This window comes from Methylosinus sp. Ce-a6, from assembly GCF_009811655.1.
Taxonomy (GTDB): Bacteria; Pseudomonadota; Alphaproteobacteria; order Rhizobiales; family Beijerinckiaceae; genus Methylosinus.
Map to the genome: position 1 here is coordinate 55,064 of NZ_BGJX01000011.1, position 49,197 is coordinate 104,260.

The following is a 49,197-nucleotide window of genomic DNA, read 5'->3' on the forward strand; positions in this document are numbered from 1 at the left end:
GGCCTGCTGGAGGCGCGCCTGCTCGACGCCGACCTCGCGCTGCTCGCCGGGCTCGACGAGACGATCTGGCCGCCGCAGGCCGAATCCGGCGCCTTTCTCAACCGCGCCATGCGCCGGCAATTGGGCCTTTCGCCGCCCGAGCGACGCATCGGCCAGACGGCGCATGATTTCGCCATGGCCTTCGGCGCGCGCGAAGTGGTGGTGAGCCGCGCGAGGAAGCGCGCCGGGGCTCCGACGGTGGTCTCGCGCCTCATCGCGCGGCTGGCGGCGCTCGCAGGCGAGGCCTTCGTCGCCTGCAAGGCGCGCGGCGACGCAAAATGCGCGCTCGCCGCCGCGCTCGACGAGCCGCGCGAAATCCGCGCGATCTCGCGGCCTTTGCCACGTCCTCCGGTCGCGATGCGGCCGACGCGGCTCAGCGTCACGCGCGTCGAAAAGCTGCGGCGCGATCCTTACGCCGTCTTCGCCGAGCACATATTGCGGTTGCCGCCGCTGCCGCCGCTCGGCGCGCCCAAAGGCGCGCGCGAGATCGGCGTCGCCGTTCACGCGGCGCTGGCGAAATTCCACGAGGCGCATCCGAAAGGCCCGCTGCCCGAGGATGCGCGCGCGGCGCTGATCGAATTGGCGCGCGAGGAGCTCGGCGCGTTTCTCGACGATCCCTCCTTCCTCGCCTTCGACTGGCCGCGCATAGAGGCGGGGCTCGACCATGCGTTGGCCTTCGAGCGCGAGCGCCGCGCGGAGCCGCGCGAGATTTTCGTCGAAAAAGGCGCCGCATGGCGGCTGACGCTCGCGGACGGCGGCGTCTTCACCGTCTCCTGCGTCGCCGACCGCATAGAGGTCGACGCCGCCGGCGAAGCTTTCGTCTTCGACTATAAGACCGGCAATCCGCCGACCGCCAGCCAGGTCGGCGCGGGATTCTCGCCGCAGCTCACGCTCGAGGCGGCGATGATCGAGGCCGGCGCTTTCGAGGCGATCGGCGCGCGGCGGGTGTCCGGCGCGGCCTATGTGCGCCTCGGCGGCAAGAGCGGCGGCGAGACGCAATGGCTGAAATTCAAGGACAAGAGCTTCGCCGATGTCGTCGCCGAGCATCGCGCCAATCTCGTCGAGCTGCTGAACCAGTTTCGCGATTTGCAAACGCCCTATCCCTCGCGGCCTTTCGTCGAGTTCGCCTCGCGCTATGGCGACTACGACCATCTCGCGCGCGTGAAGGAATGGTCGCGCGACGGCGGCGGCGGGGAGGAGTGAGCGCGCGGTGAAAAGACGGACACGAAGCGTTCACCACGACGGTTGACGCTTCGGCAAGGAATCGGCCGCCGATTTTCGACGCTCCCGATTCGGACCGGGTTTGTCCTCGTCTCGTGCCGCCGTTCCCGGATCTGGATCGCCATCCGAAGCGCGGATTTACCTTCTGCTAGGGCCTTTCCGGTTTCATTGAAACACGGAAAGGCCCTAGGCTTTTGTTTTGACGTGTTTCCGGACGCCGAACCGGCGTCCACTTCGGCTGGAAACGCTCTAAGGTCGAGCCGGCGGCCAAAATGCCTCTGAACATCCGCGACGATGAAGCCGACAGGCTGGCCGCGCAGCTGGCGGCGCTCAACCGCACGCAAGCCGTGAAAGACGCGCTGCGGCGTGAATTGGCGCGCGTGCGAGAGAAGAAATCGCTCTGGGAGCGCTTGAAGCCGATCTGCGAAAAGATCGCCTCCTATCCGGACAGCGGAATCATCATCGACAAGGCGTTTTTTGACGAGCTCAACGGCGAGATCGACAAATAATGTTCATCGACGCTTCCGCAATGGTCGCGATCCTCCTGCAAGAGGCCGATGGCGAAGGGATCGCGGCCGCCATCGACGCTGCTTCGACGCCGCTCGCGACCAATGTGATCGCGGTCTGGGAGACGATCGCGGCGATCCATCGAAAGAAGGACATGCCGATCGGCCTCGCCGAGGCGCGTGTGGCGGAGTTTCTGACGATCGCCGGAATAGAGACGCTGGATGCGACGCCGAATGAATTGACACTCGCCCTTTCGGCTTTCGAACGCTGCGGACGCCATCGCTATCCGCTTCCCGCGGACCGCGACAAAGGGCTGAATCTCGCCGATTGTTTCCATTACGCCAGCGCAAAATCGCGGGGCCCGGCGATTATGACCACGGATGACGGCTTCGCGCTTACGGACCTGCCGACCGGGCCTGCCAAGCCGCTGCGATAGCGAGAAAAATACTTTTCTTATAAGCTTCCTCCGAGGGCCGCCGATCGGCGCGCCGCAGGCGGACACTCGGCGACAGGGAATTTCAAATGACTCTCCAAGGGTCGGACAAGGGCTATAGAAACCGCATCATCTTCGCGAGCCTCGTCGGGACGACGATCGAATTCTTCGATTTCTATATCTACGCCACCGCCGCCGTGTCGGTGTTTCCGCTGCTGTTCTTCCCCGCCGGCGCGGGCAGCGCGGCGCTGCTCGCCTCCATGGCGACATTCGGCGTCGCCTTCGTCGCGCGGCCGATCGGCTCCGTCGTCTTCGGCCATTTCGGCGATCGTATCGGCCGCAAGGCGACGCTCGTCGGCTCGCTGCTGCTGATGGGCCTCGCCACTTTCGCCATCGGCCTTTTGCCGACCTATCATCAGATCGGCCTGTTCGCGCCGCTCCTGCTCACCATCTTCCGTTTCTGCCAGGGCATCGGCCTCGGCGGCGAATGGTCCGGCGCCGCTCTGCTCGCCACCGAGACCGCCGACAAAGGCAAGCGCGCGCGCGCCGCCATGTGGCCGCAGCTCGGCGCGCCCTTCGGCTTCATCCTCGCCAATGGCTTTTTTCTGCTGCTCACCATTCTCTTCGCCTTCGATTCCACTCAGGCGAAGCCGGAGGAGCATTTTCTCGCCTGGGGCTGGCGGCTGCCCTTCCTGCTCTCCATTCTGCTCGTCACGCTCGGGCTCTATGTGCGGCTGAAGCTGCATGAGACGCCGGTCTTCGCCCGCGCGCTGGAGCGCGGCGAAAAGCTCGAGACGCCGCTCGTTCACGTGTTCCGCAACAATTCAAAGGAGCTCCTGCTCGGGACCTTCATCATGGTCGCGACCTATGGGCTCTTCTATCTGATGACGACATGGATTTTGTCCTATGGCATAGGCAAGGTCGCGCTCGGCGGTCTCGGCATCGGCTATCGCGATTTTCTGGTGCTGCAGCTTCTCTCGGTGCTGTTCTTCGCCGGATTCATTCCCGTCTCCGGCCATCTCGCCGACAGGATCGGACGGCGCAAGCTGCTGCTCGCCGTGACTGCGGCGATCATCGTCTTCGGCCTCTCCTTCCGTTTCTTCCTCTCCAAGGATGTCATCGGAACGGGCGCGGCCGCCGATCGCGGGCTCATCCTTATTTTCCTCAGCATCGGAATGTCGCTGATGGGGCTGACCTTCGGGCCCATGTCGGCGATTTTGCCGGAGCTTTTCCCCACCAACACGCGCTATACGGGCTCGGGCGTCTCCTATAACCTCGCCTCCATTCTCGGAGCCGCGCTGACGCCCTTCGTCGCGACATGGCTGGCGCAGAATTACGGAGCGGAATCGGTCGGCCTCTATCTCGCGATGCTCGGCGCCTCGACGATCGTCGCGCTCCTCTTCGCCAAGGAGACCAAGGCGACCGATCTCGACAGCATGATCGACGAGGTCGTGACCGAGGGCATAGAAAAGACATCGCCTTAGAGCATGTTCCCGAAAAGTGCGAAGCGGTTTTCGGAAAAGAACATGCGAATTCAAATAACTTTAGAGCGCATTCGGACATGATTTGTCCGAATGCGCTCTAGAGCGTTTCCAGCCGAAGCGGACGCCGGTTCGGCGGCGGAAACACGTCAAAACAAAAGACTCTAGTGGCCTGCGTCAATGAAAACGACGATGTTCGAGCCCCCTCCCCAACCCTCCCCCGCTGCGCGGGAGAGGGAGCAGATTCGGCGCTTCATCAAAGATTCGCGAGACGTTGCCGCCCCCCTCTTCCGCGCAGCGGGGGAGGGTGAGGGAGGGGGCTTTCGGGTCTTCGGTTCGAGTGACGTAGGCCACTAGAGCCGGCCATGAGCGACAGACGCCCCATCGCCAAGGACACGCGGGAGCGGCAGCGCGCCGCCTCCGATCCCGCGCGATCGGCCTGGGTGGCGGCTCATGCGGGCTCGGGCAAGACGCATGTTCTCTCGCAGCGCGTTGTGCGTCTGCTGCTCGCCGGCGCGCCGCCCTCGGGCATTTTGTGCCTCACCTACACAAAGGCGGCGGCCGCCAATATGGCGGCGCGCATCTTCGATATTCTCGCCGGCTGGGCGCTGCTCGACGATGCGGCGCTGACCTCGGCCATTCTCGCGACCGGCGCGCCGCAGCCGTCGCGCGCCGAGCTCACCTTCGCGCGCAGGCTCTTCGCGCGCACGGTGGAGACGCCGGGCGGTCTGAAAATCCAGACGATCCACGCTTTTTGCGAACGCATCCTGCATCTCTTTCCCTTCGAGGCCAATGTCTCGGCCTCCTTCCGCGTGCTGGACGATCTCGAGCGCGCCGAACTTTTGGAGCGCGCGCGGCGCCAGACGCTCGCCCGCGCCGTGCTGGACGAAGGCGAATTGCGCGCGGCGCTGGAGACGGTGTCGCGGCTCTGTTCCGGCGGCGGCTTCGACGAGCTCATCGCGGAGCTGCTCGGCCATCGCGCGGCGCATCGCAATCTCTCTTCCGGCGACTATGCGGAGCTGCTGCGCGAGAGGCTGGGGCTTCTCGAAGGCGAGACGCTCGCGGCGATCGAGCAGAAGATCGTCGATGGCGGGATCGGGCCGCGCGATTGGCCGAGGATCGCGCAGGCATTGCGCGGCGGCGGAGAGAATGACGGCAAGCTCGCGGCGCAATTGACGATCGCCGCTGGGCTCGCCGGAACCTCCGCCTGCGCCGACGAATATTTGGCGGTTTTCTTCAAGAAGGACGGCGAGCCGCGGGGGCTCGGCAAGCAGAAGATCATTTCCGCGACGCTCCAAAAGCAGCAGCCCGCATTGCTCGCGCGGCTCGAGGACGAGCGCGACCGGCTCGTCGTTCTGGTGGAGAAGCGCAAGGCGGCGGCGGCGTTCGATCGCTCCATGGCGCTGGCGCGGCTCGGCGACGCGATCCTCTCCGATTACGAGCGGATGAAGAGCAATCGCGCGCTCTTCGATTTCGACGATCTCATCGAGCGCACGCGCCGGCTGTTTCGAAGCTCGAGCCCGTCCTGGGTGCTCTACAAGCTCGATTCGCGCATCGACCATATTCTCGTCGACGAGGCGCAGGACACGAGCGCCGCGCAATGGGACATATTGGCGGCGCTCGCCGATGAATTCTGCGCCGGCGCCGGCGCCTCGCGGCGCATTCGCACCTTCTTCGCCGTGGGCGACGAGAAACAGTCGATCTTCTCCTTCCAGGGCGCGGCGCCGGAAAAATTCGACGCCATGCGCCGCGATTTCGCGCGCCGCTTCCGCGACGCCGAGCAGGGCTTCGAGACGGTGCGGCTGACGCGCTCCTTCCGCTCCTCGCCGCAGGTGCTGAGCGCGGTCGACATCGTCTTCTCGGTGGAGGAGACACGCCGCGGACTCTCGGCCGACCCGCAAGAGCCCGCGCCATTGCACGAAGCGTGGAAGACCGACGTGCCCGGCCTCGTCGAAATCTGGGAGCCGGAGGCGTCCGCGGGCGCGGAGCCGCCGCAGGATTGGCGCCTGCCGCTCGACTATGTGAACGAGGCCGGCCCGCCTGCCCGCCTCGCGCGCAAGATCGCGCGCAAGGTGAAGGCGCTGCTCGCGCCGGAGAATGGCGAATGCGTCGAGGACAGGGGCGCGACCCGCGCCATGCGCGCCGGCGATGTGATGATCCTCGTGCGCAAGCGCGACGCTTTCTTCGAGGCGGTCATTCGCGCGCTGAAGGCGGAAGCGATCCCGGTCGCGGGCGCCGATCGCCTCGATCTCTCCGGCCATATAGCGGTGATGGATCTCGTCGCGCTCGGCCGCGTCGCGCTGCTGCGCGAGGACGATCTCACGCTCGCGACGCTGATGAAATCGCCGCTTCTGGGATTTTCCGACGACGATCTCATCGCGCTCGCGCCCGCGCGCGAGGGCTCGCTGTTCGCCGCTCTGGCGGCGGCGTCGCAAGCCGCGCATAGGGAGGCGGCGGCGCTCGTCGAACGCTGGTCGGACGAGGCGCGCAGCCGCGCGCCCTTCGATTTCTACAGCCATATTCTTTGCGCCGGCGGCGGCCGCGAGCGGCTCGTCGCGCGGCTCGGGCATGAGGCCAATGACGCGATCGACGAATTTCTGCGCCTCGCCCTCTCCTTCGAGCGGGAGCAGGCGCAGGGCCTCGCGGGGTTTCTGGCGAGCGTCGAGACGCTCGAGCTCTCGGTCAAGCGCGACATGGAGGCGGCCGGCGACGCCGTGCGCGTGATGACCGTGCACGCCGCCAAAGGGCTCGAGGCGAAGATCGTCTTTCTGCCGGACACTTGCGGCGGCCCCTCCGGCCGCCACGATCCGAAGATCTTCCGGCTCGGCGAGGAGGATGGCGCGACGCTCGTCTGGTCGACCGCCATGGCCGCCGACCCGCCCGCGGTCGCCGAGGCGCGCGAAGCGCTGCGCGAGGCGGCGCGGGAGGAGCATCGCCGGCTGCTCTATGTGGCGCTGACCCGCGCCGAGGAGCGGCTCTATGTCGGCGGCTTCCATGGGCCGAAAGGGCGCGGCGCCGGCTGCTGGCACGACGCCATCAGCAATGCGCTCGAGCCCTTTTGCGCGCGCGCGCCGGACCCGCTCGACGAGAGCAGGACGATTTTGCGCTATGGCGAAGCCGGTCCTACCGAGGCCGTCGCCGCGGAGCCCCGCGCGGCCGCGACGGTCGTCGTCCCGGCTTATGCGCGAGAGCCCGCGCCGCGGGAGGATGCGCCGACCCCGCCTCTTCGACCCGCCACTGCGCTGGCGGCGGCCGATCCTTTCGCCTTCGGGGAGGAGGCCGTCGCGCCGACGCGCCGCGACCGCGAGAGGCTGCTCGTCGGACGGCTCACTCACGCGCTGCTGCAGCGCCTGCCGGACACGCCGCCGGAGCGGCGCGTGGAGGCGGCGCTGCGCTTTCTGGAGCTGCGCGGCGCGCCGCTCGAGGCGGAGGCGCGCGAGCGGCTCGTCGCCGCCGTGCTCGCCGTCATCGGCCATGCCTCGCTCGCGCCTTTGTTCGGGCCCGGCTCGGCGCCGGAGGTGGAGATCGTCGCGCGCCTCGAGGGGCCGCGCGGCGAGATCGCCATTTGCGGCCGCATCGACCGGCTCGCCGAGGCGGAAGAGGAGGTCATCGTCGCCGATTTCAAGACCGGCGCGCCGCGCCATCCGGCGACGCCGGCGCAATTGCGCCAGCTCGCCGTCTATCGCGCCGCGGCGCGGCGGCTCTATCCCGGCAAGAGGGTCCGCTGCGCGCTGATCTTCACGCAGAGCGCGACGATAGAGGAGCCCGAGCCCGAGGCGCTCGACGCCGCGCTCGAGGCGATTTTGCGGGAGGTCTGAAAGCGAGAAAAAGACGCGGATGCGCTCTAAGGTTATTTGAATTCGCATGTTCTTTTCCGAAAACCGCTTCGCACTTTTCGGGAACATGCTCTAGCGGCTTCAGCCGAAGCGGACGCCAGTTCCGGGCATGAAGCTATTTAAAAATAGCCGAGAGTCTTTACCGTGTTTCATTGAAACGCCTCTCGGAGGATCGCTCCATGCATTGCGGCGGATAAGGTCGAGCGACATGAGAGCCGGGCCGACCCGCCGTCCTTTCCCCGCTGACGCAATGTGATCTTTTCATGCGTCGCCTCGTTCATGATTCCGAAGCGGCGCATGTCTGTCAGCGTCGATGAGGCCGCGCGCGGCGCGGCTGATCGTTTCGCTCAGGCTTTCGTCGCCGATCTGTTCGCTGCGGGCGAACCTACCGCCGCAGCAGGCGCTCGAAATAGTCGAGCTCCTCGGCCGGCCTCTCCGGCTGGCCGAGACGGCGGCGCAGCTCTTCCTGCACGCGGCGGGCGCGCACGGCCGGCGGCAGGCCGAGCGGATCGTAGCGGCCGGCCTCGGAGCCGGAACGGCGCCCGCTGGGGCGGCCGAGCGGATCGGCGCCCTCGCCCGGCCGCATTCCGGCGCGGCGGCCCCGGCGGCCGTTCGGGCCCTCGCCTTCCTCCCCCTCGCCCGCCTGCATGCGCGAGGCGAGCTGGTCGGCCCCGCGCCGCAGCGACTGCAAGGCGCGGCCCTGCGCGTCCACCGCGCGTCCGGCGCCCTCGCCGCCGGGGCCGAGCGCCTTCTCGGCCTCCTTCATCGCCTTCGCGGCGTCGGAGAGATCGGGCGAGGCCTCGCCCGCGCGGCGCAACCTGTCCTGCTCGCGCTCCAGCCGGTCGCGCAGCGCCTTCTGCCGCGCCCGCGCGTCATCGGCCGACTGGCCCTTGCCCGGACGTCGCGGCTCGCCGCCGCCCTGCTGACCGGCGCGATTGGTCTCGTCGCGCAATTGCTGCTCCTCGCGCGTGAGCCTGTCGAGCTCGTCCAGCGCGCGCGACATCTCCCGCGCGCTCGGATCGGCGCGGCCGGCCTGCGCCGGGCGCAGATTCTCGAGCACGTCCTGCAGATCGTCGAGCAACCGCTGCGCCTCTTCGAAATCGCCGGCGCGCTCGGCCTTCTCGATCTCGCTCAGCATGGAATTGAGATCGTCTTCCGTCAGCATGCGCTGGTCGCCCGGCTCGGGCGCGGCGCGCTCGGCGTTCTTGCCGTTCTTTTGGCCGAGGCCGTTCAAAAAATTCTCCAGCGCCGCGCGCAGATCCTGCGTCAGCTTGGCGATCTCCTCCTCGCTCGCCCCGCGCGCCAGCGCGTCGCGCAGCTCCTTCTGCGCCGCGCGCAGATCGCGCTCGGCCCGAGAGACGTCGCCCTCCTCGAGCGAGAGCGCCATCGCCCAGAGGAGATCGGCGGCCTCGCGCAGATCGGCGTCGTCGCGCGCCCTTTCCAGCCGGCCTTTCGCCTCGTTCAGGCCCAGAAAAATGGCGGAGGGCGTCTCGAACAGCGCCGAGCCGAGCAATAGCGCGTCGACCGCCGTCAGCACGCGGGCGAAATGATCCGGGTCGAGCGCCAGATTGCGGCGCTGCTCGGCGAGCGCGCGCGCCAGCGGCTTGGCGAAGCGCCGCTCCGGCAGAGTGACGTCGAGCGGCGCGGAGAAGCCGTCGTTGCCGCCCTCGTCATGGGCGACGAGCGTCAAAGCGACGCGCGCGCCGGCCCAGGGGTGATCGGAAAAATCCAGCGTCGCCTTGCTCTCGCCGAGGCCGCCGCGCGTCGGCGGCACGGGCAGGGCGAGCCGCGGCGGCGGATAGAGCGAGCGGCTCGGCCGCGCGCCGGCGGGCAGGGCGGCGACGGCCTCCGCCGCGACGACGCCGTAATCATCGTCGGTGCGGAAGCCGAGCGTCATCGTGCCGCGGGCGTTGTTGCGCGGCGGCTCCGTGATCTCGATCGTCGGCGCGCGGTCCAGGATCGCCTGAATGCGGAACTCGCCGGCGCCGCGCAGCGCGAGCGAGGCGTCGCCCGCGAGCTTGAAGCGCGCCTCGGCCTCGCCGCTCGCCTGTCGCTGCTCGCCGCCCTCGATCGGCGCGAGACCGCCGCTCGCTGTCGCCGCGCCGCGAAGGCCGAAGCTGCGAACGACGAGCGTGGAGCTCACCGGAACAAAAATCCGCGCCCAGGGCCCTTCGGCGCGCTGAGGCAGCATGATGGGCGGGCGGCCCGTATAGGCGGGCGGCTCGAACCAGGCGTCGACCCGCGCGCCCGAGGCCGAGGCGGGGCCGCTCTCCCAGTCGAAAGCGGCGAGGAGCCGCGTCTCGCGATCCGGCCCGGCGACGAAGGCGGCGGCCACGGCGGCGACCAGCGCCGCGGCCCGCAGCGCGAAGGGGTCGCGCTGCGGCAGGCCGGGGTCCGGCGGCGGCGGCTCGACGCTCGCGAGCTTTCGCTCGAGCCGGCTGCGATGCAGCGCCCAGAGCGCCCGCGTCGCCGGGTCCTCGGCGCCGTCGGCGAGCGTGTCCTCGAGCGAGGAGGCCGGGCGATGCAGGGCGCCCGGCGCGGCGTCGAGCCGCGCCAGCGCCTCCCGCCGCCCGGGCGTCCCGGCGACGAGGCCGCGCCCGACGATCCACAGCGCCGCCACGGCGAAGGCGCCGACGCCGAGCGCGCGTCCCGTCGCGCCGACCTCCAGCCAGAGGCCGGAGAAGGAGACCGCGAGAAAGAAGAAGAGGAGAGTCGCGAGGCCGGCGGCGACGCGCGCCAGCCGCTCGACGGCGAGCGCCGTGAGGGAGCGTCGCACCAGGCGCTCCAGAATCGGCGAGGCGTCGTCCCGGCCGCCATCCGGCTCGTCGCTCGGTCTCTTGCGCCAAAGGATCATTTTTCGGCTCCCCGCGGGACAATTAGAGCGTTTCCAGCCGAAGCGGATGCCGGTTCGGCGTCCGGAAACGCGTTAAAACAAAAGCCTAGGGTCTTTCCGTGTTTCAATGAAACACGGAAAGACCCTAGCGCGCGAGCGCTCGGGCGCCGCAGCCTCGCCCGTCGACGAGACTACGCTGTTTCCGCTATTTGCGAAAATCTCGCGGCGAAATCGCGTCAGAAGGCCGATGCGCCGGCCGTCGCCGCGCCCGCGCCGTCCTGGCGCCGCGTCGCGAGAGCGCAAAACTCGACGTCATCGCGAAAGCGCGATCGACACGAAAGCTCAATCGATACGGATGCGGCTCTTGGAGCGGAACATCTCGCGCCCGTCGCGCGCAGCGATCAGCACGAGATCGCGCCAGCCGGATTCGATGACGATCGGCGCCTCGTAGCGGCCGGGCGCGGTCTCGACGAGATCGACGGCGACGTCCTTGCGGCCGTCGACCGGCGCGCGGACTTCGGCGGCAAGCTTCAGACCGGCGAGCGCGCCGCTCTTGTCGCGCAGCGTGATGGAGACGAGGCTCTCCCATGCGCCGCGGCGCAGAATGGTCGCCTCCACCTTCCAGTCGCGCGCGCTCTGCTCGCGCGCGCCGGCGATGTCGAGATTATAGGCGAGGCCCTTCTCGTAAGCTCTTCTCGTGTCCTCGCCGCGCAAGGTCGAGACGGCGGCGTAGATCATCACCCCATCGACGAGGCCGAAGAAGAGGACGAGCAGCGCGAGAGCTTCTGTGCCGCCGAGGCGGCGCTGCGGCGCCGCGCGCATCAGATTTGTCTGCGACATGGACTTCTCCTCATGGAGTTACGAAAACGTCTCTCGTCGAGACCGACGCTTCGGCGTCTGTCGATCCTCGCAGACTGGGGAAAACAGCGGATGCGTCGCCGATGCGAGGGGCTGCGCGTCTTTCGTCTTCGATCGCGCGAAAGAGTCTATCGCTCGCGCGAAGCGGCGGTTTGATATCGATCAAGAAAAGCGGCTCGCGCCTCGCGCTGCGCACAAATGTCACAGGCAAATGAAATTCGGACGTTATTTTCCGCGCAATTCTGGGACTTGCGCGAGTGGCGCCGCAACGCGCAGACGTTAAAAAACGAGACGCGCGCCCATTTGTCGCAACGCGAAGCGTAAGGGCGCGCAGAAATTCGACATGCGAAACGGCCATTCGCGGCGATGATTTTCTCGGCTCAGAACCAGCCGAAGCCCGGCCGCCAGATCGCATTGCGATACCAAGGGATATGTCCGCCGGGAAAACCGTAGCGCCATTGCGCGGCGGTCGTTCCCTCATACGCCCAAGGGCCCGTGTACCAGGGACCGGCGGAGACGTAAGGATCGTAGAGCGGCGGAATGTCGCGTCGCCACACATAGGCGCCGAGCGGCGGCAGGATCGGCGCCTCTACCGGCTGCGCCGCAAGGAAGGCGAGCGCCGGCTGCGCCACGAAGCCGGCGGAGCCAGCGTAGGAAACGCGGCACCAGGAGGCGCTGCACGGGCCGACCTCCACGACGGCGAGAGCGGGAATGGCGAGCAACGGGGAAAAATTCAAGCCGGGCCCGGAGCGCAGATTGACGGTTTCGCCGACCTTCGCCGGCTGCGCCTTCGCCCGCCAATTCGCGAAAAGAGCGAGAGCGCAGAGGAAAGAGATGAAAAAGAAGCGCATGGAGCCTCGATCGAATTAGAAATTCGAAAAAAGATTCGGGTGCAAATTCTACCATCGAAGCGTCGAGGCCGCACAGAGCGTTTCCAGCCGAAGTGGACGCGGTTCGGCGTTGGAAACGCGTCGAAACAAAGACCGAAAACCCTTCCAGTTTCAATGAAACATGGAAGGACTTTCGGACGACGCGCGGAAGAATGTTCCGCGCGTCTCCTTCTTTTTCGTTTCGGCGCCGTTGGCGAAGCCCCCTCCCTCACCCTCCCCCGCTCACGCGGGAGAGGGAAGCGGCGGGCGCTGCGCGAGCGCTCGATGAAGCGCCGAATCTGCTCCCTCTCCCGCGTGGCGGAAGAGGGGCCCCGCGATCACTCGAAGATGCGCAGCGGAGCCGTGATGAGACCGGTCGGCGCGGGGGCCGGAACGGGCGCAATGGCGACGGCCGGCGCGACGACGGTCGCGATCGCCGGAGCGACGACGGTGGCGGCGACCGGCGCGACGACGATGGGCCGCGCCAACAGCGAGTTGGCGATGAAGCCGACCTTGCCCGCGTAGAACACGCGCGACCAGCCGCCGATATGGCCGTGCACATCGACGATCGTCCGCGGCGGAACGGCGAGGATGGGCAGGAAGGTGACGCCCGGGCCCGAGCGGAAGGCGGCAAGATCGGTGACGACGCGCGGGAAGGCCGCGGCCGAGCCGACCGAGCCGACGAGCGCCGCGACGGCGAGCGCGGATGTGATTTTCGATTTCATTCAAGACCTCCGTAATAGGCATGCCGTTCGGCAATGATGATGCCTCACGTCGGCGCAAGTAGCGCGCGGGCCGGGCGGCGACACGGGCGCGGCGCAAATTCACTTCTTCTCGAGGTTAACGAGGGGAGGCGCCGTTTCTTAGCGAAACGTCACATTCCGATCGCATAGTGCGTTCGCGCACGGCTGCGCCTCGAAAAACGCGTTTTATTTCGCGCATCGAACGCATGCCGCGAAAGAGAGAGCCCGGCTCGACTCGGTAAGATGCGGCGGCGTAGGCTCGAGCGCGGCGCTTCTCGTTCGCGCGTCGCGGCGGAGGGTCGGATGTTGCGCATGATCGGGGCCTTGCTCGTGAAAATGTCGACGGCTTTCGCCATTTCCTGCCTCGCGCTCGGCGCTTTCGTCTCCTATGCGGCTTCCGAGCCCGCTCCGACCGTCAAGGCGCGCAGCGAGCAGCGCGCCGCGCCCGGCCGCTTCTCGGCGAGCGAGCTTCCCGCCGATCGCGACGGCTTCTCGCTTTTGACCATTCCGGCGCCCGGCCGTTACAAAGTCTCCGCCCATAGCGCCTCGGGCGTGGCCATAGGGCTCGTCGATATGATCTCCGGCCCCGGCGAAACATCCGGCGTCGCCGGCCAGCGCGACGGACGGCTCGATCTGCTGCTCGACGCGGGCGTCTACAAGCTGCGCGTCTTCGGCGCGAAGGGCGCGGCCGGCAAGGCGCGCCTCACCGCCGAGGCCTTTCAGGAGCAGGGGACGCGGGAGACGCTCGCTCCGGGGAAGAGTCTTTCGGCCGAGCTCGGCGATCTCGCCCAGAGGAGCTATCGGCTCGAGGTCGGCCCCTCGGGCCGCGTCGCCATGGAGGCGCTCGGCCGTGGCTTACGCGATCTGCGTCTGTGGAAGGCGAGCGGCGAGCTCGTCGATCTCGTCCCCGCGCGCGAGACGATCGAGACGAAGCCCGGCCGCCCGATGACGCGGCTGCGGCTCGAGGGCGCGGCCGAGCCCGGCCGCTATGTCGCGATCGCCTATGGCGGCGAGCCGATCGTCTGGCCGGAAGGCGGCGCCGCGCAGCCCTTCATGCTGCGCCTTCTCGCGCCTGCTTCGCTCGCGGCGGGCGTCGCGAACGGCGTCATCGGCCCCTTCGGCTCGGCGCGTTTCGAGGCGCCGGCGAGCTATGACACATTCCGGTTGGAGCTGCCCGAGCCTGTCGCCGCCCGCCTCGAGGCGCGGCGCGGGGAAGGCGCGCCCGCTTCCGCTTCGATCGACAAGACGAGCCGCGAGCCGGTCGTCGTCGTCTCGCTCGGCGGCGACGGCAAGACGGCGGGGCGCATTGAAGTCTTTGGTCTCGAGGGGCAGGCTTTCTCCTTGCGCGCGCTGCGCCGGGCGAGCCGCGCGCCGATCGAGACGGAGGGGCGCAATCTCGTCGCCTTGGACGTGGCCGGCGAGGGCGCCGACGAGGTCCCCGCGACCGCGCTGCTCGCGCGCGCGGAGAATGGAAAGACGCGCGTGCTCGCCGCCGATGTGCCGAAGCTGGGGGGCGGGCGCGCCTATCGCGCTCGTTTCAATCTGCGCGGGCCGACGACTCTGCTCTTCGAGGCGAGCGACAGCGGCCCTGTGGCGATCGATGTGAAAGGGCCGCGGCTGCGCGCCCTCATCGAGCCCGCCTTCGCCGCCGCCGCGCCGCGCGCCGACGGGCGCGCGCCGAGCCGCTATGATCTTCAGGCGGGCTTTTATGTTCTCTCCCTCACGCCGCTCGAGGGCGCCGTCGGCCTTGTCGATCTGACGCTCGGCCCTCCCGGCGTCGCGCCCGATCTTCCCTCGCCGCCGCCCGCCCGCGCGGTCGTTTCCTTCGGCGAGCACAAGCTCGATCGGACGGGCTCTCATTTCATTCTCGCCAATGTCGCGCCGGGCCTGTTGACGGGCCCGCGCGTCATTGCGCTGCCCGCCGATCTCGAGAAGGGCCCCGCGCCCGTGTGGCGGTCGGCCGCGACCGAATATCTCCTGCCGGTTCGCACGCCGCGCGGCGGCAAGATTTTCGTCGTCGACGACAAGGGCGCGAGCGCGCCCGCCGAGATCATCGAGGAGAAAATCGAGAACGACCATCGCTTCGCCACTGTCCGTCTGCCGGCGCGAGCGGAGCCGGGAGCGCTCGCGCTCGTCTATTCGCGCGATGTCGAGCCGTCGGCGGCCGGGGAGGCGGCGAAGGAGCGCCCGCCTGAGGCGATTTCTTCCGCCAAGCCCGCCTGGTTCGATCTCTCTCGCGACGAGACGCGGGAATTTCGCTTCGATGTTCCCGAAGGCGGTCTCTATCGCGTCGAGACGCTGGGGCGGCTGCGGACGCGCCTTGCGCTCGGCGCCGCGCTCGCGCCGCATCTCGGCGAGGGCGAGGACAATGGCCCCGGCCATAATGCGCTGGTCACGACCTATCTGCGCGCCGGCGCCTATCGCGCCGCGGTCACGGCGCGGGAGTCCGCCGGCCATCTCGGCCTCGCGGTGAAGAGCGTGGCCATGGCGGCGACGGCGCCCATCGTCGGCGAAGGGGCGGCGCGCGCGGCGCTCGACGGCGGCCGCGGCGCCGTCGTGCCGATCGACATTCCCGAGGACGGCCTCTATCGGCTCGATCTGACGGGGCTCGGCAAGCAATGGCGCGCGCGGCTGGAGGAGGCCGACGGTTGGCCGCTCGCCGCGCCCGGCCCGCTCACGCGCCTCGTCCGGCGCTTCGAGAAGGGAAGCTATCGCCTCGTCGTGCTGCCGGAGGATGTCGAAGGCCGTTTCGTCGCGCGGCTGCGCAAAATGGCGACGCCGACGCCGCTCGAGGGCCATGGTCCCCATGCGCTGCCCTTCGACGCGCCGCAGAAGCTGCAATGGCGCGAGCCCGTCGCCAAGGGCGCGCCGCGCGCTCCGGACGTGTGGCGCTTCGCGCTCGCCGGCGAGTCCGACATCGAGCTCGACATAGGCGAGGGCATGGTCGCGGAGATTTTCGACGCGGCGCGCAGAAGCGTCGGCAAATTCGCCGCGGGCCGGAAATTTTCCGATCGGCTCGGCGCCGGCGCCTATCGTGTCGAGGCGCGGAGCCTCGCCCATGACGATCGGCTCGATTATCAGCTTCGCCTCACGTCGAAGCAATTGCAGCCGGGGGCGCCGCGCTTCGTCGATCTGCCGGCGACGCTGCCCTTCGCCATTGCGCAGGACCGCATCGTCGACATTGCGAGCTTTAGCGACAAGGAGCTGATCGGCGCGCTCGAGGATGAGAATGGCGCGGTGGTCGAGCGACTGGAGGGCCGCGCGGAGGATTGGAACGTCTCGCTCTCGCGCCGCCTGCCCGCCGGCGCCTATCGCCTGCGGCTCGACGAGCTGAAGGGCGGGCCGCCGCCCGCGCGGGAGGCGGAGGAGCAGAGCGCCGAAAGCGAGGACGAGACCGCCGCGGCCGAGGGCGAGCCGGCGGCGGAAGCGACGGAGGAGCCCGCCGAGCCGGAGGGCGTCGAGATCCGCCTCTCGCTGCCGGCTTCCGCTCCGGCCGAGGAGCTGACCTTCTCGGGGACGAAGACGGTTTCCGGCGCCGGCGCGCATGAGCTCGCTCTGCCCGCCGCGCAGGAGGGTCGGCTGATGGTCGTCGCCGCGCGATCGACGCGCGAGACGGCGCTGTCGATCGAGAAGCGCGAGGCCGACGGACGCTGGCGCGTCGTCGGGCGCGAGCGCGGGCTCGCCCCGGTCGCCGCTTGGCCCTCGGAAGGCGGCGCGTGGCGCGCGACCGTCTGGACCATCGGCGGCGCCGACGCCCCGGTGACACTCGCCGCGCGCATCATCGCGCGCACGCCGCGCGGCTTCGGCGACATTGCATTGGAGCCGGCGCCGATCGATGGTCTGGCGACCAAAATCTGCCTCGGCCTCGCCGCTGCGCCATCCTCCGCCCTCGTCATGATCGGCGCGGCGCCGGCTTCGCTCGCCGCGGGCTCCGCGCCCGGACGTCTGCTCGCGCCGACCGGAGCCGGCGCGCTGGCGCCGCAATCGGAAAGCCTGTGGCTGCTCTCGCGCGACGATTGCGGCGCCAAGCCGCGCGTCGCCGCCTTCGCGCCGGAGGGCGCCGAAATTCCGCTCACCCTCGGCGAGGGCGAGCGCGCCGTGCCGCCGTCCGCGCCGCCGCCCGCCGGCAAGGCGCGGCTGTGGCTCGCGCGTTCGGCCTTCGGCCAGCCGGGCGTCGCGGCCGGTCGCGGCTTCGCCGTCGCGCCGGGCGCGGCTCTGGCGCTCGCCGGCAAGGAGCCGCCGCGTCTGTGGAACGCCATCGGCGCCGATCCGCTGCGCCTCACAGCGCGGGCGATCGACGTCGCTCTCGCCGCGCCCATGCGTGCGGGCGCGCTGTTTTCGGGCGTCGTCCCGCCCTTTACCGCGCAGCCCGTGGCCTTCGACGGCGCCGGCGCGCTGGCGCTCGATCTTGCGAGCGGCCTCGCCGCTTTCTCCGCGCCGGAGGAGGCGCGCCGCTTCGCCGCTTTCGCCGATGGCGCTCCGCTCTCGCGCCGCTTCGAGGGCGCAAGCGCGCTGTGGCTCGTCAATCTCACCGATCGGCCAGCGCCGGCGCGCGTCGCGCTTTCGTCCGAACGCTATGAGCCGATCGCGGCGGGCAGAGCGATCAAGCGCTTCTTCGGCGCCGCCGGCGAGGCCTCGCATCTCGTCGAGGCGCAGCCGGGCGATCGGCTCGTGACTGCTGGCGGCGAGGCGGTCTTCATCGGCGCCGATGGGCGCGTGCTGCGCGGCCGCTCGCTCCTGCTCGGCGGGCCCGGCGAGGTCGCGATCGCCCATGCGCCCGGCCTCGTCGCCGCCTGGATCGAGCGCGCCGGCAAATCGCCCTGGCCCGCGGCCGCGCCGCGCGACGTCGCCGCGCCCTTCGCCGCGACGCTCAGCGGCGAGGCGCAGGCTTTCGCGCTCGATGTGGGCGCGCCCGTCGTGGTCGATATTCGCACGAGCGCGCCGGCGATTCTCGCCGTCACGCAGAATGGCGCGCGCGAGATCGAGACTTTTCCGGCCGGCGTGGAGCTGCATCGCTACGCCGCGCCCGGCCGCGCGCTCATCGAAATCTTTTCGCCGCATGACGGCGCGCTCTCGGGAGGGCTCGTCATTTCGACGACGCCGGTCATTCCGGTCAAAGACGGCGTCAATGATCCGATCGCGCTCGGTCCCGCCGGCTCCGCGCTGTTCACCTTCGAGGTGACGAAGGCCGGCGAGATCGGCCTTGGTCTGCGCGCCGAGCCGGATCGCGCCGAGCTGCGCCTGCTCGACGCCGCCGGCAAGACGCTCGGCGAAGGCGCCGCGCAGATTCGTCGCCTCGAGCCCGGCCGTTATTTCGTCGAGGCGCGCGCGCCCGCCGACGCGCCGGCGACGACATTGCGTCTCGCCCTGCGCGGCCTCGCGCCGCCGCCCTCCGGCCCGCCGCTCGAAGTGGTGGCGGAATTTCTGGAGAAGGCCGGAAGAAAGAGCGGCAGATGACGATGCTCCTCTCTCTCTCTCCCTCTCTCTCGGCGGTTCCTTCGACAAACGCCCTCAGTCCCATTCGAGGCTCGGCGATGAAACGCTTCCTTCTTCTGTTCCCGAATCTCTCCGCCGTCATCGCGAGCGCAGCGAAGCGATCCAGAGTCATGGGGCGGCTCCTAGATCGCTTCGTCGCTCTCCTCGCGATGACGGGCGCGCGCGTCGTGCTTCTCCTTCTCGCCTGTCTCTCCATCTCCGCGCCGCTGCGCGCCGAGCCCGCATACTTCGATCAATTGCGCCGCGCCGATGGCGCGCGAATCGTGCCCGACAAATTCCTGCGCAGCTATGATCCCATCACCATTTTCTTCGATCGCGACGCCGGCCCCAAGGCCGGCGGGCCGGAGGACGCGCATGAGAAATTCGTGAAGCTCTCCGGCGAGCCCGCCGGCGAATGGCGCTGGATCGGCGCGCGCGCGCTGCAATTTCGCCCCGCTGAACCATGGAAGCCGCTTCAGCGCGTCGATGTAGAAGCGGGTGCGGCGGCGACGCGGCTCGTCGCGCTGCTGCCGACGCCCGCCTCCACCAATCCGACGGAAGGCGCCGATCCGATCGCCGATCTCGAGCAGATCACGCTCACTTTCCCCGAGCCCGTCGACATCGCAGCGCTCACGCGCCTGCTGACCATCGAATTGCGTCCGGCGCCTGGAATATCGCCGCTCGGCGGTCAGCTTCTGACGCCGAAGGATTACGATATTCGTCCGCTGGAGCGCGCCGATCGCAACGCCGCGCAGAGCGTCGCCATACGCCTGCGCGAGAGCTTGCGCGACGGACGCGTCGCTATATTGCGCTTGAAGCTCGCCGACGAGCCGGGCCTCGACGACGAGATTTTCGAATTGCGCGCGCGCTCCGCCGCGCCTTTCGCCGTGACCGAGGCGAGCTGCGGCCGCGGCTGGAGCGACGACAAGCAGGACGGCGTGCTGCGTTGCGCCTTCGGCTATGCCGTCGCGGCGTCGTCTGTTTCTTCTTCCGAGGGAGAGGAGGAGTCTGCGCCCGTCTCCAATTATCAGCCCGCCAATCGCCGCCGCCTGACGCTGACCTTCACCGAGCAGCCCGACGAAGTCGACATTTTGCGCGCGCGAGAGGCGCTGCGCATCTCGCCGCCGCTCGATGATCTCTCTGTCGAGATCGACCGCAAGCGGCTCGATGTCTATGGCAAGTTTCTTTCCGATCGCATCTATGAGCTCGTCCTCGCGCCGGGCGCGTTGCGCGACATTCGCAAACGCGCGCTCGCCTCGCGTTTTTCGCTGCGTTTCGCTTTCGATCGCGACAAACCTGCGCTCGCATGGGATGCGGCGCAGGGATTGGTCGAGCGCTTCGGCCCGCAATTGCTGCCGCTGCGCGGACGCGGCTATGATCGCGCCGATATTCGCATTCACGCGATCGATCCGCTGGCGCGCGACTTCTGGCCTTTCCCCAAGAGCGGCGTCGAGACGGATGACGCCGCCGCGCCGCCGCTGCCCGGCAATGAGCCCGCGCATTGGGGCGAGACGGATGCGCCCGAGGCCGCGGCGATCGCCGAGCGCATAAAGGCGCTGGGGTCGCCGACCGTTTCCGCGCTTCTCGATCTGCCGATCCGCCGCAATGGCGCCGACGCCAAATTCGGCCTCGATCTGTCGAGCCAATTCGCCAAGATCGCCGGCGCCGGACAGCCGGGAACCTATCTCGTCGGCCTGCGCGCCGTGGACGAGAAGAAGCGCCATTGGCTGCGCGCGCAAGTGACCGATCTCTCACTCAGCGCGATCGAGGAGCGCGCGCGCGTGCGTTTTACCGTCACCTCGCTCTCCACCGCGCAGCCGGCAGCCGGCGCGGAGGTGCGGCTCGAGGGGGTGAAGGGCGAGAAATTCGTCACGCTCGCGCGTGGGATCACCGACAATGCCGGCTTCTTTGTTTTCGACCCCGGCAAGCGCGCGGAAGCCGATGTGCGCCGCATCGTCGTGACCAAAGGTCTCGACACGCTCGTGATCGACGCCAATGATGGCCCTTCCGAATATGCGCGCGAGAATTGGACGAAGCCCGACGGCGCCTGGCTCGCCTGGACCGCCGATCCGGAAGCGCCGCGCAAAGAGGAGCCGCGCACGCTCTGCCACGTCTTCGCCGAGCGGCCGATCTACCGGCCCGAGGAGGCCGTGCACATAAAGGGCTTCGTGCGCGCCTATCGCGACGGCGCGTTGAGCATTGCAAAAAAAGGCGGAACGCTCGTCGTTTCCGGCCCGAGCAATCAGGAGTGGCGCATTCCGGTGAAGCTCGACGCTTCGGGAAGCTTCTATCACAAATTCGACGCGCAGACGCCGGCGACGGGCGAATATTCGCTGCGCTTCGAGCCCGACGGCGCGCAGCCCAAGAAGAGCGACGCAAAAAGCGAGGACACAGAGGCGGCGAATGAGAACACCGACGCAGAAGGCGAGGCGCAGACTGTCTCTTGCGGACAGTTTCCGTTCAAGAAGGAGGCCTACGGCCTGCCCAGTTTCGAAGTGGCGCTGAACGCGCCGCAGATCGTTCCGCTCGACGGCGAGTTCAATGTCGATCTCGTCGCGCGCTATTTCGCCGGCGGACTGGTCTCGGAACGGCCGGTGAAATGGCGCGCCGTGCAATTTCCGCATATGTTCCAGCCGCCGGGACGCGAGGGTTTTCTGTTCTCGACCGACGCGCGCTTCTCCGGCGAAGGCAAGTTCAAATCCTCGCCCGTGCTGGAGCGCGACGCGCGCACCGACGCCGGCGGCGCCTCGCGCATGACATTCGACACGACGATCGAGCCGACCGCGCAGCCGCGCCGCTATTCGATCGAGGCGACCGTCACCGGCGACGACGGCGTGGAAGTCCGCAATGTGCACAATGTCATCGCCGTGCCTCCCTTCGTGCTCGGTGTGAAGCTTCCGCGTTATGTCGAGCGGCCGGGCGCCGTCACGCCGGAGTTTCTCGCGCTCGACGGCAAGGGCGAGACGGTCGAAGGCCTCTTCGTCACCATGCGCTTCATCAAGCGCAATTGGGTCTCGACGCTGCAGGCCTCCGATTTCGCGCAAGGCGCGGCGAAATATGTGACGCAAGTGATCGAGGAGACGATCGTCGAGCGCAAGCTGACGAGCGGCAAAGAGGCGCGAGGAATAGAGCTCGAGGCGCGCGAGGCCGGCGTCTATGTCGTGCAATTGGAGGCCTATGATCGCATCGGCCGGCGCCAGCAAATGAGCGTCGATTTCTTCGTCGGCGGCAATACGCCGGTCACTTTCCAGCGTCCGCCGGCCTCGACCGCGACGATCACGACCGACAAGCAATCCTATGCGCCCGGCGAGACGGCGACGCTCATCATTCAATCGCCGTTCCAGAACGCCAAGGCGCTCGTTATCGTCGAGCAGCCCAATGGCGTGTTCGATTATCAGTTCATCGACATCGCCAATGGCTTCGGGCGCTATGCGCTCGACCTTCGCAAGGAGCAGACGCCGAAGCTCGCCGTGCATTTCCTCATCATGCGCGGTCGCTTGAAGGACAGCGCGCCGGCGCCCGCCTCCAATATCGATCAGGGCAAGCCGGTGACGATCGCCGCGACCAAATGGATCGAGGTGACGCCGGTCGAGAACATCGTGACGGCGAAGCTCGATTATCCGGCGAAGGCGCGTCCGGGGCAGGAGGTCGAGGTCACGCTGCGCCTCTCCGACCATCTCGGCAAGCCGCTTTCCGGCGAAGCGACTTTCTGGATGGTGGATCAGGCGGTGCTGTCGCTCGCGAAAGAGCGGCCGCTCGATCCGCTGCCGGATTTCATCGTCGAGCGCGGGACGAAGCTCGCCGCGCGCGACACGCGCAATCTCGCCTTCGGCAAGATACCTCTCGAAGAGATCCCGGGCGGCGACGCCGGGCTCGACGAATGGGGCGCGGAAACAAATGTCAGCGTGCGCAAGAATTTCACGCCCGTGCCGATCTATCTGCCGAGCGTGAAGATCGGCGCCGACGGGCTCGCCAAGATCAAGATGAAGCTCCCCGACACGCTCACTGTCTTCAAGCTGCGCGCCAAGGCGGTGAGCGGCGCCGATCGTTTCGGCTATGCGACGGGCGAGATGCTCATTCGTCAGGAGCTCGTCGCGCAGCCCGTGCTGCCGCGCTTTTTGCGGCCGGGCGACGAGCTCGATGTGTCTGTCATAGCCCGCATCGTCGAGGGGCCGGGCGGCGGCGGCAGAGCGTCGATCGCCGCCGAAGGCTTGTCGCTCGCGAGCAATGCGCCGCAAGGTTTCTCATGGTCCGCGAACAAACCAGCGCGCATAGATGTCGCCGCGAGCGTGCCGGAGCCCGCGCCCGGAAAGGAGAGCGTGAAGCTGAATTTCCGCGTGGAGCGCGACGTCGACCGCGCGCGCGACGCGGTGGAGATCGAATTGCCGATCCGGCCCGATCGTCTCCCAGTGCGGCGCTACGAGATCGTCGAGATCGGGCCGGGCGAAAGCAAGACGCTCGCCGCAGCGAGCGACGAGGCGCGGCCCGGATCGTTCAGGCGTGACGTGACGCTCGCCGGCGATCCTGCGCTCGTCAAGCTGATCGCCGGTCTGAATGCGCTCGTCGAATATCCCTACGGCTGCACGGAGCAACGCTTGTCGCTCGCGCGCGCGGCGCTGGCGCTGAAGAGCTTCACGCCCATTCTCTCGGCGGCGGGGCTCGAGAATCGTCTCGCCAGCGACCTGCGCAACACGATCCGCGCGATCGATCAATCGATCGACGCCGACGGGCTCGTCGCCTTCTGGCCGCGCTCGCGCGGCAATGTGTCGCTGACCGCCTGGGCCTACTCCTTCCTCGCGAGCGCGGAGCGCGCCGGTGAGCCGATCGACAGACCGCTCGCCGATCGGCTCGCCAATGTGTTGAAGCTGTCGCTGCGCTCCGATTATCCGCGCCTGCTCTCTGGCGAGGAATTGCGTGAGCGCGTCGAGGCGCTGATCGCGCTCGCCGAAGGCGGCAAGCTCGACGAATCCTATGTCGCCGAGCTTTCGCGCCACGCCGATTTCATGCCGAACGCCAGCGTGGCGGAACTGACGCGCGCCGCCGCGCGGGCGCGGGCGGGCGATCGGCGCATCGTCGATTCGCTGCTCGATTCGCTGTGGAGCCGCGTGAAGATCCTCTCGCGCAATGGCGCGCAATATTATGCCGGCCAGGCGGCGGATGGCGGCAATCCGGCGATCCTGCCCTCCGAGACGCGCGCGCTCGCGGAGATGGTTCGCGCCGTCGCGGTCGCTTCGCCTTCGGACCCGCGCGCCGGCCTGTTGCGCGACGCGCTGCTGCGACTGGGCGAAGGCGACGGCTGGGGCTCGACCAACGCCACCGCGGCGGCGATCGACGCGCTCGCGGAAATTTGGCGGCGTCCGCAATCGCCCCTGCCTGTCGCGTTCTCGCAAGACGGCGCGGGCGAGGAGACGGCGACGCTCGACGCGAACGCGCCGTTGCTGCGCAAGACGAGCGACGCGCCCTCGGCGTTCACCATCGCGAATAGAGGAACGGCGCCGATCGTCGCGCTCGTCGAGACGCGCTATGAGCCGAAGGAGAGCGGCGCGAGGGCCGCGCCGGTGAGCGAAAGTTTCGCTCTGACGCGCGACATTCTTCGCGTGGGCAAAGCGGATGCGCCGCAGGAGAAAGTCGCGGCGGAGAATGGCGTCGTGAAGCTCGCTCTCGGCGATGTGATCGAGGAGACGGCGGAGCTCGTCAATCCGCAGGATCGCACACATGTGGCGATCTCGCTGCCGTTGCCGGCGGGCTTCGAGCCTTTAAATCCCAATCTCGCGACGGCGCCCGCCGAGGCGCGGCCGTCCTTCGCGCCGACGCTCGCGCCGACCAGCGTCTCCTTCGGCGACGATCGCATGTTCTACGCCTACGATCAATTGCCCAAGGGAACTTATCGTTTCGCTTTCCGCGCCAAGGCGCAGACGGCGGGCGCCTTCACCGAGCCGCCGGGTGTCGTCGAGACGATGTATAAGAAAGGCGTGCAGGCGCAGAGCGCCGGCAAGCGCGTGGAAATCACGAAATGACGAAGGTTCGCGAATTCCTTCTCCCGCTCTGCGGGAGAAGGTGGCCCTCGCGTCAGCGAGGGTCGGATGAGGGCTCTGACGGCTCCACGGACCCTCATCCGATCTCGCTTCGCGAAACCACCTTCTCCCGCAGGCGGGAGAAGGGATGCGCGCTCGGAAAGATTTCGTATGTCGTCGTCGCGCTGAGCATTGCGTCGCTTCTCCCTTCCGCTTTTTTCTTCGCCGACGCCGCTCTCTCCCGCGCCATTCTCACCGCCCCGCGACCCACTCCCATCGTCTATGATCGCAACGGCGCCTTTCTCACGCAGATCGGCGCGCGCGACGCGGCGCGGATCGATTATGGCTATTGGCCGTTGCGCGACGTTCCGCCGCGCGTCGCGCTAATGACGCTCGCGCTCGAGGATCGGCGTTTCGCCTCGCATCCGGGCGTCGATATTCGCGCCGTGCTGCGCGCCGCTTGGCGCAATGTCACGCGGCCCGGGCGGCGCGAGGGCGCCTCCACCATCGCCATGCAGGCAGCGCGGATGCAAAATCCCGCGCCGCGCGGCTTTGCCGCCAAGATCATGGAGGCCGCGACGGCGCTGGCGCTCGTCGCGCGCCATGGCCATGAGGCGGTTCTCGCGCATTATCTGCGCCTCGCGCCCTATGGCAATGGCGGCCATGGGATCGCGCACGCCGCGCGCTTTTATTTCGACAAGCCTCTCGAAGATCTCTCCCTCGCCGAGATCGCTCTGCTCGCGGCGGTTCCGCAATCGCCCGGCCGGATGAATCTCTTTCATGAGAGCGGTCTCGCGCAGGCCCGCGCGCGCGCCGCGCGCGCGCTCGCCTTTCTCGCGCGCGAAAAACTCGCCCCGCCGGAGCAGATCGCGCTGGCGACGAAGCAGCTCGCGACGCTGCGGCCCGCCGGCGCCGCGCGGCGGCCGGACGCGCTGCATCTCGCATTGCGTTACGAGCAGCTCGCGCGCGAAGGGCTCGTGGCGGCGGCTTCTCCTCATGATCCGCGCATCGGCGCGACGATCGATCTCGCGCTGCAGGAGAAGCTCGCGCAGCTTTCGCGGCGTTATCTCTCGCTCTGGCGTTCGGCCGGCGCGCGGCAGGTGGCGTTGATGGCGGTGGAGCGCGGCACGGGCGCCGTGCTCGCCGATATCGGCTCCTCCGACTATCGCGACCGGCGGGACGGCGCGATCGATTTCACGCGCGCATCGCGCTCGCCGGGCTCGACGCTGAAGCCCTTCGTCTATGCGCTCGCCTTCGAGCGCGGCGCGCTCCAATCGACGGATCTTCTCGCCGATGTTCCGGAAGGCGCCTCCGGCGTCAGCAACGCCGATGGAGTCTTTCTCGGGCCCATGCCGCCGCGTCAGGCGCTCGCCAATTCGCGCAATGTGCCGGCGACCAATCTGCTGCGCCGCGTCGGGCTCGAGGCCAATTTCCAATTTCTGCACGAGCTCGGCCTGCACGACCTCGAGGCGCCGGCGGAGTCCTTGGGGCTTTCCATGGCGATCGGCGCATTGCCGACGCGGCTCGAACATCTGGTGCGCGCCTATGGCGCGCTCGCCGAAGACGGCGTGCTGTCCGATCTCGTCTTTGCGAAAGAGCAGACGCGGCGCCGCTCCATTCGCGTGATGTCGAGCGACACGGCGCAACTCGTCACCTCCATGCTCGCCGATCCGCTCGCGCGCCTGCCGAGCTTTCCACGCTATGGCCCGCTCGAATATCCTTTCGCCGTCGCGGTGAAGACCGGCACCTCGCAGGCCTATCGCGACGCCTGGACCATCGCCTTCTCGCGCAAGGCGATCGTCGGCGTATGGATCGGCCGCGGCGACGCCGGCCCGATGAACAGGCTGAGCGGCGCTTCGTCCAGCGCGCGTCTCGCTCATGCGGCGCTGACGCTCATTCATGGCGCGAAGCCCGGCGAGATCGTGCAGGAGGCCTTCCCGCCGCCGCAGGGCCGCGTTCCGGTGGAAATGTGCCTCGCCGGCGGACGCGGCGACGGGCGCTGCGGCGAGACGCTCGTCGAATGGGCGAAGCCGGAGACGGCGCCGCCGACGCGCGTCGCGCTCGCCGGCGCATCGCGGCCGACGCCGCCAGAGGCGACAATGGAGCTCGCGGTCGCGACGCCCGAGCATCGAACGCATATATGGCGCAATCCCGAGCAGCCGGCGGCGCTGAACAGGCTGGCCTTGCGCGCAAATGCGCCGGCTTCGGTGGAGCAGATTCTCTGGGTCGTCGACGGCGAGCCTTTTCTGCTGGCCGACGCCGACAAGCCCGTCTTCTGGCCCATGCAGCCGGGAACGCACCGCATTCAGGCGCGGCTACCGCTGCGGCCCGGCGCCTCGCGCGTCGTCGAGGTGACGATCGAGTGATACGGTTTCCGTGCGAGACGGTTTCCGTGTGAATGCATTCCGCATGGTCGTCATTGCGAGGAGCGGAGCGACGAAGCAATCCAGGGGCCGCCCCACGGCCCTGGATTGCTTCGCTTCGCTCGCAATGACGGCCTGCACGGTCATCGCTTCGTCGAGCGACGCGATCACGCCGAAACGGCATGAAAAGCAGCAGTCGTTGCGAGCTTCGCTCGCAACGACGTTGCGCAAAGCCGCGTCGACGCCGGTCGCGTCGTCAGCGCAGCGGCAGATGCGAGAGGCGGAAGAAGGCGGAGACGAGCTTCACCATGAAGCCGACGAAACCCGAGCCGCCATAGAGCCCGTCCTTGTTGAGCTGCACATAGACATAGGCGGGCCGCCGCGATCGATTGGTCAATTCGCAAACGAGCACGCCTTCCCGCGCGCGCACGGATTCGAATAAAATTCGCGTCGCGGCGACGAACTCGCGCAGCCGCCCGCGCAGATCGGGCTTCGCTGCGGCGGCCGCCGGCGCGTCGCCGAGCTGCGACGGGGCAGTGTCCTCGTCATCTGGATGGCACTGGCTCGTCGGGCGCAGCTTGGAGTCGATATTCGCCGTCGCGGCGATGACATTGCCGAGCGCGAAATCGCGGCTCTCGCCGGGCTCCAGCCTTTCGCACCACACCATGGTGCGGCCGGAGAGGCAGAGGATCGCCTGGCCGCTCGCATTCTCCAGCTCCTCCGTGCGATAGACATAAGGCGCGCGCGCCCAGCTCATGGTCGCCGCATCGCAGGGAACGGAGCGGATCGCCACCTCGGCGGAAGAGCAGAGATAGGCGGGTTGAAGAAACTTCAACGCGGGCGCGCCTTCGCGCGCGAGCTCGGCGAGGTCGATCTTCTCGACGACCTTGCCGTCGCCGGCGGAGAGCAAGATCTGCCGCTGCTCGCCGAGCGTCGTGACGCGGTTCAGCCGCACATCGCCGCCGCCGCAGAAAATCTGCAGAAAGGCGCGGCCTTCATTGGCGAAGAAGGAGCGCGGCGGCATCTCGTGCGGGCTCTGGCGCGGGATCGTCTTGACGCCGGGCCAGCGGCAGACGGAACGATTCGGACGATCGAAAAAGGCCGTGTTCGGCCCGAGCGTGACGACGAGCCCTTCCTGCCCCTCGAGCAGGCGAAAATCGCTCTCGCCTTCCGCGAGCGTCAGACGATCGCGGCTGAAGAAGGGGTTGCGCGTGATCGTGCGCAGGCCGAGGTCGAGGAAAAAGGTCGGCGATAGATACATGAGAAAATCCCCTTGGCGAGCGCCGCCGGACGCGCCGGCGAGAGCGTTGCGTCAGAAGAAGCGAACCCGAGTATGGATAGAGCCGATGACGATGGGATCAAGCTTCGGCGACGACCTTCGCGGCCGAGCTTCAGTATCCCGTCATTTCGAGATAACCTTCGCCCCTCTGCGAGCCGGAAAAGGAGATCGGCCCTTCGAAATAGCCGACGCTCGTTCCCATGAAGCTCTGCGAATTGAGCGGTTTCGTGTCTATGTCGAGATGAAGGCTCGAAACGCGCAGGCGCCAGCGCGTCGGCAGCAGGCGGCCGGCGACGAGGCTCTCTTCGAGCGGCTCGAGCGATATGTCGTCGCGCGCGAGCGCGCGCGTCGCGCCGTCTGCGCCGATGAAGCTGCCGGCGTGAAAGGGAGGCGCCTTGTCGCTGCGCAGGCGAAACAGCATGAGCGCGGCGCCATTGTCGAGATGCAGCGAGAACCAGTCCCAGCCCTTCTGGTCTCCCGCGAGCGGTCGGCTGCTCCATTCATGGTCCATCCAGGCGCGGCCTGTCACCTTGCGCTCGACGCCGTCGATCGCGAGCGCGCCTTCGACGGAGTAGAAGGGCTGGCTGTAGTAATAGGAGGCCTGTCCGCTCTCGGCCTTGCGGCTGAAACCCGCTTCGCCATGCAGCGCCAGCGGCTTCTCGGCGGCGAGCGCGAGGCGGTAGCGAAAGCGAGGGCCAAAGGCCGCGATCTCGCCGCCGGAGAGATTCGCTCGCGCGGCGGTAAAGCTCCAGTCGTCGATGAAGGCGCGGAACGGCGCGGTCTCGACGCCAGCCTGTCCGACGCCGCCGCGCGCGTGCGTCTCGGCGAAGAGATGCAGGCTCTCCGTCGTCACCGCGGCATGGGCGACGAAGGCTTGCGGATCGTCCCAGCCTTCGCCTTCGCGCGGCGCGCGCGCATGGCGGAACAAGGTCCATTGCGCGCCATAGGCGCGGCCCGACTCGTCTTTCAGATTGGCGGTGAGATACCACCATTCGATGCGAAATTCGGGATGCGCGCCATGATCGCGCGGAAACACGAGGGCGTGGCCCGGCGCGGGCTCGGCGAAGCCCTGCGCCTCGTCGCCGAGGCCGGCGAATCCGGCGGCGCGCGCTTGCGGCGCGGCGCAGAGCGAAAGCATGAGCAGAAGGCCGAAAAATCGCTCAGCGTTCATTGGCGAAGACCGCGAGCAGCGACGCCGGCGCGATGCGCGCGAGGCGGCGAATGGGCAGGAGCGCGGCCAAACCCGCGGTGACGAGCGCCAGCGCGAAGACTTCGAGCCATTGCGACGGAAACATATGAAAGGGCAAGCGCCAGCCGAAGGCGCGCACATTGACGACGGCGACGAGATCATAAGCGAGCGCGAGGCCGAGCGGCACGGAAACGAGCGCCGTCGCCGCCGCGAAGAGGGTGACGCGCGCGAATTCGAACCAAGAGAGGCTGCGACGCGAGACGCCGGCGGCCCAGAGCGGCGCGAGCTGCGCCACGCGCGCGGCGGCGAGAGTCGTGAGGCTCGCGAAGAGCGCGATGGCCGAGACGACGAGCGTCAGCGCGTCCAGCGCGGCGGTGACGGCGAAGGTGCGCTCGAATATGGTCATCGATCGTTCCTTCAGCGCCGCCTGATCGATGATGCGCGCGATCCCCGCGCCGAATTGCGCCTGTAGCGCGAGCATGATGTCGGGCGCGTCCTCGGGCCGCGCGCGCAGCATGTAGTCGAGGCGGCGCGCATCCGGCCAGCGCGCCGACAGCGCCGCGCGATCGACGCGCGCCCCACCTTTGGCGGCGCCGTAATCGGGATAGATGCCGACGATCTCGAGCCGCCAATCGCCGCTCGGCGTCGGCAGATCGAGCGACGAGCCGAGCGAAAGCGCGAGGCGGCGCGCGAGCTGCTCGCTGACGAGCGCGCCGTCGCCGCGCGCGACGCGATCCCAAGCGTCGGCGCGCGACTCCAGAGGGAAATGCCCGCTGAACGTCTCGTGCGGCGGCGCGCCGATGACGTCGACAGGCCAGGACCGAAGCGTCGTCTTCACCTTGCAGAGCGGCAGGACGGCGGCGACGTCCTCGCGGGAGGCGAGCCATGTCTCGATGCGCCGCGCCTCTTTCTCGCTCGCGGCTTCGAAATAGATCTCGGCGACGAGGCGCTCGTCCAGCCATTGCGCGAAAGTGCGGCGGAAGCCCTCGACCATGGAGCCGACGCCGATATTGGTCGAGAGCGCGAGCAGCAGCGCCATCAGCGCCAGCGACAGGCCGGGGAGCTGCTGCAGCGCATCGGCGAAGAACCATTTGGCGAGCGGTCCGCGCGCGCGCGCCTCGCCGAGCCGCAGCAGAGCGGCGAGCGCCAGGGGCAAAGCGAGCGCCGCGCCGAGCAGCAGTGCCGCCATGGAGACGAAGCCCGCCTCGAGCCCGTCGCCGAAGAGAAGCGCCGCTGCGGCGGCCGCGAGCGCCAGCGCCGCGAGCGCCGCTTGGCGGGATAGCCAATGGCGTTGCGTCTCGCGCCAGGCGAAAGGCTGCGCAATGGCGAGCACGGGCAGGCGCAATGTCTTGACGAGGCTGCTCGCGGCGGCGACGGCGGCGCCGATGAGCGCCATGCCGATTCCGGACGCCCACCAGTTGGGCGCGAGGCCGAGACGGCCGTCGAGCTCGGCGCCATAGAGGCCCTCGAGGCTCGCGGCCATGTCCGGCAGCAGGGCGGCGGCGACGAGATAGCCGCCGATCATTCCCGCCGCGCCCGCGAGAAGCGCGAGCAGCACGAGCTCCGCGACGAGCGCGCAAGCGAGCGCGCGCAGCGACGCGCCGATCGCGCGCAGAGTGCGCATGATGGGCAGGCGCTGCTCGAAGGCGAGGCCGAAAGAGGCGTGCGCGATGAAGAGGCCGACGACATAGGCGAGAAGGCCGAAGGCGGTGAGATTGAGATGGAAACTGTCGGTGAGCCTGGCGAGCTCCGGCGCCTCGTCCGCTTCGACGCGGCGCAGAGCGTCGCCGGCGAGGCTTGCCAGCGGCGTCGCGTTCGCCGCCGGCTCCTCGGCGAGGAGGAGGCGCGACAAACGCCCCGGGCGATGCAGCAGGCGTTGCGCGACGCCTATGTCCACGACGATCACGCCCGGCGCGAGATTTTTTTCGATCGCGAGCGGCGGCAGCCTGTCCGCGTCGCCGAGCGTCGGCGCCGCGCCCTCGCCGAGGCCCAGAGCGCGCAAGGTCTGCGGCGCGACGAGCGCGCGGCCGGGCGGGCCGAGGAATTGCTCGAGGCTCTCGCCCTCCGGCAGCTCGTCGCGCGAATTTTTCGGCAGCGTCAGCGGCTCGACGCCGAGCAGGCGATAGGATTTGTCGCCGAGGCGGATCATTCCCTCGAGAAGCGGCGAGACCTTCCAGCCCGCGCGTCGCAGCGCGACGAACATCTCCTGCGAGAATGATCCGCCATTGGTCGCGACGAGGCCGGGCGCGGCGCCGATTCCGAGCGCGTTGGCCGCGCGATCATAGCTGCGGCGCGCCTGATCGTTCAGCGCCGCGACGCCGCTCCAAAGAGCGGTGGCGACGGCGAGCCCGACGAAGAGCGCGGCGAGCTGGCCGGGGCGCCGGCGCCAATGGCTCGTGAGAGCGGCGAGAGCGTAGAGAAACTGCGTCATGGCGCGACGAGCCTTCCGGCGACGAGCCGCGCGCGGCGATCGAGCCTTCCGGCGAGCCGCGCGCTATGGGTGACCATCAGCACCGCCGCGCCCGCCGTCGCGGAGAGCTCGAGCAGAAGGTCGAGCACGGCGTCGCCGGTCGCCTCGTCCAGATTGCCGGTCGGCTCGTCGGCGAGCAGCAGCCGCGGGCGCGGCGCCAGCGCCCGGCCGACCGCGACGCGCTGCTGCTGGCCGCCCGACAATTGCTCCGGATAGCGGTCGAGCAGATGTTCGAGGCCGAGGCGCTGCGCGAGCCTGTCGCTCCAAGCGGGGTCATGGCGCCCGACGAGCCGCGCCTGCAGAGAGAGATTGTCGCCGACGGTGAGGCTCGGCACGAGATTGAACTGCTGGAACACGACGCCGAGCGTGCGACGGCGCAGCGCGGCGCGGCCCTCGTCATCGAGCGCCGTCGTCTCGCGGCCGTCGATGTGGATCGAGCCGTCGTCGGCGCTGTCGAGCCCGGCGACGAGATGCAGCAGCGTGCTCTTGCCGCTGCCCGATTCGCCCATCAGCGCGAGGCTCGTCCCGGCGTCGAGCGCGAGGTCGACGCCGCGCAGCACGGGCAGCGCCCCTTGCGGCCCGGGGTAGGATTTGGAAAGGCGCGAAACACGCAGCAGAGATTGCGCTCCCTCATTTCGGATCGAAGTGGAATTGGACTCCGCGCGGATGGCCATAGGGCGGCGCGGGAAAAGGCGCGGCGTGGCGCACGGCGGCGAGCGCGGCGCTGTCGAGCTCCGGAAAACCGCTCGAGCGATAGACCGCCTGATGGGTGAGATGTCCCGATTCGTCGATGTAGAACACGACGACGCCGTGATTGGGCGTCGTCTTGTTGCGCAGAGACGGCGGCACATGCATATGCCGCATGATGAGCCCGAACAGAATGGAAAGATAGGTGGTCTTCGCCGTGCCGCCGCTGACCGGAGCGGGCTTGGAGGAGCCGCCGAGCTTGAAATCCGGCAGCGGCGCGAGCGAGGCGAGCTGATCGGCGACGGATTTGGGCTTGGGCTCGGGCGAGGCCTTTATGTCGAGCTCTCCCCGCAGCGCGTCGAGCCGCGCCTCCTTCTGCTCTTCCGCATGTTCGACGATTTCGGCGTCGGGCTTGTCTTCGTCGGCTTTCGGCGTCGCGGGGCTCGGCGCGGCCTTGGCGGCCTGCTGCATCTGCGGATCGGCGGACTTCTCCGGCGAGGGCTTGGCGGCGCGCTGCTCATTGGGCGCATCACGGCGCTGCGCCTTCGTCTCCTGATCCGGCGCGTCGCGCTCGACCGTCTCCTGATTCGACGCGCGCGGCGCGTCGAAGGCCGGCTTGTCGTCATCGACGAATTTCCGCGGCGGCGGGGGCTCCTGCTTCTGCTTTTCTTCGGGCTCGGGCTGGGGCTCGGGCTGCTCGGGCTCGGGTCGAGGCTGCTCCTCGGGCGGCCGCGGCTGCGGCGCCTCGGCGACCACCTCCAGCGGAATCTCCTGCTCCTGCGGCGAATTTTCGTTCGTCGGCAGCAATTGCTCGAGCAGGAAAGCCGCCACGATGAGGATATGCGCCAGAACCGACAGGATAATGGGCGCGAGCGGGCGCTTCGCGGACGCCTCGTTTTCGGGCGGCGCTATCGCACGTTCGGCCGGGTCCGCTCTGAAGCTCATGTCACAGGCGACATTCGAACGCCGCATTGCGGAAAATCGACGGCGAGCGTCCTGCGTCCGATCCGCCCGGATGGAAGCGCGGCCCGCCCTCCGGTCCGCGAGACATGCCGGCGACGCCGGGCGCGACGATGGAGAAGATGCGCGTCATCGAGCCGACGATCCGAAGGAGACGAGGAGCATTCACACGAAACCGGCCGCAGGTTCAACCCCCCGTTCGAGCGCATTCGGCCGGCCGACCACGGGCGATTCGTTGCGCCGCAGCAAGGATAGGCCGCTCGCCGGCGCGCGGTCATCTCGGGAGCTTTCCCGACGCGGCCGCGCCGAAGCGGCGCGCGACCCTCTCGTCGGCTCCCGGGCCCGGCTCGATCCGCACCTCCTCCGGCGCGAGCGGCTTGCCCTTTGCGCCCGTCACCCGGATTGCGGCGATCTCCTCGCCGGTCTCCGGATCGAAGAGGCGAAGCGGCGCGCCCGCCGGCGCGGCCCAGCGGTCGCCCCATTGCATCAGCGCGACCAGAACGGGGAAGAGGTCGCGGCCTTTCTCGGTCAGGCGATAGTCGCGCGGATTGCCGCGTCCGGAAATCTCGACGCGCTCCATCACCCCGCAGGCCACGAGCTTGGCCAGACGCTCGCTCAACACATTTTTGGCGACGCCGAGATTGCGCTCGAACTCGCCGAAGCGGCGCGCGCCGAAAAAGGCCTCGCGGATGATCAGCAGCGTCCACCATTCGCCGACGATCTCGAGCGCGCGCGCCACGGAACAGGTTTGGGAGGGGAACTGGCCGTTTCTCATCGCGCTCGCCGAGTTGGTCAGGGCTTCGAATCCAGGTTGACAACTCCTATACAGCCGCGTCATGCCCGCGCTTGTCGCGGGCATCCACGCCGAGACATTGCGATACGCGGGGAGAAGAGGCGGCGTTGTTCCGCTCATGTTCTCAGCTTTCCGAGTCGTCGCGGCGTGGATGGCCGCGACAAGCGCGGGCATGACGCTGGAAACATGTCTGCTCGTTAACCTGAATTCGGAGCCCTCCCGAATTTATTTGGTCTCTTGACGAAACCAAATATATGACGCAGTTTCGTCGCGCCAGAGGGGAGCGGACTCATGTCCGACGAAACAGAGACCTATGCCGCAGGCGTCTTGCCGCTCGAGCGGCTGCGCCAGGTGAGCGGATTGGAAGTCGTCAGAGCCATGGGCGAGGGCGCGCTGCCGGTCCCGCCGTTGATGCTCTACTTCGGCTTCCGTCCGATCGAGCTCGAGAGCGGCCGCGTCGTCTTCACGGCGACGCCGGACGAGCGACATTACAATCCGCTCGGAACCGTGCATGGCGGCTATGTCGCCGCTCTGCTCGATTCGGCGATGAGCTGCGCCGTGCATACGACGCTGCCGCCGGGACAGCTCTACACGACGCTCGAGTTCAAGGTGAATTTCACCCGCGCGATCTTTGCTTCCGCCGAGCCGATCTGCGCCGAGGGAAAAGTGCTGCATCAAGGCCGCAGCGTCGCGACGGCGGAAGCGCGGCTCTTCGACGCGCGCCAGCGGCTGCTCGCTCATGCGACGACGACCTGCATGATTTTCTCCGCCTCCCGCGCGCCGGACGCTTCGCCATTCTCCGCCTCCTGAAAGCGAGCAGGAATCGCTCTTCGACCCTGCGCGCCGCCGGCCCGGCGCTGACTCGGCCGCGCGTCAGCCGAATGTCACGCGCGTGATCGCCGGCATGCGCTCGCGCCAGAAAGCGAAGCGCGAGAGCCATCCGAATAAGAGTCCGCGCCAGCCGCGATAGAAGCGGTAATCGAAGGACTCGACCGTCTCGGTCGCCGCCCAGCTTCGCAATGTGGGCTCGATCTCGCTGCGGTCGATTCCCCAGGGCATGGGCGGGATGGTGAAATTCGGCGTGAGCCTGCGGCCTTTCAGCGTCGCTTTCGAGAGCCAGCGCGGAACATGGTCGAACAGCAGCCGCGCCTTCGGAAAGCGCTGCGCCATGTCGCGCAGGAGCGATGCGGTTTCCTCGGGCGGAAGATACATGAACAGCCCCTGCGCCGTGATGAAGACGGCGCGCCCCGGCGGGACTTCGTCGAACCAGCGGCGGTCGAGCGCGCTCAGCGCCACATGGCGATGGCGCTCGTCGGGCTCTATGAAGCGCTCGCGTATGGCGATCGACTCCGGCAGATCCACGGTGATCCACAGCGCCTCCCCGGAATCGGCGATGCGGAACCTGTGCGTTTCCAACCCTTCGCCGAGATTGACGATCACGCCGTCCGGATGCGCATTCAAGAATGCGCGCAGCTCATTGTCGAAGACGACGGCGCGACTGGCGTGCGAGGGCCGCGCTTCGCCGAAACTGGCTTCATAGTCGTAATCGAGCGCGCGATAGATTTCGACGAGCTTCGGATCATGCAGCAGGCCGTCCTCGCGCAACGCCTCGCCGGCGCGATTGTGCAGCGTCCACAACATGGTCTCCGGCACGCCGGTGAGATTGGGCGCGATCTTGTCCATGCGGCCTCCTCATGAAATACGCGCTCGCGCTACGCTTCGCGCTCGATCGCGCGCCAGCCGATATCACGGCGACAAAAGCCTTCTGGCCAGTCGATCGCGTCGACGCCCCGATAGGCGAGCGCCTGCGCCTCGCGAACCGAATCGCCGAGCGCGGTGACGTTGAGCACGCGCCCGCCGGCGGCGAGGAGCTTGTCGCCCTCCCGCCGCGTGCCGGCGTGGGTGACGGTGACGCCCGCGATCTCGCCGGCCCGCGCGAGGCCGTTTATTTCCGCGCCGGTCAGCGGCGTTCCCGGATAGCCCTGCGCCGCCAGCACGACGGTGAGCGCGGCCTTCGGCGAGAATCGGATCGCCCGCTCGGGCAGCGCGCCCGTCGCGCAGGCGAACATGAGCTCGAGCAGATCGTCCTCGAGGCGCGGCAGCATGACCTGCGTCTCCGGATCGCCGAAGCGCACATTGAATTCGATGAGCTGCGGCCCTCGGCTGGTCAGCATCAGCCCGACGAAGAGCACGCCCTGGAACGGCGCGCCCATCTCGCGCATGGCGCGCAGCGTCGGCGCGACGATCTCCCTCATCACGCGCGCCTCTGTCTCGGGCGTGAAGCAGGGCGCCGGCGAATAGGCGCCCATTCCGCCGGTGTTCGGCCCCGTGTCGCCGTCGCCGGCGCGCTTATGGTCCTGCGCCGAGGCGAAGGGCAGCGCGCGCGTCCCGTCGCAGAGCACGAAGAAGGAGGCTTCTTCGCCCTCGAGCTTTTCCTCGATGACCACTTCCGCGCCCGATTTGCCGAAGGCGCCGGAGAACATGGCCCTGACCGCCGTCTCGGCCTCCGCGAGCGTCTCGGCGACGACGACGCCCTTGCCGGCCGCGAGGCCGTCGGCCTTCACCACGATCGGCGCGCCCTTCTCGCGCAGATAGGCGAGCGCCTTCGTCTCGTCGTCGAAGCGCTCGTAATCGGCGGTCGGAATGGCGTTCGCCCGGCAGAGATCCTTGACGAATCCTTTCGAGCCTTCGAGCCGCGCAGCGGCCTTGGACGGGCCGAACACCGCGACGCCTCGCGCGCGCAGAGAATCGGCGAGCCCTTCGACGAGCGGCTGCTCCGGCCCGACGACGACGAGCTCTATGTTCTTTTCCGCGCAGAAGCGCGCGATGGCGTCATGATCCGCAGCGTCGAGACGAACGAGCTCCGCGACCTCGGCCATTCCGGGATTGCCAGGAGCGGCGTAGAGACGCGAAAGGCGCGCGCTTTTCGTGAGAGTCCGGGCGATCGCATGTTCGCGACCGCCCGAGCCGATGAGGAGAACATTCATCCTGTTTTCCGGATAAGCGACGTCTGGCCCTTCATTAGGGCTTCGCGCCTCCAGACGGAAGAGGGCGGCTCGCCGACGCCTATGCAGCGCCCGGCGATTCGTCGCAAAGACGCGCGCGTCGCGCTGCGTTTTCTGTTCACGAGACTCGCCCGAAGCAGCGGCGCCGGCGCGCTGCGGCCCGACGGCTTGAAATTCCCGCGGACCTGCGCTTCACGGCCACGTTTTCGCCGTTCATTTACGTTTTCTGGTTTTCATCGGCGCGCGCGGCGCGCGCAAAGGAGCGACGCGGGAGACGGGGCCGTTCCGGGCGACGTCCCAGGGTCATGGAGAGAGTCATGAAGGAGATTTCGGCACGGAAAATCGCGGGCGTCCTCGTCGCGCTCGGCCTCGGCGTCGCGCCCATCGTGACGGCCGCGCCGGCCGCCGCGGGCGATCCGGGAGCGGCGATCGCGGCGGGCATCGGCGGCTTCGCGCTCGGCGCGCTCGCCGGCAGCGCGGCGCATCCGGTTCCGCCTCCGCCGCCGCCCTATTATGGCGCGCCCGCCTATTATCCGGCGCCGGTCTATGAGGCGCCGCCGCCTTATCGCTGCTGGCGCGAGCGTCGCCCGGTGTTCGACGAATTCGGCGTCGTGATCGGCTATCGCCCCACCCGCGTCTGCCAGTAAGGCGCGCGGAGCGCGAAGCTCCGGCTCGCCTTTGCGATTCCATGGCTCCTGCAACCTTCGACGTCGTCGCCGCGTTACAGCCCATGAGAGGCGCGGCCGACGCCGAGGCGAGAGTTCTTCGCTCCCGTCGGCCCCTCGCCGGGAGCGTCGAATCATGGTCGCATCGAGCCACCCCTCCACGACCCTTTCGAGAATTGTCGTCGGCGTGACCCTCGCCGCCGGTTTTGGCGCGGCTATTGCCGCCACGCCGTCGTTCGGCGCGCGCTCCGAGGCTCCCGCTTTTCCCATGGAGCGCGCCGGCTTCGGCGACAGCGCGACGGCGCTGCGCCCCTTCGGCTCCGGGCCGGCCATTCTGGTCGGCCGCGCCTATGGCCCCGATGACGAGGATTGCGTGCTCGCGGTCACGCGCGTCGAGGGCGCCGACGGCCAGTTCAGCGTCGCCCGCGGAATCGCCTGCCCGCAGTGAGCGCGCCCCTATCGGACGACGATGCGGCCCATGCCCCAATTGGGCTCGACGCGCGGACGCCGCGTGCGGAATTGGCCTTTCAGCACCAGCGCGAAGGCGATGGCGTCGAGGCCGGCGAGCGTCAGCCACCAGAGCTGCTCGGCCGCCGGTCCGAGGACGCAGATCGTCAGCCCCGTCGCCAATCCGCCGAGCAGGAAGGGCGCGAGCACCGGCCGGGTCCGGCCGATGACGTAAAAGGCGCGCGCGACGACCGCCGCGAGGCCGAAGGCGCCGAGAATTCCGAGGTCGAACCACACCTGGAACAACAGGCTGCGCGGCGTGTCCGGATAGAGATAATGCCCGGCGACGCCGAACACGGCCGCGCCGAAGCCATGGCCGATGAAGAGCCGCGGCCCGTCACTGGCGATGATTCGCCCCCAAGTCTCGAGCGGCGCCGCGAAAGCGGGCAGGCGCTCCGGCGCGGCGAGATGCATGAGGATCGGCGCCAGCGGCGCGAGCAGGATCAAGCCCGCGGCGGTGATCGCCAGCAGCGAGCCGGCGCGTCGCGCCTTGCCGAAGGACAGCGTCAGCACGAGCGCGCCGACGATCAGCGCCGGCAGCGCATTGGGCGCCCGCGCCAACAGACAGGCGGCGACGCTGACGAGCGCGACGACGGCGGCCGACACCCAGCGCCCGCGCAGCGCCAGCGCGCCGAGCGCCGGCCAGATCGCCAGCGCGAGGCCGAGGCCGGCGCGCTGCAAGGCGTTGCTGTCGAGATCGACCGGCTGTCCGCCGCCGCTCGCCGAGACGAGGGCGACGGCGGCGAGCGCGGCGGCGGCGGCGGCCGTGCCGATGGGCAGCAGATTGAGGTTGGAGGTCTTGGTGCGCGCCGGCAGCAGCGCGCAAGCGGCGGCGACGAGCGCCAGAGTGGCGACGCTCTTGGCGAATCGCTCGGCCGGGCCGGCCCCGAAGGGCGTCCAGGCGAGCGACAGGCCCGTCCAGCCGACAAAGAAGAAAGCGGCGAATGCGGTCGGCGTCAGCGCCAGAACGGCGATCTCGCGCAAGCGGCGCGTCTCCGGCGCGAGGCTCGCCGAGAGCAGCAGCAGAGCGGCGCCGATGGGCAGCAGAATATAGACGGTCTGCCGCGTCAGGATCGGCGCCAGCTGCGAGATGATGAACAGCAGCATGATGCTGAGACGCGCGAGAAGGCGCGCCGCCTCGGCGGCCGGATCGTCAATTGTGCGTCGCGAAACATTGGACATGGCGGCGGCGTTCGGCATAGGGCGCCCGCCCGGCAGGCGGCGCGGAGAATTCTAATGTTTGTGTTTCGGCGAATCCATGGACGCGCCGCCGTTGCGCCGCGGCAATCTGCGCCGCGACGTCACTTTTTCGGAAGGTGTGTCTCTTTTGCCCATTCCTCACGTACGCAAGCGTCCCCCTCCTTCGGGAGAGCCTTCCCGGCGAGTACGGAAAGGTCTTCCGCAGGCAGGAGCCGCGCCAGCGCCCACACGGCGGCGCCGCGCGCGAGCGGCGAGGGATCGGCGAGCATCGGCTCGACCGCGGCGGCGAGCGCCGGGATGTTCGAATTGCCGATCGCGATCGCGACATTGCGGCGAAAGCGCGCGTGGCCGAGCCGCTTGACCGGCGTTCCGGCAAACAGCGCGCGAAACCCCGAATCGTCGAGCGCGGCGAGATCGGCGAGGCGGGGCGCGGAGAGCTCCTCGCGCAAGGCGAGCTTCGCATCCCGCGCGCCGCGGGCGAATTTGTTCCAGGGGCAGACGGAAAGACAATCATCGCAGCCGAACACGCGATTGCCGATCGCTTCTCGAAACTCGCGCGGAATCGGGCCCTTGTGCTCGATGGTGAGATAGGCGACGCAGCGTCTCGCGTCGAGCCGATAGGGCGCCGGAAAGGCCTTGGTCGGGCAGATGTCGAGACATTTGCGGCAGGAGCCGCAATGGTCCCGCTCCGGCGCGTCGGGCTCCAGCGCGAGATCGGTGAAGATCGCCCCGAGCAGGAGCCAGGAGCCGAAGCGGCGCGAGACGAGATTGGTGTGCTTGCCCTGCCAGCCGAGCCCGGCGGCCTGGGCCAGAGGCTTCTCCATCACCGGCGCCGTGTCGACGAAGACCTTGACCTCGCCGCCGCCGGCCTGCGCCAGCAGGTAGGAGGCGAGCTGCTTCAGCCTTCCCTTGACGACCTCGTGATAGTCGCGCCGACGGGCGTAGAGGGAGATCGCGCCGCGCTCGGGCCTGCCCAGAATCGCGAGCGGGTCGCCGGCCGCGCCATAATCGACGCCGAGCATGACGATGGAGCGCGCCTGCGGCCAGAGCGCTTTCGGCGAAGCGCGGCGATCGGCGGTCTCCTCCATCCAGCCCATGTCGCCATGGGAGCCGGCGGCGAGCCATTCGGCGAGATGCGCGCCCGTCTGCGGCGGCGCGCTCGCGCTGGTGATGGCGCAGAGGTCGAGGCCGAGCTCGGCCGCGCGGCGGCGCAGCCGCTCCTCGAGGCTCAGAAGTCCAGCTCGGCGTAAACCGGCCCCGGCGTCATGCCCGGTGTGCGATCGGCCAGCAGGGGACGGAAGGCCGGCCGCGACTTGATGCGCTGATACCAGTGCTTGACCGTCTCGTCTTCGTCCCATGGCACGTCGCCCAGATAGTCGACGCAGGAGAGATGGGCCGCCGCGGCGAAATCCGCATAGGTCAGGGACTCGCCCGCAAGCCACCGCCGCGCTTCGGTCAGATAGCCGATGTAGCGGATATGGGGACGCAGATTGGCGCGCGCGACCCGCAGCAGATCCATGTCCGGCGCGCCGCCGCCGATCTCCAGAGCGAGAAAGCGCTTGTAGACTTTCTCCGTGACCAGGAAATTCGTCACCTCGTCGAAGAATTTGCCGTTGAACCAGTCGATGAGCCGGCGCGTCTCGACGCGCTCGCGCAGGCCGCGCGGCATCAGCCGCAGGCCGCTGAAATCGCTCGGCAGGCAGTCCTCGAGATATTCGACGATGACGCTCGCGCCCGGAATCACGGTCCCGTCGTCGTCGACCAGAAGCGGCGTCCGGCCGGCCGGGTCGAGCGTCAGAAACTCCCGCCGCCGCTCCGCCGCCCGCTCCTCGATCAGCGTCGTCTCGATCCCATATTCGGCGAGAATCAGCCGCACGAAGCGGGAATGGGGGCAGAGCGGATGATGATAGAGAGTGGGCATGGAGCCGTGGTGTGACGGCGAAACGCCGGATCGTGGAACCGAAGCGGAGCCGACCGTATAAGTCGGCGCGTGCGCCGCCACAAGCGCAGAGATTATGCGCCGCGGCGGCGCGAAACGGCTCCACCTCATTGAAAATAATGTGCTTCGCGACGACCTCCTCCGGCGCCTGCGACACTGTCCGCCACCCGCCTTTTTTATGGGCGGCGTTAATGATTCGTTTCTCTTTCGCGGCCCTGGCGCTCACAGCACGATCACCTGCGCGCCGATTTTCACGCGGCCGAAGAGGTCGGCCACATCCTCGTTGAGCATACGGATGCAGCCCGAGGAGACCGCCTGTCCGATCGACCAGGGCTCGTTGGAGCCGTGGATGCGGAACATGGTGTCGCGCTCGCCCGAATAGAGATAGAGGGCGCGGGCGCCGAGCGGATTGTTCTCGCCGCCTTCCATATGGCGCGGCAGGTCCGGCCGGCGCTTCAGCATGGCCGCGGGCGGCGTCCAATCGGGCCATTGCGCCATGCGGCCGATGCGGGTCTGGCCGCTCCAGGCGAAGCCCTCGCGGGCGACGCCGACGCCATAGCGGATCGCGCGCCCGTCCGGCAGCGAGAGATAGAGCAGGCGGTTTTTGGTGTCGACGGTGATGGTTCCGGGCGCCTGACCGGTCGGGTCTTCGACGATCGCGCGGGTCGAGGTCGGATATTCGCGGGCGACGCGCGCATCCTCCGTCTGCGCCGCGACGGAGCGGCCCTCGAAGAGCGCGAGGAAAGGATTGCTCTCGGCGCGGGCCGCTGGAGCGCAGGAAACCGCGGTCGCGGCGACGGCGGCGAAAAAGGCGGCCTCGGCGCCGCGGGCCGAAATTCGTGAGCTCATGACGTCCTCCCGTCTCGTCCGGATGTTCGATGGCTCCGGTGTAGCGGGAACGCGGGCGCAGATTCGTGCGTCGGCGCACAGAGCGCGCCGAGGTTGCGGGACGAGCAGGACGCTGGAGAGCAGAAAACTGGAGAGCAGAACACGGAAGAATATGACGCTTGCCGGCGTCGTCCGAAGCCGGGTTCGAGGAGCAAGACCAAAGCCTCACCCTCACCCGAGCGCAATATCCGACGTCCTCAGATCGTCTTGCCCTCGAAACGGCAGAGATCGGCGATGATGCAGCGCTCGCATTCCGGCCGGCGCGCCTTGCACACATAGCGCCCGTGCAGAATGAGCCAGTGATGCGCGTGCAGCTTGAAGCGCTCGGGCACGATTTTCTCGAGACCCGCCTCCACCTGCTCGACGGTCTTGCCTGAAACGAGCGGCAGCCGGTTGGAGAGGCGGAAGATGTGCGTGTCCACCGCGATCACCGGAACATGGAAGGCGATGTTGAGCACGACATTGGCCGTCTTGCGGCCGACGCCGGGCAGCGCCTGCAGCGCCTCGCGGTCGCAGGGCACGTCGCCGCCGTGCTTCTCGATGAGCTGCGCGCTGAGGGCGATGACATTCTTGGCCTTGGTCGGATAGAGGCCGATCGTCTTGATATGCTCGCGCAGCCCGTCTTCGCCGAGCGCGAGCATTTTTTCCGGCGTGTCGGCGACTTTGAACAGCGCGCGCGTCGCCTTGTTGACGCCTGCGTCGGTCGCCTGCGCCGAAAGAACCACGGCGACGAGCAGGGTGAAGACATTCACATGCTCGAGCTCGCCTTTGGGATGGGGGTCGGCCGCCTCGAGGCGCGTGAAAATCTCCTCGATTCGCGCAGCCTCGCGGCCGCGCGGCGACGCGGGGCACCGCGCCTTTGCGAGCGAGCTCTTTCCGTTCGGCATAAAGGCGTTATAACTCGACGTCTCGGAGAACGAAAGGCGGCGACGTGACGGCGAGCGCTCCTTCGACGACGGCCATTTATCAAGCGCGGCTCATCCCGCATCGCTCGATGACGCCACGGCAGGCGCATTTGTTCATCCTGCTGTTCGGCGCGGGGACCTGCGTGCTGTCGCTCCCCTTCTTTATTCTCGGCGCCTGGCCGGTGATCGGCTTCATGGGGCTCGACGTGCTGGCGCTCTATGTCGCCTTTCGCGTGAGCTTCCGCTCGGCCGAGGCCTTCGAGAGCCTGCGCTTGACGCCTTTCGAGCTGGCGATCGTGAAGGCGAGCCCCTATGGCGCGCGGCAGGAGCGGCGTTTCGACACTTATTGGCTGCGGCTCGAGGCGGAGACGGACGAGGAGTTCGGCACGCAGCGCGTGCTCCTCGTCTCGCGCGGCGAGCGCGTCGAGATCGGCGCATTTCTGGCGCCGGAGCAGAAGGCGGCGCTCGCCGCGGAGCTGTCCCGCGCGCTGGCGGAAGCGAAGCGCGGGCCTTTCCATTCGTAAAGCGTTTCCAGCCGAAGCGGACGACGGTTCGGCGTCGGAAACGCGTCAAAGTGTGAAGCGCGTTTTCGGGTGGCGGCGGCGCCCGCCGCGGGCGATGATGCGCGCATGGCCCTCGCCGTCCAACCCTGTCTTCCCGCCCCGGAGCCGTGGCTCGGCGACGACTACGCCGCCGTCGCGCGGACGATCCACTTCATCGGCGAGAATTGGCGCCGGCAGCCTTCGGTCGAGGAGATGGCGCGCGCCGCTCGCGTCTCCGAACAGCATTTGCGCGCTCTGTTCCGGCGCTGGGCTGGGCTGTCGCCCAAGGAGTTTCTGGAGGCGCTGACGCTGCGCCACGCCCGCGCTCTGCTCGACGGGCCATGCAGCCTGCTCGACGCCTCGCTCTCGCTCGGCCTCTCCGGACCGTCCCGGCTGCATGATCTCTTCGTGACCCACGAATCGCTGACGCCGGGCGAGTTCAAGCGCAAAGGCGAGGGGCTCGACATGCGCTACGGCTTCCATCCCTCGCCCTTCGGCGAGGCGATTCTCGTCGCGACGGAGCGGGGCCTCGCCGGCCTCGGCTTCGCGGACGGCGCGCGCGAGGCGGCGCTCGAGGATTTGCGCCGCCGCTGGCCGAAAGCGCGATTTTCGCTGGACGAGAACGCGACCGCGCCTTTTGCGCGGCGCGCCTTCGACCCGGCGGAATGGTGGCCGGAAAGGCCCTTGCGCCTCGTGCTCATCGGCTCCGAATTCGACGTTTCGGTCTGGGAGGCGCTGCTTTCGATCGAAATGGGCCGAGCGACCACTTATGGCGCGATCGCGCGCCGTCTCGGCAAGCCGGGCGCCGCGCGGGCCGTGGGCGCCTCCGTTGGACGCAATCCCGTCTCCTTCGTCGTGCCCTGCCATCGCGTGCTCGGCGCGAGCGGCGCGCTGACCGGCTATCATTGGGGCCTGACGCGCAAGCAGGCGATCATCGGCTGGGAGGCGGGACGGATCGCGCGCGCTCCGTCGCCCTCGCGTAGCGCCATTTGATTCGCATGCGCTTTTCCGACAATGCTTCGCAGTTTTCGGGAACAGCCGTAGCTGCTGGACGCCAAGGCCGAGACGCGCCATATTCCGGGCGGTTCGACAAGGTCCCCCACATGAGCGCCGCCGTCGCATTCGATACGTTGAAGTTCGTGGAGAAGCTCGAGGCCGCCGGCGTGCCGCACGCACAGGCCAAGGCGACCGCCGAAGCTTTCGCCGAGGCGACAAGCCAGGAACTGGCGACAAAGTCCGATCTCGCCGTCGTGAGGGCCGATCTCGCCGTTGTGAAGACCGACCTCGAGACGAAGATCGAAAAGGCCGAGTTGCGCCTCGAGGCCAAGATCGAGGCCACCAAGGCCGAGATCATCAAATGGCTGTTCGGAACGATCGGCTTTCAGACGCTCGTCATTCTCGGCGCCGTACTGGCGCTCGCCAGGATGGCGCATAGCTAGAGCATGTTCCCGAAAAGTACGAAGCGGTTTTCGGAGAAGAACATGCGAATTCAAAGAGCTTTTAGAGCGAATTCGGGCATGATTCGTCCGAATGCGTTTCTAAGCTTTTGTTTGACGGGTTTCCGACGCCGAACAGGCGTCCACTTCGGCTGGAAACGCTCTCGACTGACGAGATTCGCGCAGCCGAAAAGAACGGACATGCCGTCAACGGCGCCGGTCGATCCGCTCGAAATGCGCCTCGGCCTCGCGAATCAGCCGCTCCTCGTGGATTTTCCAATAGCGCCACAGCGCGATGACGCCGGCGACGGCGCCGGCGAGGCCGATCCAGCCGAGCGGCCCGGCGACGCGATGGATGGCGGCGCCGAACACATAGCCGCCGAGGCCGAAGACCAGCGACCAGCAAACGCCGCCCGACGCGTTGTAGAAAAGAAATTTCAGCGGGTCGAACCGATTGGCGCCGGCGAGCAGGGCCGCCAATATGCGCAATAGCGCGATGAACCGGCCGAAAAAGACGATCGCGCCGCCCCAGCGCATGAAGAGATACTGCCCGAGCCGCAATTGCGGCGGCCCGATCCCGATATGGGAGCCGTAGCGCATCAATAGGTTGACGCCGAATTCGCGGCCGATCCAGAAGCCGATATTGTCGCCGACGATCGCGCCCGCCGCGGCCGCCAGCATGATCATGAAAATGCTCATATTGCCGGTATGGCCGGCGTAGATCGCCGCGCCGACGAGCGTCGTCTCGCCGGGGAGCGGAATTCCGGCGCTCTCCAGCGCGACGATGAAGAATATGGCCCAATAGCCATAGGTCGTCAGAATAGAAATGATCTGAGCTTCGTCGATCAGTCCCGACATTCGCCGCCCCTGCCATTTCGACCGAGGGGCGGGATTGTCGCCGCCGGATAGGCCTCGCGCAAGAGGCGCGCGACCGGCGTCAGCGCGCGTCGAGACGCGCGGCGCGCAGCCGGGCGATCCCGTCGAAGGAGAGGCCGCCGCCGCGCTGGAGGAAGGGCGGGCTTAAGGCCTTCACGTCGTCGGCGAATTGCGCGCCGCCCTCCAATGCCTTCTCGACCACTCTGCGAAGCCCGCTCAATATCGGCTGATCGCAGCCGGCCATCTCGCGCGCGAGCTGGGCCCGCTCCGTCTCACCCGCCCGCAGCGCGAAATCGCGCACCACCACGGCCACGAAACGACCTTCGCTGACGCCGTTCTCCTGCGCCACGGCGCGCACTCTTTCCGCAAAGACGCCCCCGATGCAGCTGGTCGCCGCCTGCGCGACCTTGTCGTTCGAGCATGAATGGATCAGATCGGTGACGAGCATGACCTTTTCTCCGTCCTGCGAACGAAACTCTCCTGCTCCGTCGAAATGCATTTCGATAATCCCGTATCTTTGCGGCCCCTGCGCGCCCGCATTGTCGGCTTATGTCCCCGAACGCCGCCCCTGCGTATGTTTCTCGCCCATACGCAAGGGTCGGATACGCAAAAGCCGGACCAGATTTCTCGAAGTCTTTCCCCTCGGCTGTCTTCGCCGCTATATCGACGCAAATCCGAGCTTCATTCGGAATCTATTGTATCGTTTCGGCGTCCCGCCCGGCGCCGCGTAAGCAAAACGTCGTAGAAGTGAAAAGGTTTCATCGCGTTCCGCTTTGTCCAGAGGGCCGGGGCGGCAAAGACCTTGCCGCGGGTCGAAGCGGCGAGATTTTTGAAAGGAAAGTCATCGATGACGGCGGGTCCGCGCCGCTCGCGGCGACTTTCATTGGGGGATGTCGATTGGAGGAAGGTCGATGGAACGTCGCGCTTTTATGAAATTTCTCGTTGTCGGAGCGGCGGCGGCCCTCGCCGCGGGGCCCTCGCAGGCGTTGACCTCCGTCGCGCCGCTCGACGCGCCCCTCGCGCCCGAGCCCGCGCCGCAAGCCGCCGTGGCGACGCAGGAGGATATCGAGCAAGCACACGTCGAAAAGACCCAGTGGTATTATCGTCGCCGCTATTGGCGGCGCTATTATCGGCCGCGCTACCGGCGCCGTCGCCGCTACTTCTATTACTACTGACGATCGAAGGCGCGCGCGGCCGCGGATTCCGGCCGCGCGCCGCGCCTCACCAGGCGCCGACGTTGGGCATGGAGCTCCAGGGCTCCGCCGGCGGCAGCGGCGCGCCTTTCTGCAACAGCTCGATCGAGATTTGATCCGGCGAGCGGACGAAGGCCATATGGCCGTCGCGCGGCGGCCGGTTGATGGTGACGCCCGCCTGCTGCAAGCGCGCGCAGACGGCGTATATGTCGTCGACGGCGAAGGCGAGATGGCCGAAATTGCGGCCGCCCGAATATTCGTGCTCGTCCCAATTATAGGTGAGCTCGACGAGCGGAGCGCCCGCGCCCTGCGCCTGCGGAAGGTCCTGCGGCGCGGCGAGATAGACGAGCGTGTAGCGGCCCTTCTCATTCTCGGCGCGGCGCGTCTCGACGAGGCCGAGCTTGCCGCAGAAGAAGTCCAGCGAGCGGTCGAGATCGCCGACGCGGATCATCGTGTGGAGATATTGCATGGTTGCGCGCCTTTGTGCGGTGGAGGGGCGAGAATAAAGTCTTTCCGTGTTTCATTGAAACATGGAAACAGCCTCGGCTTTTGTCTCGACGCGTTTATGACGCCGAGCCGGCGTCCGGCCGCTCCGGCGCACGCCCCCGCGTGATGCGAAGCTTCAGAGGCCGCGGGCCCAGGCCGGGCGCAGCGGCGCCTCCTCCGGCGCAGCGATGGCGGCGCGCAATTGCGCGAGCAGACGCGCCTTGTCCGCGCCGAGCGCGCCGCGCAGGACCAGCCAATTGGAGGCGTGGTCGCTGCGGAAAACGGTTCGCTTCAATTCGAGCCGCGAGAGGAACGCCTCCATCTCGCGCAGCAGCCCGGGAACGTCGAGCGGCTCGAAATCCCGGAATTTGGCGCGGAAACGCGCCTCTCCCTCGGGAAAGCCGACGACGAGCGTGGCGAGGAACTCCGGCTGAGCGGCGTTGATCAGCGCGGCCGAATTGGCGGCGTGCGGACCGCTCAGCGACGCGCCGCCGAGCCCGTTGAGGATCATCACGGAGCGCTTGATTCCGGCCTCGCCGAGCTTCTCCAGCGCCTGCCGCGTCGAGGCGAAGGTCTCGCCCTTCTCGACGCGCGCGAGCACGTCGTCGTCGCCCGATTCCGCTCCGACATAGACGAGCGACAGGCCGAGCTCGGCGAGCGCGCGCAGCTCCGCGACGGATTTGCGGCCGACATTGCGCGGCAGGCAGTAGCTCGACACGCGGCGCACGCCGGGCAGCGCGCGGCGGATCGCCTCGAGAATGGCCGCGAGCCGGCGCGTGGACAAGGTCATGGCGTCGCCATCCGCGAGAAACACGCGCGTGACCGAGCCGCCGTAGCGCTCGCCGCAGCGCCTTATGCTCTCCATCACCTCCGCCTCGTCGCGCGGCCGGAAGCGCTTCTGCGGCGCGGTGTACATCTCGCAGAAGGCGCAGCGGTTCCACGAGCAGCCGTCGGTCACGGGAAGGATCAGCGACTGAGCTTCGCTCGGCGGACGAAAGACGGGCTCGACATAGCGGATGGGGGCGTCGGTCATGGCGCGAGTCTAGACCGGAATCCGATCCGATTGGATCGGATTCCGGTCTAGCTTTTCTTGCCTGGAGCGAATTCTGATCGCTCGAACGATTCGAGCGGAAAGCGCTCTAGCGCGAGGAGGAGGGAACGGAAACATGCCGGCTCGGTGAGATTTCCGTTCGTGACGCATCGGCGAAATTCGAGCCGACGCGATGCCCGCCATCGGATTCCCACATCGCGAGACCCTGCCGCCGTCATGGCCGGGCTTGTCCCGGCCATCTACGCCAAGCAGCTGAGAAATAGGAGGAAAGCGTCCGCCATCGATAGGTTCATCCCGCCTCGGGCGCCGCCGGAGCTTCGGCGTCGCGCCAGACTTCCGAGACGCCTCGGCGCGCCGGCGTGGATGGCCGCGACAAGCGCACGGCTGTCCGGCACAAAAATTGGTTGTACAAGCGCATGACATTGATTCTAATCCAGTCCTGAGTTTGGCGACT

The 49,197-nt window shown here is 68.2% G+C and carries 37 protein-coding genes (1 of these 37 running past the window's edge); 15 read left to right on the plus strand and 22 right to left on the minus strand.

Annotated features, from left to right (window positions below):
* The 5 genes from addB to addA form a co-directional block, all read left to right on the plus strand.
* A protein-coding gene (gene addB, locus Mspo_RS09450) for a double-strand break repair protein AddB (RefSeq protein WP_159729100.1) crosses the window boundary here: on the plus strand, positions 1 to 1,242 show its 3' portion. It extends 1,863 nt beyond the left edge of the window; only the last 1,242 of its 3,105 coding nucleotides appear in the window; its start codon lies off the left edge, out of view; its stop codon occupies positions 1,240 to 1,242.
* Positions 1,243 to 1,532: 290 nt separating this feature from the next.
* Complete coding sequence (locus Mspo_RS09455; RefSeq protein WP_159729102.1) at positions 1,533 to 1,769, plus strand: type II toxin-antitoxin system VapB family antitoxin; 237 nt, start codon at positions 1,533 to 1,535, stop codon at positions 1,767 to 1,769.
* The gene (locus Mspo_RS09460; protein ID WP_159729104.1) at positions 1,769 to 2,203 is read left to right on the plus strand and encodes a type II toxin-antitoxin system VapC family toxin; all 435 of its coding nucleotides are present in this window, start codon (positions 1,769 to 1,771) and stop codon (positions 2,201 to 2,203) included. Before Mspo_RS09455 ends, Mspo_RS09460 begins: the two co-directional genes overlap by 1 nt.
* An 86-nt stretch (positions 2,204 to 2,289) precedes the next feature.
* The gene (locus Mspo_RS09465; protein ID WP_159729106.1) at positions 2,290 to 3,684 is read left to right on the plus strand and encodes an MFS transporter; all 1,395 of its coding nucleotides are present in this window, start codon (positions 2,290 to 2,292) and stop codon (positions 3,682 to 3,684) included.
* A 362-nt stretch (positions 3,685 to 4,046) separates the two neighbouring features.
* Positions 4,047 to 7,499, plus strand: coding sequence for a double-strand break repair helicase AddA (gene addA / locus Mspo_RS09470; RefSeq protein ID WP_159729108.1), 3,453 nt, complete (start codon positions 4,047 to 4,049; stop codon positions 7,497 to 7,499).
* Positions 7,500 to 7,902: 403 nt separating this feature from the next.
* Here addA and Mspo_RS09475 read toward each other — a convergent pair whose 3' ends face one another.
* The 4 genes from Mspo_RS09475 to Mspo_RS09490 form a co-directional block, all read right to left on the minus strand.
* The gene (locus tag Mspo_RS09475; RefSeq protein ID WP_159729110.1) at positions 7,903 to 10,371 is read right to left on the minus strand and encodes a TIGR02302 family protein; all 2,469 of its coding nucleotides are present in this window, start codon (positions 10,369 to 10,371) and stop codon (positions 7,903 to 7,905) included.
* Positions 10,372 to 10,692: 321 nt separating this feature from the next.
* Positions 10,693 to 11,190 carry a FixH family protein gene (locus Mspo_RS09480; RefSeq protein ID WP_159729112.1) on the minus strand — a complete coding sequence of 166 codons (498 nt, stop codon included), beginning with the start codon at positions 11,188 to 11,190 and terminating at the stop codon, positions 10,693 to 10,695.
* A 398-nt stretch (positions 11,191 to 11,588) separates the two neighbouring features.
* Positions 11,589 to 12,059 carry an SH3 domain-containing protein gene (locus Mspo_RS09485; protein WP_159729114.1) on the minus strand — a complete coding sequence of 157 codons (471 nt, stop codon included), beginning with the start codon at positions 12,057 to 12,059 and terminating at the stop codon, positions 11,589 to 11,591.
* 356 nt (positions 12,060 to 12,415) lie between these two features.
* Entirely contained in the window at positions 12,416 to 12,802 is a 387-nt protein-coding gene (locus Mspo_RS09490) for a hypothetical protein (protein ID WP_159729116.1), read from the minus strand.
* Between the two features lie 321 nt (positions 12,803 to 13,123).
* Between Mspo_RS09490 and Mspo_RS09495 the strand changes: the two genes are divergently transcribed.
* From Mspo_RS09495 to Mspo_RS09505, 3 genes are all read left to right on the plus strand, one after another.
* Positions 13,124 to 18,277 carry a hypothetical protein gene (locus Mspo_RS09495; RefSeq protein WP_159729118.1) on the plus strand — a complete coding sequence of 1,718 codons (5,154 nt, stop codon included), beginning with the start codon at positions 13,124 to 13,126 and terminating at the stop codon, positions 18,275 to 18,277.
* Between the two features lie 77 nt (positions 18,278 to 18,354).
* Entirely contained in the window at positions 18,355 to 24,312 is a 5,958-nt protein-coding gene (locus tag Mspo_RS09500) for an MG2 domain-containing protein (RefSeq protein ID WP_159729120.1), read from the plus strand.
* Positions 24,309 to 26,675: a transglycosylase domain-containing protein gene (locus Mspo_RS09505; protein ID WP_244613280.1), complete on the plus strand. Its 2,367-nt coding sequence runs from the start codon at positions 24,309 to 24,311 to the stop codon at positions 26,673 to 26,675. The genes Mspo_RS09500 and Mspo_RS09505 overlap by 4 nt, the downstream gene beginning before the upstream one ends.
* Positions 26,676 to 26,928: 253 nt before the next feature.
* Here Mspo_RS09505 and Mspo_RS09510 read toward each other — a convergent pair whose 3' ends face one another.
* The 7 genes from Mspo_RS09510 to Mspo_RS09540 form a co-directional block, all read right to left on the minus strand.
* Entirely contained in the window at positions 26,929 to 27,933 is a 1,005-nt protein-coding gene (locus Mspo_RS09510; protein ID WP_159729122.1) for a hypothetical protein, read from the minus strand.
* 130 nt (positions 27,934 to 28,063) lie between these two features.
* Positions 28,064 to 29,122 (minus strand): lipocalin-like domain-containing protein, encoded by a 1,059-nt coding sequence (locus Mspo_RS09515; RefSeq protein ID WP_159729124.1) that lies wholly within the window; start codon positions 29,120 to 29,122, stop codon positions 28,064 to 28,066.
* Positions 29,112 to 31,571, minus strand: coding sequence for an FtsX-like permease family protein (locus Mspo_RS09520; RefSeq protein ID WP_159729126.1), 2,460 nt, complete (start codon positions 31,569 to 31,571; stop codon positions 29,112 to 29,114). The genes Mspo_RS09515 and Mspo_RS09520 overlap by 11 nt, the downstream gene beginning before the upstream one ends.
* Positions 31,568 to 32,284 (minus strand): ABC transporter ATP-binding protein, encoded by a 717-nt coding sequence (locus Mspo_RS09525; RefSeq protein ID WP_159729128.1) that lies wholly within the window; start codon positions 32,282 to 32,284, stop codon positions 31,568 to 31,570. Before Mspo_RS09525 ends, Mspo_RS09520 begins: the two co-directional genes overlap by 4 nt.
* Positions 32,241 to 33,242 (minus strand): TonB family protein, encoded by a 1,002-nt coding sequence (locus Mspo_RS09530; protein WP_159729130.1) that lies wholly within the window; start codon positions 33,240 to 33,242, stop codon positions 32,241 to 32,243. Before Mspo_RS09530 ends, Mspo_RS09525 begins: the two co-directional genes overlap by 44 nt.
* A gap of 1 nt (position 33,243) precedes the next feature.
* Entirely contained in the window at positions 33,244 to 33,390 is a 147-nt protein-coding gene (locus Mspo_RS09535; RefSeq protein ID WP_159729132.1) for a hypothetical protein, read from the minus strand.
* A 141-nt stretch (positions 33,391 to 33,531) separates the two neighbouring features.
* Positions 33,532 to 34,032: a helix-turn-helix domain-containing protein gene (locus Mspo_RS09540; protein WP_159729134.1), complete on the minus strand. Its 501-nt coding sequence runs from the start codon at positions 34,030 to 34,032 to the stop codon at positions 33,532 to 33,534.
* 309 nt (positions 34,033 to 34,341) lie between these two features.
* Between Mspo_RS09540 and Mspo_RS09545 the strand changes: the two genes are divergently transcribed.
* Positions 34,342 to 34,860: a PaaI family thioesterase gene (locus Mspo_RS09545; RefSeq protein WP_159729136.1), complete on the plus strand. Its 519-nt coding sequence runs from the start codon at positions 34,342 to 34,344 to the stop codon at positions 34,858 to 34,860.
* 63 nt (positions 34,861 to 34,923) lie between these two features.
* On the opposite strand, the gene Mspo_RS09550 is transcribed toward Mspo_RS09545, so the two are convergent.
* Positions 34,924 to 35,733 carry a class I SAM-dependent methyltransferase gene (locus Mspo_RS09550; protein ID WP_159729138.1) on the minus strand — a complete coding sequence of 270 codons (810 nt, stop codon included), beginning with the start codon at positions 35,731 to 35,733 and terminating at the stop codon, positions 34,924 to 34,926.
* A gap of 29 nt (positions 35,734 to 35,762) precedes the next feature.
* Positions 35,763 to 37,037, minus strand: coding sequence for a phosphoribosylamine--glycine ligase (gene purD, locus Mspo_RS09555; RefSeq protein ID WP_159729139.1), 1,275 nt, complete (start codon positions 37,035 to 37,037; stop codon positions 35,763 to 35,765).
* Positions 37,038 to 37,372: 335 nt separating this feature from the next.
* Here purD and Mspo_RS09560 point away from each other — a divergent pair, with 335 nt between their 5' ends.
* The gene (locus Mspo_RS09560; protein ID WP_244613281.1) at positions 37,373 to 37,702 is read left to right on the plus strand and encodes a hypothetical protein; all 330 of its coding nucleotides are present in this window, start codon (positions 37,373 to 37,375) and stop codon (positions 37,700 to 37,702) included.
* A gap of 154 nt (positions 37,703 to 37,856) precedes the next feature.
* Positions 37,857 to 38,168 carry a hypothetical protein gene (locus Mspo_RS09565; protein ID WP_159729142.1) on the plus strand — a complete coding sequence of 104 codons (312 nt, stop codon included), beginning with the start codon at positions 37,857 to 37,859 and terminating at the stop codon, positions 38,166 to 38,168.
* An 8-nt stretch (positions 38,169 to 38,176) separates the two neighbouring features.
* On the opposite strand, the gene Mspo_RS09570 is transcribed toward Mspo_RS09565, so the two are convergent.
* The 5 genes from Mspo_RS09570 to nth form a co-directional block, all read right to left on the minus strand.
* A complete protein-coding gene (locus Mspo_RS09570) occupies positions 38,177 to 39,409 on the minus strand; it encodes a hypothetical protein (protein WP_159729144.1) in 1,233 nt (410 codons plus the stop codon).
* A 119-nt stretch (positions 39,410 to 39,528) separates the two neighbouring features.
* On the minus strand, positions 39,529 to 40,758 hold the full coding sequence (queG, locus tag Mspo_RS09575; protein WP_244613287.1) for a tRNA epoxyqueuosine(34) reductase QueG: 1,230 nt from the start codon (positions 40,756 to 40,758) through the stop codon (positions 39,529 to 39,531).
* Positions 40,656 to 41,348 carry a glutathione S-transferase family protein gene (locus Mspo_RS09580; RefSeq protein WP_159729146.1) on the minus strand — a complete coding sequence of 231 codons (693 nt, stop codon included), beginning with the start codon at positions 41,346 to 41,348 and terminating at the stop codon, positions 40,656 to 40,658. The genes queG and Mspo_RS09580 overlap by 103 nt, the downstream gene beginning before the upstream one ends.
* A 240-nt stretch (positions 41,349 to 41,588) precedes the next feature.
* Positions 41,589 to 42,215, minus strand: coding sequence for a L,D-transpeptidase (locus Mspo_RS09585; RefSeq protein ID WP_159729147.1), 627 nt, complete (start codon positions 42,213 to 42,215; stop codon positions 41,589 to 41,591).
* A 236-nt stretch (positions 42,216 to 42,451) separates the two neighbouring features.
* Positions 42,452 to 43,141 carry an endonuclease III gene (gene nth / locus Mspo_RS09590; RefSeq protein WP_159729149.1) on the minus strand — a complete coding sequence of 230 codons (690 nt, stop codon included), beginning with the start codon at positions 43,139 to 43,141 and terminating at the stop codon, positions 42,452 to 42,454.
* Between the two features lie 44 nt (positions 43,142 to 43,185).
* Here nth and Mspo_RS09595 point away from each other — a divergent pair, with 44 nt between their 5' ends.
* The 3 genes from Mspo_RS09595 to Mspo_RS09605 all read left to right on the plus strand — a co-directional run bounded on the left by Mspo_RS09595 (position 43,186) and on the right by Mspo_RS09605 (position 45,140).
* Positions 43,186 to 43,683 carry a DUF2244 domain-containing protein gene (locus Mspo_RS09595; protein WP_159729151.1) on the plus strand — a complete coding sequence of 166 codons (498 nt, stop codon included), beginning with the start codon at positions 43,186 to 43,188 and terminating at the stop codon, positions 43,681 to 43,683.
* Between the two features lie 105 nt (positions 43,684 to 43,788).
* Positions 43,789 to 44,694, plus strand: a complete 906-nt coding sequence (locus Mspo_RS09600) for a bifunctional helix-turn-helix domain-containing protein/methylated-DNA--[protein]-cysteine S-methyltransferase (RefSeq protein ID WP_159729152.1) — start codon at positions 43,789 to 43,791, stop codon at positions 44,692 to 44,694.
* Positions 44,695 to 44,804: 110 nt separating this feature from the next.
* Positions 44,805 to 45,140, plus strand: coding sequence for a DUF1640 domain-containing protein (locus Mspo_RS09605; RefSeq protein ID WP_159729154.1), 336 nt, complete (start codon positions 44,805 to 44,807; stop codon positions 45,138 to 45,140).
* A gap of 204 nt (positions 45,141 to 45,344) precedes the next feature.
* On the opposite strand, the gene Mspo_RS09610 is transcribed toward Mspo_RS09605, so the two are convergent.
* Positions 45,345 to 45,995, minus strand: coding sequence for a DedA family protein (locus Mspo_RS09610; protein WP_159729156.1), 651 nt, complete (start codon positions 45,993 to 45,995; stop codon positions 45,345 to 45,347).
* 79 nt (positions 45,996 to 46,074) lie between these two features.
* Positions 46,075 to 46,461 (minus strand): hypothetical protein, encoded by a 387-nt coding sequence (locus tag Mspo_RS09615; protein ID WP_159729158.1) that lies wholly within the window; start codon positions 46,459 to 46,461, stop codon positions 46,075 to 46,077.
* 481 nt (positions 46,462 to 46,942) lie between these two features.
* Here Mspo_RS09615 and Mspo_RS09620 point away from each other — a divergent pair, with 481 nt between their 5' ends.
* Entirely contained in the window at positions 46,943 to 47,188 is a 246-nt protein-coding gene (locus tag Mspo_RS09620) for a hypothetical protein (protein ID WP_244613283.1), read from the plus strand.
* Positions 47,189 to 47,234: 46 nt separating this feature from the next.
* Here Mspo_RS09620 and Mspo_RS09625 read toward each other — a convergent pair whose 3' ends face one another.
* Positions 47,235 to 47,675, minus strand: coding sequence for a VOC family protein (locus Mspo_RS09625; RefSeq protein WP_159729162.1), 441 nt, complete (start codon positions 47,673 to 47,675; stop codon positions 47,235 to 47,237).
* Positions 47,676 to 47,828: 153 nt separating this feature from the next.
* Positions 47,829 to 48,725 carry a radical SAM protein gene (locus Mspo_RS09630; protein WP_159729164.1) on the minus strand — a complete coding sequence of 299 codons (897 nt, stop codon included), beginning with the start codon at positions 48,723 to 48,725 and terminating at the stop codon, positions 47,829 to 47,831.
* Positions 48,726 to 49,197: the final 472 nt, after the last annotated feature.

Excerpts from the sequence above, each read along its gene's own strand:
- Mspo_RS09455 (WP_159729102.1), top strand. The coding sequence starts at position 1,533 with ATGCCTCTGAACATCCGCGACGATGAAGCCGACAGGCTGGCCGCGCAG.
- Mspo_RS09460 (WP_159729104.1), top strand. The coding sequence starts at position 1,769 with ATGTTCATCGACGCTTCCGCAATGGTCGCGATCCTCCTGCAAGAGGCC.
- Mspo_RS09465 (WP_159729106.1), top strand. The coding sequence starts at position 2,290 with ATGACTCTCCAAGGGTCGGACAAGGGCTATAGAAACCGCATCATCTTC.
- addA (WP_159729108.1), top strand. The coding sequence starts at position 4,047 with ATGAGCGACAGACGCCCCATCGCCAAGGACACGCGGGAGCGGCAGCGC.
- Mspo_RS09475 (WP_159729110.1), bottom strand. The coding sequence starts at position 10,371 with ATGATCCTTTGGCGCAAGAGACCGAGCGACGAGCCGGATGGCGGCCGG.
- Mspo_RS09480 (WP_159729112.1), bottom strand. The coding sequence starts at position 11,190 with ATGTCGCAGACAAATCTGATGCGCGCGGCGCCGCAGCGCCGCCTCGGC.
- Mspo_RS09485 (WP_159729114.1), bottom strand. The coding sequence starts at position 12,059 with ATGCGCTTCTTTTTCATCTCTTTCCTCTGCGCTCTCGCTCTTTTCGCG.
- Mspo_RS09490 (WP_159729116.1), bottom strand. The coding sequence starts at position 12,802 with ATGAAATCGAAAATCACATCCGCGCTCGCCGTCGCGGCGCTCGTCGGC.
- Mspo_RS09495 (WP_159729118.1), top strand. The coding sequence starts at position 13,124 with ATGTTGCGCATGATCGGGGCCTTGCTCGTGAAAATGTCGACGGCTTTC.
- Mspo_RS09500 (WP_159729120.1), top strand. The coding sequence starts at position 18,355 with ATGAAACGCTTCCTTCTTCTGTTCCCGAATCTCTCCGCCGTCATCGCG.
- Mspo_RS09505 (WP_244613280.1), top strand. The coding sequence starts at position 24,309 with ATGACGAAGGTTCGCGAATTCCTTCTCCCGCTCTGCGGGAGAAGGTGG.
- Mspo_RS09510 (WP_159729122.1), bottom strand. The coding sequence starts at position 27,933 with ATGTATCTATCGCCGACCTTTTTCCTCGACCTCGGCCTGCGCACGATC.
- Mspo_RS09515 (WP_159729124.1), bottom strand. The coding sequence starts at position 29,122 with ATGAACGCTGAGCGATTTTTCGGCCTTCTGCTCATGCTTTCGCTCTGC.
- Mspo_RS09520 (WP_159729126.1), bottom strand. The coding sequence starts at position 31,571 with ATGACGCAGTTTCTCTACGCTCTCGCCGCTCTCACGAGCCATTGGCGC.
- Mspo_RS09525 (WP_159729128.1), bottom strand. The coding sequence starts at position 32,284 with ATGGCCATCCGCGCGGAGTCCAATTCCACTTCGATCCGAAATGAGGGA.
- Mspo_RS09530 (WP_159729130.1), bottom strand. The coding sequence starts at position 33,242 with ATGAGCTTCAGAGCGGACCCGGCCGAACGTGCGATAGCGCCGCCCGAA.
- Mspo_RS09535 (WP_159729132.1), bottom strand. The coding sequence starts at position 33,390 with ATGACGCGCATCTTCTCCATCGTCGCGCCCGGCGTCGCCGGCATGTCT.
- Mspo_RS09540 (WP_159729134.1), bottom strand. The coding sequence starts at position 34,032 with ATGAGAAACGGCCAGTTCCCCTCCCAAACCTGTTCCGTGGCGCGCGCG.
- Mspo_RS09545 (WP_159729136.1), top strand. The coding sequence starts at position 34,342 with ATGTCCGACGAAACAGAGACCTATGCCGCAGGCGTCTTGCCGCTCGAG.
- Mspo_RS09550 (WP_159729138.1), bottom strand. The coding sequence starts at position 35,733 with ATGGACAAGATCGCGCCCAATCTCACCGGCGTGCCGGAGACCATGTTG.
- purD (WP_159729139.1), bottom strand. The coding sequence starts at position 37,037 with ATGAATGTTCTCCTCATCGGCTCGGGCGGTCGCGAACATGCGATCGCC.
- Mspo_RS09560 (WP_244613281.1), top strand. The coding sequence starts at position 37,373 with ATGAAGGAGATTTCGGCACGGAAAATCGCGGGCGTCCTCGTCGCGCTC.
- Mspo_RS09565 (WP_159729142.1), top strand. The coding sequence starts at position 37,857 with ATGGTCGCATCGAGCCACCCCTCCACGACCCTTTCGAGAATTGTCGTC.
- Mspo_RS09570 (WP_159729144.1), bottom strand. The coding sequence starts at position 39,409 with ATGTCCAATGTTTCGCGACGCACAATTGACGATCCGGCCGCCGAGGCG.
- Mspo_RS09580 (WP_159729146.1), bottom strand. The coding sequence starts at position 41,348 with ATGCCCACTCTCTATCATCATCCGCTCTGCCCCCATTCCCGCTTCGTG.
- Mspo_RS09585 (WP_159729147.1), bottom strand. The coding sequence starts at position 42,215 with ATGAGCTCACGAATTTCGGCCCGCGGCGCCGAGGCCGCCTTTTTCGCC.
- nth (WP_159729149.1), bottom strand. The coding sequence starts at position 43,141 with ATGCCGAACGGAAAGAGCTCGCTCGCAAAGGCGCGGTGCCCCGCGTCG.
- Mspo_RS09600 (WP_159729152.1), top strand. The coding sequence starts at position 43,789 with ATGGCCCTCGCCGTCCAACCCTGTCTTCCCGCCCCGGAGCCGTGGCTC.
- Mspo_RS09605 (WP_159729154.1), top strand. The coding sequence starts at position 44,805 with ATGAGCGCCGCCGTCGCATTCGATACGTTGAAGTTCGTGGAGAAGCTC.
- Mspo_RS09610 (WP_159729156.1), bottom strand. The coding sequence starts at position 45,995 with ATGTCGGGACTGATCGACGAAGCTCAGATCATTTCTATTCTGACGACC.
- Mspo_RS09615 (WP_159729158.1), bottom strand. The coding sequence starts at position 46,461 with ATGCTCGTCACCGATCTGATCCATTCATGCTCGAACGACAAGGTCGCG.
- Mspo_RS09620 (WP_244613283.1), top strand. The coding sequence starts at position 46,943 with ATGAAATTTCTCGTTGTCGGAGCGGCGGCGGCCCTCGCCGCGGGGCCC.
- Mspo_RS09625 (WP_159729162.1), bottom strand. The coding sequence starts at position 47,675 with ATGCAATATCTCCACACGATGATCCGCGTCGGCGATCTCGACCGCTCG.
- Mspo_RS09630 (WP_159729164.1), bottom strand. The coding sequence starts at position 48,725 with ATGACCGACGCCCCCATCCGCTATGTCGAGCCCGTCTTTCGTCCGCCG.